56 protein-coding genes and 1 pseudogene (1 of these 57 running past the window's edge) are annotated in these 55,909 nt (G+C 65.8%); 46 read left to right on the top strand and 11 right to left on the bottom strand.

Annotation, left to right across the window (positions count from 1 at the left end):
• From rpsQ to map, 14 genes and pseudogenes are all read left to right on the top strand, one after another.
• Positions 1–285, top strand: partial view of a 30S ribosomal protein S17 gene (gene rpsQ / locus HKW67_RS10470; protein ID WP_171225332.1) — the 3' portion only. It extends 12 nt beyond the left edge of the window; only the last 285 of its 297 coding nucleotides appear in the window; its start codon lies off the left edge, out of view; the stop codon is at positions 283–285.
• A gap of 13 nt (positions 286–298) precedes the next feature.
• The gene (rplN, locus tag HKW67_RS10465; protein WP_012682372.1) at positions 299–667 is read left to right on the top strand and encodes a 50S ribosomal protein L14; all 369 of its coding nucleotides are present in this window, start codon (positions 299–301) and stop codon (positions 665–667) included.
• Positions 668–752: 85 nt separating this feature from the next.
• Positions 753–1,073 (top strand): 50S ribosomal protein L24, encoded by a 321-nt coding sequence (rplX, locus tag HKW67_RS10460; protein ID WP_171227626.1) that lies wholly within the window; start codon positions 753–755, stop codon positions 1,071–1,073.
• A gap of 212 nt (positions 1,074–1,285) precedes the next feature.
• Positions 1,286–1,894: a 50S ribosomal protein L5 gene (gene rplE / locus HKW67_RS10455; RefSeq protein WP_206044717.1), complete on the top strand. Its 609-nt coding sequence runs from the start codon at positions 1,286–1,288 to the stop codon at positions 1,892–1,894.
• A 16-nt stretch (positions 1,895–1,910) separates the two neighbouring features.
• Entirely contained in the window at positions 1,911–2,216 is a 306-nt protein-coding gene (gene rpsN, locus HKW67_RS10450; RefSeq protein WP_171225331.1) for a 30S ribosomal protein S14, read from the top strand.
• Positions 2,217–2,373: 157 nt separating this feature from the next.
• A complete protein-coding gene (gene rpsH / locus HKW67_RS10445; protein WP_171225330.1) occupies positions 2,374–2,775 on the top strand; it encodes a 30S ribosomal protein S8 in 402 nt (133 codons plus the stop codon).
• A gap of 12 nt (positions 2,776–2,787) precedes the next feature.
• The gene (gene rplF / locus HKW67_RS10440) at positions 2,788–3,327 is read left to right on the top strand and encodes a 50S ribosomal protein L6 (protein ID WP_171225329.1); all 540 of its coding nucleotides are present in this window, start codon (positions 2,788–2,790) and stop codon (positions 3,325–3,327) included.
• Entirely contained in the window at positions 3,327–3,683 is a 357-nt protein-coding gene (rplR, locus tag HKW67_RS10435; protein WP_171225328.1) for a 50S ribosomal protein L18, read from the top strand. The genes rplF and rplR overlap by 1 nt, the downstream gene beginning before the upstream one ends.
• Positions 3,684–3,871: 188 nt before the next feature.
• Positions 3,872–4,516: pseudogene (rpsE, locus tag HKW67_RS22650) on the top strand (30S ribosomal protein S5); the annotation flags it as partial.
• Positions 4,516–4,770, top strand: coding sequence for a 50S ribosomal protein L30 (rpmD, locus tag HKW67_RS22430; protein WP_171225327.1), 255 nt, complete (start codon positions 4,516–4,518; stop codon positions 4,768–4,770). The pseudogene rpsE and the gene rpmD, both read left to right, overlap by 1 nt.
• A gap of 39 nt (positions 4,771–4,809) precedes the next feature.
• Positions 4,810–5,256: a 50S ribosomal protein L15 gene (rplO, locus tag HKW67_RS10420; protein WP_171227623.1), complete on the top strand. Its 447-nt coding sequence runs from the start codon at positions 4,810–4,812 to the stop codon at positions 5,254–5,256.
• A gap of 17 nt (positions 5,257–5,273) precedes the next feature.
• Positions 5,274–6,620, top strand: a complete 1,347-nt coding sequence (gene secY / locus HKW67_RS10415) for a preprotein translocase subunit SecY (RefSeq protein ID WP_171225326.1) — start codon at positions 5,274–5,276, stop codon at positions 6,618–6,620.
• Between the two features lie 8 nt (positions 6,621–6,628).
• Positions 6,629–7,270 carry an adenylate kinase gene (locus HKW67_RS10410; RefSeq protein WP_171225325.1) on the top strand — a complete coding sequence of 214 codons (642 nt, stop codon included), beginning with the start codon at positions 6,629–6,631 and terminating at the stop codon, positions 7,268–7,270.
• Positions 7,270–8,052, top strand: a complete 783-nt coding sequence (map, locus tag HKW67_RS10405; RefSeq protein ID WP_171225324.1) for a type I methionyl aminopeptidase — start codon at positions 7,270–7,272, stop codon at positions 8,050–8,052. The genes HKW67_RS10410 and map overlap by 1 nt, the downstream gene beginning before the upstream one ends.
• Here map and HKW67_RS10400 read toward each other — a convergent pair whose 3' ends face one another.
• Genes HKW67_RS10400 through HKW67_RS10390 form a run of 3 tightly spaced genes read right to left on the bottom strand, consistent with a single transcriptional unit; the run spans position 8,053 to position 10,816 of the window.
• A complete protein-coding gene (locus tag HKW67_RS10400) occupies positions 8,053–8,445 on the bottom strand; it encodes a PEGA domain-containing protein (RefSeq protein ID WP_171225323.1) in 393 nt (130 codons plus the stop codon).
• On the bottom strand, positions 8,442–9,971 hold the full coding sequence (gene ftcD / locus HKW67_RS10395; protein WP_171225322.1) for a glutamate formimidoyltransferase: 1,530 nt from the start codon (positions 9,969–9,971) through the stop codon (positions 8,442–8,444). The genes HKW67_RS10400 and ftcD overlap by 4 nt, the downstream gene beginning before the upstream one ends.
• A 2-nt stretch (positions 9,972–9,973) precedes the next feature.
• Positions 9,974–10,816: an inositol monophosphatase family protein gene (locus HKW67_RS10390; protein WP_171225321.1), complete on the bottom strand. Its 843-nt coding sequence runs from the start codon at positions 10,814–10,816 to the stop codon at positions 9,974–9,976.
• 50 nt (positions 10,817–10,866) lie between these two features.
• Here HKW67_RS10390 and trpS point away from each other — a divergent pair, with 50 nt between their 5' ends.
• The 8 genes from trpS (at position 10,867) to HKW67_RS10350 (ending at position 19,516) form a co-directional block, all read left to right on the top strand.
• A complete protein-coding gene (gene trpS / locus HKW67_RS10385; RefSeq protein WP_171225320.1) occupies positions 10,867–11,874 on the top strand; it encodes a tryptophan--tRNA ligase in 1,008 nt (335 codons plus the stop codon).
• Positions 11,871–12,929 carry a D-2-hydroxyacid dehydrogenase gene (locus tag HKW67_RS10380; protein WP_171225319.1) on the top strand — a complete coding sequence of 353 codons (1,059 nt, stop codon included), beginning with the start codon at positions 11,871–11,873 and terminating at the stop codon, positions 12,927–12,929. Before trpS ends, HKW67_RS10380 begins: the two co-directional genes overlap by 4 nt.
• A gap of 42 nt (positions 12,930–12,971) precedes the next feature.
• The gene (locus HKW67_RS10375) at positions 12,972–14,282 is read left to right on the top strand and encodes a type IV pilus twitching motility protein PilT (protein ID WP_171225318.1); all 1,311 of its coding nucleotides are present in this window, start codon (positions 12,972–12,974) and stop codon (positions 14,280–14,282) included.
• A gap of 62 nt (positions 14,283–14,344) precedes the next feature.
• Positions 14,345–15,244 (top strand): dihydrodipicolinate synthase family protein, encoded by a 900-nt coding sequence (locus tag HKW67_RS10370; RefSeq protein WP_171225317.1) that lies wholly within the window; start codon positions 14,345–14,347, stop codon positions 15,242–15,244.
• Between the two features lie 7 nt (positions 15,245–15,251).
• Positions 15,252–15,755: a DUF456 family protein gene (locus HKW67_RS10365; RefSeq protein WP_171225316.1), complete on the top strand. Its 504-nt coding sequence runs from the start codon at positions 15,252–15,254 to the stop codon at positions 15,753–15,755.
• A gap of 77 nt (positions 15,756–15,832) precedes the next feature.
• The gene (locus HKW67_RS10360; protein WP_171225315.1) at positions 15,833–17,128 is read left to right on the top strand and encodes an adenylosuccinate synthase; all 1,296 of its coding nucleotides are present in this window, start codon (positions 15,833–15,835) and stop codon (positions 17,126–17,128) included.
• Positions 17,125–18,150, top strand: coding sequence for a YpdA family putative bacillithiol disulfide reductase (locus HKW67_RS10355; RefSeq protein WP_171225314.1), 1,026 nt, complete (start codon positions 17,125–17,127; stop codon positions 18,148–18,150). Before HKW67_RS10360 ends, HKW67_RS10355 begins: the two co-directional genes overlap by 4 nt.
• Before the next feature lie 19 nt (positions 18,151–18,169).
• Entirely contained in the window at positions 18,170–19,516 is a 1,347-nt protein-coding gene (locus HKW67_RS10350; protein WP_171225313.1) for a glycine--tRNA ligase, read from the top strand.
• A gap of 168 nt (positions 19,517–19,684) precedes the next feature.
• Here the strand turns inward: HKW67_RS10350 and HKW67_RS10345 are convergent, their stop codons facing one another.
• Complete coding sequence (locus tag HKW67_RS10345) at positions 19,685–20,074, bottom strand: GxxExxY protein (protein WP_171225312.1); 390 nt, start codon at positions 20,072–20,074, stop codon at positions 19,685–19,687.
• 127 nt (positions 20,075–20,201) lie between these two features.
• Between HKW67_RS10345 and HKW67_RS10340 the strand changes: the two genes are divergently transcribed.
• Both HKW67_RS10340 and HKW67_RS10335 read left to right on the top strand, forming a co-directional pair.
• Positions 20,202–23,381 carry a VPS10 domain-containing protein gene (locus tag HKW67_RS10340; RefSeq protein WP_171225311.1) on the top strand — a complete coding sequence of 1,060 codons (3,180 nt, stop codon included), beginning with the start codon at positions 20,202–20,204 and terminating at the stop codon, positions 23,379–23,381.
• Positions 23,378–23,812, top strand: coding sequence for a hypothetical protein (locus tag HKW67_RS10335; RefSeq protein WP_171225310.1), 435 nt, complete (start codon positions 23,378–23,380; stop codon positions 23,810–23,812). The genes HKW67_RS10340 and HKW67_RS10335 overlap by 4 nt, the downstream gene beginning before the upstream one ends.
• 7 nt (positions 23,813–23,819) lie before the next feature.
• Here HKW67_RS10335 and HKW67_RS10330 read toward each other — a convergent pair whose 3' ends face one another.
• From HKW67_RS10330 to HKW67_RS10320, 3 genes are all read right to left on the bottom strand, one after another.
• Complete coding sequence (locus tag HKW67_RS10330; protein WP_171225309.1) at positions 23,820–24,095, bottom strand: hypothetical protein; 276 nt, start codon at positions 24,093–24,095, stop codon at positions 23,820–23,822.
• 163 nt (positions 24,096–24,258) lie between these two features.
• Positions 24,259–27,102: a TonB-dependent receptor gene (locus HKW67_RS10325; protein ID WP_171225308.1), complete on the bottom strand. Its 2,844-nt coding sequence runs from the start codon at positions 27,100–27,102 to the stop codon at positions 24,259–24,261.
• Positions 27,103–27,116: 14 nt separating this feature from the next.
• A complete protein-coding gene (locus tag HKW67_RS10320; RefSeq protein WP_171225307.1) occupies positions 27,117–28,223 on the bottom strand; it encodes a phytase in 1,107 nt (368 codons plus the stop codon).
• A gap of 186 nt (positions 28,224–28,409) precedes the next feature.
• On the opposite strand from HKW67_RS10320, the gene HKW67_RS10315 reads away from it, so the two are divergent.
• The 16 genes from HKW67_RS10315 (at position 28,410) to HKW67_RS10240 (ending at position 46,164) form a co-directional block, all read left to right on the top strand.
• Positions 28,410–29,120, top strand: a complete 711-nt coding sequence (locus HKW67_RS10315) for an SDR family oxidoreductase (RefSeq protein WP_171225306.1) — start codon at positions 28,410–28,412, stop codon at positions 29,118–29,120.
• A 1-nt stretch (position 29,121) separates the two neighbouring features.
• Positions 29,122–30,378 carry a GAF domain-containing protein gene (locus HKW67_RS10310; RefSeq protein ID WP_171225305.1) on the top strand — a complete coding sequence of 419 codons (1,257 nt, stop codon included), beginning with the start codon at positions 29,122–29,124 and terminating at the stop codon, positions 30,376–30,378.
• Positions 30,379–30,427: 49 nt separating this feature from the next.
• Positions 30,428–30,769, top strand: coding sequence for a hypothetical protein (locus tag HKW67_RS10305; protein WP_171225304.1), 342 nt, complete (start codon positions 30,428–30,430; stop codon positions 30,767–30,769).
• Positions 30,766–31,104, top strand: a complete 339-nt coding sequence (locus HKW67_RS10300) for a hypothetical protein (protein ID WP_171225303.1) — start codon at positions 30,766–30,768, stop codon at positions 31,102–31,104. The genes HKW67_RS10305 and HKW67_RS10300 overlap by 4 nt, the downstream gene beginning before the upstream one ends.
• On the top strand, positions 31,101–32,099 hold the full coding sequence (locus HKW67_RS10295) for an AAA family ATPase (RefSeq protein WP_171225302.1): 999 nt from the start codon (positions 31,101–31,103) through the stop codon (positions 32,097–32,099). Before HKW67_RS10300 ends, HKW67_RS10295 begins: the two co-directional genes overlap by 4 nt.
• Before the next feature lie 38 nt (positions 32,100–32,137).
• Entirely contained in the window at positions 32,138–33,001 is an 864-nt protein-coding gene (locus HKW67_RS10290) for a DUF58 domain-containing protein (protein WP_171225301.1), read from the top strand.
• Positions 32,998–34,332, top strand: a complete 1,335-nt coding sequence (locus HKW67_RS10285) for a BatA domain-containing protein (protein WP_171225300.1) — start codon at positions 32,998–33,000, stop codon at positions 34,330–34,332. The genes HKW67_RS10290 and HKW67_RS10285 overlap by 4 nt, the downstream gene beginning before the upstream one ends.
• A gap of 10 nt (positions 34,333–34,342) precedes the next feature.
• Positions 34,343–36,514 carry a hypothetical protein gene (locus tag HKW67_RS10280; protein WP_171225299.1) on the top strand — a complete coding sequence of 724 codons (2,172 nt, stop codon included), beginning with the start codon at positions 34,343–34,345 and terminating at the stop codon, positions 36,512–36,514.
• Positions 36,511–37,170, top strand: coding sequence for a DUF4159 domain-containing protein (locus tag HKW67_RS10275; protein WP_230981163.1), 660 nt, complete (start codon positions 36,511–36,513; stop codon positions 37,168–37,170). The genes HKW67_RS10280 and HKW67_RS10275 overlap by 4 nt, the downstream gene beginning before the upstream one ends.
• Positions 37,167–38,576, top strand: a complete 1,410-nt coding sequence (locus tag HKW67_RS10270; RefSeq protein ID WP_171225298.1) for a hypothetical protein — start codon at positions 37,167–37,169, stop codon at positions 38,574–38,576. The genes HKW67_RS10275 and HKW67_RS10270 overlap by 4 nt, the downstream gene beginning before the upstream one ends.
• Before the next feature lie 25 nt (positions 38,577–38,601).
• Entirely contained in the window at positions 38,602–39,534 is a 933-nt protein-coding gene (locus tag HKW67_RS10265; protein WP_171225297.1) for a histone deacetylase family protein, read from the top strand.
• 30 nt (positions 39,535–39,564) lie between these two features.
• Positions 39,565–40,590 (top strand): magnesium/cobalt transporter CorA, encoded by a 1,026-nt coding sequence (gene corA, locus HKW67_RS10260; protein ID WP_171225296.1) that lies wholly within the window; start codon positions 39,565–39,567, stop codon positions 40,588–40,590.
• Positions 40,591–40,716: 126 nt separating this feature from the next.
• A complete protein-coding gene (locus HKW67_RS10255) occupies positions 40,717–41,637 on the top strand; it encodes a serine/threonine-protein kinase (protein ID WP_171225295.1) in 921 nt (306 codons plus the stop codon).
• Positions 41,638–41,663: 26 nt separating this feature from the next.
• On the top strand, positions 41,664–42,686 hold the full coding sequence (locus HKW67_RS10250; protein ID WP_171225294.1) for a dipeptide epimerase: 1,023 nt from the start codon (positions 41,664–41,666) through the stop codon (positions 42,684–42,686).
• A 32-nt stretch (positions 42,687–42,718) separates the two neighbouring features.
• The gene (gene priA, locus HKW67_RS10245) at positions 42,719–44,968 is read left to right on the top strand and encodes a replication restart helicase PriA (RefSeq protein WP_171225293.1); all 2,250 of its coding nucleotides are present in this window, start codon (positions 42,719–42,721) and stop codon (positions 44,966–44,968) included.
• Positions 44,969–44,997: 29 nt separating this feature from the next.
• Positions 44,998–46,164 carry an aminotransferase class I/II-fold pyridoxal phosphate-dependent enzyme gene (locus tag HKW67_RS10240; RefSeq protein ID WP_171225292.1) on the top strand — a complete coding sequence of 389 codons (1,167 nt, stop codon included), beginning with the start codon at positions 44,998–45,000 and terminating at the stop codon, positions 46,162–46,164.
• Positions 46,165–46,198: 34 nt separating this feature from the next.
• On the opposite strand, the gene HKW67_RS10235 is transcribed toward HKW67_RS10240, so the two are convergent.
• A complete protein-coding gene (locus tag HKW67_RS10235; RefSeq protein ID WP_171225291.1) occupies positions 46,199–46,786 on the bottom strand; it encodes a YceI family protein in 588 nt (195 codons plus the stop codon).
• A gap of 162 nt (positions 46,787–46,948) precedes the next feature.
• On the opposite strand from HKW67_RS10235, the gene HKW67_RS10230 reads away from it, so the two are divergent.
• From HKW67_RS10230 to HKW67_RS10215, 4 genes are read left to right on the top strand one after another with little or no spacing between them, the layout of a single operon-like run.
• Entirely contained in the window at positions 46,949–48,106 is a 1,158-nt protein-coding gene (locus tag HKW67_RS10230) for a putative NPN-dependent ornithine cyclodeaminase (protein WP_206044682.1), read from the top strand.
• Between the two features lie 8 nt (positions 48,107–48,114).
• Entirely contained in the window at positions 48,115–48,852 is a 738-nt protein-coding gene (locus HKW67_RS10225) for a hypothetical protein (RefSeq protein ID WP_171225290.1), read from the top strand.
• A 22-nt stretch (positions 48,853–48,874) separates the two neighbouring features.
• A complete protein-coding gene (locus HKW67_RS10220; protein ID WP_171225289.1) occupies positions 48,875–49,381 on the top strand; it encodes a Fur family transcriptional regulator in 507 nt (168 codons plus the stop codon).
• Positions 49,371–50,096, top strand: a complete 726-nt coding sequence (locus tag HKW67_RS10215) for a cytochrome c biogenesis CcdA family protein (RefSeq protein ID WP_171225288.1) — start codon at positions 49,371–49,373, stop codon at positions 50,094–50,096. The genes HKW67_RS10220 and HKW67_RS10215 overlap by 11 nt, the downstream gene beginning before the upstream one ends.
• Before the next feature lie 19 nt (positions 50,097–50,115).
• Here the strand turns inward: HKW67_RS10215 and HKW67_RS10210 are convergent, their stop codons facing one another.
• Entirely contained in the window at positions 50,116–51,999 is a 1,884-nt protein-coding gene (locus HKW67_RS10210; RefSeq protein ID WP_171225287.1) for an ABC transporter ATP-binding protein, read from the bottom strand.
• Between the two features lie 86 nt (positions 52,000–52,085).
• Between HKW67_RS10210 and HKW67_RS10205 the strand changes: the two genes are divergently transcribed.
• Both HKW67_RS10205 and HKW67_RS10200 read left to right on the top strand, forming a co-directional pair.
• The gene (locus HKW67_RS10205) at positions 52,086–52,451 is read left to right on the top strand and encodes a hypothetical protein (RefSeq protein ID WP_171225286.1); all 366 of its coding nucleotides are present in this window, start codon (positions 52,086–52,088) and stop codon (positions 52,449–52,451) included.
• 19 nt (positions 52,452–52,470) lie between these two features.
• Entirely contained in the window at positions 52,471–52,941 is a 471-nt protein-coding gene (locus tag HKW67_RS10200; protein ID WP_206044681.1) for a hypothetical protein, read from the top strand.
• A gap of 235 nt (positions 52,942–53,176) precedes the next feature.
• Here HKW67_RS10200 and ggt read toward each other — a convergent pair whose 3' ends face one another.
• Positions 53,177–54,937, bottom strand: coding sequence for a gamma-glutamyltransferase (gene ggt, locus HKW67_RS10195; protein WP_171225284.1), 1,761 nt, complete (start codon positions 54,935–54,937; stop codon positions 53,177–53,179).
• Positions 54,938–54,971: 34 nt separating this feature from the next.
• On the bottom strand, positions 54,972–55,778 hold the full coding sequence (locus HKW67_RS10190) for a hypothetical protein (protein ID WP_171225283.1): 807 nt from the start codon (positions 55,776–55,778) through the stop codon (positions 54,972–54,974).
• Between the last annotated feature and the right edge of the window lie 131 nt (positions 55,779–55,909).

Below are 55,909 nucleotides of genomic sequence, written 5' to 3'. Positions count from 1 at the left end.
AACAACGCGAGCGCCACGCAGAATGGCGCCTCCGACCGGACCGCGCGCAAGGTGCGTACGGGTCTGGTGGTGAGCGATAAGATGGATAAGACGGTGGTGGTGCGCATCGACCGACGGATGCCTCACCCCCAGTATGGCAAGATGGTGACGCGGACCCGCAAGCTGAAAGCGCACGACGAGGAGAACTCGGCGAAGCTCGGCGATCTGGTTCGTATCATGGAGACCCGGCCCTTGTCGAAGGACAAGCGGTGGCGCGTGGTCGAGATCGTCGAACGCGCGCGTTAAGGGGAACTAAACCATGATTCAGCAGGAATCGGTCGTGAAGGTCGCGGACAACAGTGGCGCCAAGCGTGCCCTGGTGATCCGTGTGCTGGGCGGCACGCGCCGTCGCTATGCGGGCCTGGGTGACCGGGTCATCGTGGCGGTGAAGGACGCGCTCCCGAACGGCACCGTGAAAAAGTCCGACGTGGCCAAGGCCGTGGTAGTGCGCACGGTCAAGGAAACGCGTCGCAAGGACGGCAGCTACATCCGTTTCGATGAGAACGCGGTCGTCATCATCAACGACAACGGTGAGCCGAAGGCGACCCGTATTTTCGGTCCCGTGGCGCGTGAACTGCGCGAGAAGCGGTACATGAAGATTGTGTCGCTGGCGCCTGAGGTGCTCTGAGATGCGTAAGAACGTGTACTACAAGACGGACCGTGGACAGCGCCTCGGCGCTGGACGCCACGCGCTGAAGGCTTCGCGCGAGGTCATCCACGTCACGAAGGGTGATACCGTCCGCATCATGCGCGGCGACGACAAGGGGAAGGAAGGGAAGGTCCTTCAGGTGTACCCCAAGACGGGCCGTATCAAGGTGGAAGGCATCAATATTGTGAAGAAGCACCGCAAGGCGCGTACGGCGGAAGAGACGAGCGGCATCATCGAGATGGCCGCGCCCTTCCACGCGTCGAACGCGATGTTGCTCGATTCGAAGACCGGCAAGCCGACGCGCACGAAGAAGCGCATCGACACCGACGGTACGAAGGAGCGCGTCGGCGTCAAGAGCGGTGAAGTCATCCCCCGCGCGCGCTGACCGGAGCATAGCAAATGGCGACCAAGGAAAAGGCCGGCGGAAAGGCCGGCGCGAAGGCAGGTGGTAAGGCAGCTGGCAAGGGCGCCGCGAAGGGCGGAGCCGGAGCCAAGGGTGGCGGCGCGGCCGCGAAGGGGAAGGGTGGTAAGGCGGGCAAGGCAGGACAGCCGCGTCAGGCCATCGACTTCACCAAGCGCGACCACGCGGGTGCGGGGCTGCCGGTGGCGGCGCCGCGTCTGCAGGCGCATTACGTGAACGTCGTACGCGGGGCGCTGGCCACGCAGTTCGGCTTCACGAACGGACATCAGATTCCGTCGCTGTCGAAGATCGTGGTGAACTGCGGTGTCGGTGAAGCCGTGAAGCAGCCGAAGCTGCTCGACGTGGTGGTCGAGGAGCTGGCGCTGATTACGGGTCAGAAGCCGGTGCGTCGCAAGGCGAAGAAGTCGATCTCGAACTTCGGCCTGCGTGAAGGCCAGGAAATCGGCGCGTCGGTGACGCTCCGTGGCGCGAAGATGTGGGAGTTCCTCGACCGGTTCGTGACGGTGTCTGTCCCGCGTATCCGCGACTTCCGCGGCCTCGGCACGAAGTCGTTCGATGGTCGTGGCAACTACACGATCGGCATCAAGGAACAGATGATCTTCCCGGAGATCAACTACGACATGGTGGAGCAGATCCACGGCATGGACATCACGTTCGTGACGACGGCCGAGAAGGATGCGCACGCAATGGCGCTCCTGCATCAGCTGGGCATGCCGTTCCGCGGCGACGACAAGCCGGTCATTCCCAAGGTGGCGCAGCCGGCGGCCTCCCCGGCCGCCGCCTAATCCGGACACAGACGACATGGCAAAGACGAGCAAGCTGGCCCGCAACGCGCAGCGCAAGGAACTGGTGGCCCGATACGCCACCAAGCGCGCTGCCCTCAAGGCCATCATCCAGAATCCGAAGAGCACGGGCGAAGAGAAGCTCGCCGCCGTGAACGCGCTGCATAAGCTGCCGCGTGATTCCTCGGCGACCCGCGTGCGCAACCGCTGCAACATGAGCGGACGCCCGCGCGCGTTTCTCCGCCACTTCGGCCTCAGCCGCATCGCCCTCCGTGACATGGCCCTGAACGGCCTCATTCCCGGCGTGCGCAAGGCGAGCTGGTAGCAGGATCCGATCGGTCGCAGGTGCAGAGTTCAAGTGGTGAGTTGTGGCTGAGCCTCAACCCACTACCTTGAAAGGCTGCACCTGTCGCTGATTATTCTATTCACTTCCTACAGGTCCCCGGCGCGGCCGGCGGATACCCTAGGAGAACTCAGAGAGCATGAGCCTCAACGACCCTATTGCCGACATGCTGACGCGCATTCGCAACGCGTGTGCGTCCAAGCACCGCCGCGTCGACATGCCGTTGTCAAAGATGAAGCTCGAGATCGCGCGGATCTTGAAGGAGAACAACTTCATCCAGGATTACCGCACCGTCGAGAACGAAGACGGGAAGCATCTGCTTCGTGTGATCCTCAAGTACGCGCACGGCGGACAGTCGGTCATCCGACAGACGAAGCGCGTGTCCACGCCCGGCCTTCGCAAATACGTTGGTGCGCAGGAGATCCCGCGAGTCCGTAACGGCCTCGGCATGGCGATCCTCAGCACGTCGAAGGGCATCATGTCCGACCGTGATGCGCGCTCCTCGAATACCGGGGGCGAGCTGCTCGCCCTCGTCTGGTAAGGAGACGCAACGATGTCACGTATCGGCAAGCGCCCCATCCCGGTTCCGGCCGGGGTCACGGTGGCGATCGACGGGTCGAAGATCAGTGTGAAGGGTCCGAAGGGTGAGCTTTCCCGTGTGCTCCCCGCGGACATGATCATCTCGCACGAGGGCAGTGAACTGCTCGTGAAGCGTCCGACCGATGAGGAGCGCCACAAGGCGCTGCATGGTCTCACGCGCACGCTCGTGGCGAACATGGTGGAAGGGGTCACGACGGGCTTCAAGAAGGTCCTCGAGATCACCGGTGTCGGCTACAAGGCCGAGATCAAGCCGTACGGCGCGCTGTTGTCGCTCGGCTTTTCGCACCAGATCGAGTACAAGGCGCCGGAAGGCGTGAAGATCACCGCCACGACGCCGACGCTCGTCGTCATCGAAGGCGCGAGCAAGGAGCTTGTCGGACAGAGTGCCGCCGAGATTCGCAGCTTCCGCAAGCCCGAGCCGTACAAGGGCAAGGGCGTGAAGTATCAGGGTGAAGTCATCCGGCGTAAGGCCGGTAAGGCGGGAGGCAAGTAATGGCCAAGATCGCGATCCCGCGTACGAACGCAGAGCGGCGGAAGCGCCGTCACCTGCGCGTGCGCAAGGCAGTGAGCGGGTCTGCGGAGCGTCCGCGTCTCGTGGTGTTCCGTTCGCTGAAGCACATCTACGCCCAGATCGTGGACGACGTCACGCAGCGCACGCTGATGACCGTTGGCGACGAAGGGATGAACGGCACGAAGTCGGAGCGTGCACTCGCCGTCGGCAAGCAGGTTGCTGAGAAGGCGAAGGCGGCCGGCATCGCGAAGGTCGTCTTCGACCGTGCCGGTTACCAGTATCACGGCCGCGTGAAGGCCGTGGCAGATGGCGCCCGAGAGGGCGGCCTGGAGTTCTGATCATGGCTAACGCAGCAGGAACCGGTGGCGCGCCTGGTGGCAGCGCCCGCAGTGGTGGTGGACCTGGCGGTCGTGGCCGTGGTGGCCCGGGCGGCGGTCGTGGTGGACCTGGTGGCGGTCGTGGCGGCCCTGGTGGCGGTCGTGGCGGACCCGGTGGTGGTGCGCCGGGCGGCCGTGGTCGTGGCCCCGGTGGTGAAGGTGGACCGGGCGCGGGCCGTGATGGCCGTGGCCGCGATGGTGGCCGTGGCCCGTCGCAGGAACGCGAGCAGAGCGATCTGGTAGAAAACGTGATCGCGATCAATCGCGTCGCGAAGGTCGTGAAGGGTGGTCGTCGGTTCTCGTTCAACGCGCTGGTCGCGGTGGGCGACGGACAGGGCAAGGTCGGATTTGCCACCGGTAAGGCGAACGAAGTGTCGGAAGCGGTCCGTAAGGCCGTGGAAGCCGCCCGTCGCAAGATGGTGCAGATCCCGCTGACGGGCTCGACGATCCCGCACGAAGTGGTCGGTAAGCATGGCGCCGGTAAGGTGCTCATGAAGCCCGCCGCGCCGGGTGCTGGTGTGATTGCTGGTGGAGCTGTGCGCGCCGTGCTCGAGTGCGCCGGTATCCACGACATTCTCACGAAGTCGCTGGGTTCGACCAATCCGCACAACATGGTGCTGGCGGCGCTCGACGGCCTCACGCACCTGATCACGGTCGAACAGGCCGCCAAGGAACGTGGTGTCGACGTGTCGGCGATCGGTTACCGCTCGCGCGCCAAGTCGCGCACTGAGACTCATGATGCTCGCAAGGCCGCCGTGGTTGGCGCCTCGCCTAACGCCGCGGAGGTGGCATAATGCCCCGTACGTTTGTATGGCATCCGTCGAAGGGTCCGGCGAAGACCCCGAAGCTCGAAGCGCCGGGAACCGGCAAGCTTCATATCAAGCAGGTACGCAGCGCGATCGGCCATTCGTGGCGGATGCGTCGTACGCTTGAAGCGCTCGGCCTTCGTCATCATCAGGCCAGCGTCGTGCAGCAGGATTCCGCCTCGCTGCGCGGCCAGCTCAAGCAGGTTCGTCACCTCGTGTTGGTGACGGCGGTGGAGGAGTAACACATGGCTTCCAATTCAGGCGCCGAAGGCGTCGAGAAGATCGGCCTGCACAACCTGCAGCCGGCGCCGGGTTCGCATCGCGGCCGTCGTCGCGTGGGTCGCGGTCCGGGCTCTGGTCTGGGCAAGACGTCCGGTAAGGGTCACAAGGGCTCCATGGCGCGGTCCGGCCATGGCGGTCCTGGTGGCGGCAAGCCGCACTTCGAAGGCGGCCAGATGCCGCTCACGCGTCGTATTCCGAAGCGCGGTTTCACGAATCCGTTCCGTGAAGAGGCGCAGGTGGTTCGCCTCGATTCGCTGACCGGCGTTGCCGGGGACGAAGTGACGGTGGAGACGCTGGTCGCGGCTGGGCTCATTCGTTCGGGTCACGGCCCGGCGAAGCTGCTCAACAACGGTGAAGTGTCCCGTGCGTTCACGGTACGCGGCGTGAAGATCAGCGCCGGTGCCAAGGCGAAGATCGAAGCGGCCGGTGGCCGCATCGACGGCTGACGGAGACAATCCAGCGCATGGCGCAGCAACCCAATCCGGCGGCGCAAGCCGTCTCCAACATCTACCGGACGCCTGAACTCTGGCAGAAGATCACCTTCACGTTCCTGTGTATGGTGATCTATCGAATCGGAGCGCACATCACGGCTCCCGGTATCGATGTCCAGGCGCTGACGGACTACTTCACCCGCCAGCAGGGCGGTGGCCTCCTCGGCCTCTACGACATGTTCGTGGGTGGTGGTCTTTCCCGCGCGACGGTCTTCGCGCTCGGCATCATGCCCTACATCTCGTCGAGTATCTTCGTCCAGATTGCCGGGGCTGTGCTGCCGAACGTGGACAAGATGCAGAAGGACGAGGAAGGCCGGAAGAAGTTGACGCAGTACACGCGTTACCTCACGGTCGTGCTGGCGCTGATTCAGGCGTACGGATTTGCCCTGTTCACCTCGTCGCTCCCGGCCGCGGTTTCGCGTCCGGGACCGTGGTTCACGGTTCAGATGATGCTGTTCCTCACCACGGGCGCGATTTTCGTCATGTGGTTGGGTGAGCAGATCACGGAACGTGGCCTCGGGAACGGTGCGTCGCTGATCATTTTCTTCTCGATCGTCGAACGCATGTGGCCGGGTATTTTCCAGTCGTTCAACTACATCTCGACGGGCACGCTCAATGTGCTCTCGCTCGTGGTGTTGGCGATTCTGATGGTGGCGGTGGTGGCCGGTGTCGTGGCGATCACGGTGGCGGCGCGTCGCGTCCTCATCCAGATCCCGCAGCGCACGATGGCGCGTGGACGGCAGCGTGAAGCCGCGCGGAATTTCATCCCGCTCCGCATCAACACGGCGGGCGTGATGCCGATCATCTTCGCGCAGTCGGTGATCGTGATTCCCGGTGCGATCGCTCAGTTCAGCGGCAACGCCAAGGCGCAGGAGATCGCGGAGCTGTTCAATCCGCAGGGTCCGAATCCGTGGCTGTACTTCGTGCTTTCCGCCGTCCTGATCCTGCTGTTCACGTACTTCTACACGTCCATCATTTTCAATCCGGTGGATCTGGCGGAGAACCTGAAGAAGCAGGGCGGCTTCGTGCCTGGCATCAAGCCGGGCGCCAAGACCGCTGAGTACATCGAGCAGGTCGTGGAGCGTATCACGCTTCCCGGCGCGATTTTCCTCACCGTCATTGCGCTGATGCCGATCATCATCGCGCGCTTGATCAACGTGCCGTTCGCCTTTGGTGGAACGTCGCTGCTGATCGTGGTCGGTGTGGCGCTGGATACGATGGCGCAGATGCAGCAGCACCTGCTGCTCCGCAAGTACGACGGCTTCATGAAGAAGGGGCGCGTGCGCTTCCGCGGCCGTCAGGCGACTCAGGGCTTCTAAGGAAGATCATGATCATTGTCCTGCTTGGACCGCCTGGTGCGGGCAAGGGGACTCAAGGCGAGCGGCTTGCCGCTCGCCTTGACGTTCCTAAGATCGCCACCGGCGATGTACTCCGCGCCGCGGTACGTGACGGCACTCCGCTCGGTCTCGAAGCGAAGGCTGCTATGGATCGCGGCGATCTGGTCCCCGATGACGTGATCATGGGGATCATGAAGGAAGCGCTGGCGTCTCCAACGGCTGCGAAGGGAGCGATCCTGGACGGAGTGGTTCGTACCACGCCGCAGGCCGACGGTGTCGCCGCCATGCTTTCGGATCTCGGCCGCAAGGTCGATGCGGTGTTGTTGTTCGATATTGCGGAAGACGAGTTGGTGCGCCGCCTGAGCGGACGTACCACGTGCGACGCCTGCCAGCGCCCGTTCTTCGGACGCCAGCCTGGGGAATCGTGCGACGCCGATGGAAAGACCGGCACGCTCGTTCGCCGTAAGGATGACGAGCCGGACGCGGTGCGGAAGCGTCTGCAGGTCTATCGCGATCAGACCTCGCCGGTGATCAACTGGTACGAGGAGCACGGCCCCCGGGTCGTGCGGATCGACGCCATTGGCTCACTCGAAGAGGTCGAGGCTCGCGCCCTGCACGTGCTCGGGTACTGATGGCGATCGGCGGATCTGCTCCTGCTACGTTGCTCAAGTCACCGCGCGAGATCGACATTATGGCGCGCGGTGGCGCCCTGCTGTACGCCACGCTGCAGCACATGAAGGCCCATGTTCGACCGGGCATCAGTACCGGTGAGCTCGACGCGCTCTGTGAGGCGTTCATTCGCTCGCATGCCGGCGCTGAGCCGGCCTTCAAGGGACTCTACGGATTCCCGGGCAGCGCCTGCATCTCGATCAACGAAGAGATCGTTCATGGCATCCCGTCGCGAAAGCGCGTGCTGAACGATGGCGACATCGTGAAGCTCGATTTCGGCGTCAAGCTCGAAGGCATGTATACCGACTCCGCCATTACGGTGCCGGTCGGTGTCATCGACGAGCAGACGCAGCGGCTGCTCGAAGTCACCAAGCGCTCGCTTGATGCCGGCATCGCGGCCGCGACGCCAGACAATCATGTGGGCGACATCGGCGCCGCCGTGCAGGCGGTCGTGGAAGCGGCCGGCTTCTCGGTGGTGCGCGAGCTGGTGGGGCATGGCGTCGGTTTCTCGCCGCACGAAGAGCTACAGATCCCGAACTACGGTAAGCCGAAGCGCGGGAAGAAGCTCAGCGTGGGGCTCACAATCGCCATCGAACCGATGGTCAACGTGGGGACGGCCAAGACCAAGACGCTGAGCGACAAGTGGACCGTCGTGACGGTGGATGCCAAGCGCTCAGCGCACTTCGAGCACACGGTGGCCATCACCGAGCACGGGCCGCGAATTCTCACGCAGCCGCTCGGCTAGCTATCGCTTCCTGGTCAGCTGGACCGTGAGTGCCTTGTCGGACCCGCAGTCGATGATGGCCGTGCGCTCCGCATTGTTGTAGCCGGGCAGCGAGATGGATAGCCGGTAAGTTCCCGGACGCAGTTCGAAGGTGGTGCCGAGGGTGGCATTCACCCTAACGGTGGAGCGCTCTGTTTCGCTTTCGAGGCGAACGAGCGCTTCTGTCGTTTCTGACACGGCGGGTTGCAGTGTCAGCGACAACCGGAGTTTACCCACGCCATTCGCTGAGGCGCAGGTCGACGCGGCGGAGGACGTGTTCACGGATGCGCCCGCCGATGTGCCGGGAGCGGAATGCGCGCAGCCACCCACGAACAGTCCCACGACCAGCGGGACGACGTATGGCCGGTTCTTCATGCCGGTACCATCGCGCGCTCGGCCGCCGCTTCCGCCACGCGGGCGTGCACCGATGCCGCATCGAGACAAGCGCGGGCCTCCGAGGCGAGTTGCGCACCCGTTTGCGTGCCTTGCTCATCGAGCGATACCACGTTGATGCGCACATTGAGCACGGCGCCTTTGCAGGCCGCTTCCGCCATCAGGGCGGCAACGCAGGCGTCGGTCACGGCGTTGCTGTTCCCCAGCTCCGCGACCGTGGCCGCGATCGCGGCGACCCGCACGGCGAGCTGCGCCGTTTCGAGGGGCACGCGTGACGCGAACACCAATGCGTCTCGAATAGCATCCGCGCGCGCCACAGCATGCTCCGGCTCCTTCGCCATCGTGTAGGCCGTCCGCACGCGTTCGTAGGAATCGGCATCACGCTGCACCAGCTCGGAGAGTTGTCGGCGCAGCGTGTAGGCGTCGATGGTGAGCTGCTTCATCTGCTCTTCGACGGCGGCGTACTTCTTCTTGCCGATCGTGAGTCCAGCGACCATCTGCGCGAGCGCCGCGCCCAGCGCGCCGACGTGCGCAGCCACACTGCCGCCTCCCGGCGTGGGCGAGGCATCGGCAACACGTGCCATGAAGCTCTCGACCGCTTCACCGCCGGCGATGACCTCGCGTACCTTCGTCTCCAGCAGCATCGCCTTGGAGAAACCGCGCAACTGCACGTGACGCGCGCCGGCGTCGAGCAGCACGCGCTCGGGAACCAGACCGACGATCTCGCTCCACGTCGGCAAGACACCGTGTGCGGCCGCTTCGGACTTTACGATCTCGAACACGCGATGCAGTGGCGTCTTCTCGGTGTCGACCAGATTCATGGAGACCTGCGCCTGCCCGTCGACCTCCATCCCGAGTCCCTTCACGTAGCGCAGGCCGCCCGACGACCCCCGAATCGCCTTCGCGACGTCCTTCGCGACGGGAAGATTCCTGGCGTCGCCGAGATAGACGTTGTAGGCGACCAGGAATGGACGCGCACCGATCGCCGTGGCACCGGCCGTGGGATGGATTTCGCTCGACCCGAAGTCGGGTTTGCGCGCGGAATTCGTGCGGATGTCGTCGCGGAGCCCTTCGAATTCACCGCGACGCACGTCGGCGAGGTTCTCGCGAGCGGGTGAGCTGGCGGCGCGTTCGTACAGGTAAACCGGAATGCCGAGCTCCGCCGCCGCGCGCGCACCGAGTTCGCGGGCGAGCGCGACACAGTGCTCCATCGTGGCGCCTTCGAGCGGAATGAACGGGACGACGTCGGTGGCGCCGATGCGGGGATGCTCCCCTTGATGCGTGGTGAGATCGATGCGCTCCTTCGCGACCCGCATCGCGGCGAACGCTGCCGGCACGGCCGCCTCGAGCGATGCCACGAAGGTGATCACCGTGCGATGATGCGACGGATCGCTGGACACGTCGAGCACGTGAGCGCCGGGGGTGTTCGCGATGGCGTCGCGAATCGCGGCGATCACCGCAGGGTCGCGGCCTTCAGAGAAGTTGGGGACGCATTCGACGAGAGACACGATCAGGCGGGGTCGGGGGCGGGAACGGTGGTAGTGCCTTCACCTTCGTTGAGCATGCCAAGGAACCAGTCATGAAGCATACCGTTGCTGGCGACGATTGGCCCACTCGTCAGGCGTGCATCGCGCCCCTCGAGGTCGGTAACGCGACCTCCGGCTTCGCGTACCAGCAGCACGCCGGCGGCGAGGTCCCAGGGGTTCAGGAAAAGCTCCCAGAATCCGTCAAAGCGGCCGCGGGCCACATCCGAGAGGTCGAGCGCCGCCGAACCGGCGCGGCGCACACCGGAGATGATCGGCATGAGGCGTCGGAGCTGACGGAGATAGAGGTCGGCCTGCGAGACATCCTTGAACGGAATGCCGGTGCCGATGAGGGCCCGGGCGGGGGTTGTAGTCGTGGACACCTGCAACCGACTGCTGTCCACGAAGGCCCCGTCGCCGGCCGTGGCGTGCAGGACGCCACCGCGGGCCACGTCGTGCACGACGCCAGCTTGCGGTACCCCGTCGAGCGCAATGCAGATCGAGACGCAATAGTTCGGAAAGCCATGCAGGAAGTTGGTGGTACCGTCGAGGGGGTCGACGATCGCGACCAGGCCCTCATCGGGGCGCGCATCGGCGCTCAACTCTTCGCCCACGATCCGAATGCCGGGGATCCTCGACGTGATCATGTCGCGGATGCGCTCCTCGGCCCCGACATCGACCCGGCTCACGAAGTCCGTCGCGCTCTTCTCCTCCCAGGCCAGCGTACGGTGCGACATCGCCTCGTACGTGATGAAGCGCGCGGCCGTATCCGCGGCGGCGATGGCGGCGTCGCGCCACTCGCGGCGCTTCGGGTGTGCGGACGATGTCATTCGGTGCGCTATGCGTTGCTGGAGAAAATCACGGTGGGTACGTTTGAAGGATGGCACGCATCTTCAGCGGCATCCAGCCTTCGGGCGAACTCCACATCGGCAATTACCTCGGCGCCGTCAAGAATTGGGTCCAGCTCCAGGAGACTCATCCTGGCGCCCTGTTCTGTGTCGTCGACTATCACGCGATCACCGGCGCCTACGATCCGGCGGTGCTGCGCGCGCGGCGCTGGGGCATGGCCAAATCGCTGCTGGCCGCCGGCATCGATCCGGCCAAGTGCGCGCTGTTCATGCAGAGCGATGTACCGGAGCACACCGAGCTCTCGTGGATCTTCACGACGCTCACGCCGCTGGGTGATCTCGAGCGGCAGACGCAGTTCAAGGACAAGTCGTCCAAGGTGGAGAGCATTCCCGCCGGCTTGCTCATGTATCCCGTGCTGCAGAGTGCGGACATCCTGCTGTATCGCGCCGATTCCGTGCCTGTCGGTGAAGACCAGATTCAGCATCTCGAGTTGGCGCGTGATACCGCACGCAAGTGGAATGCGAAGTTCGGGCAGGAGTATTTCCCCGAGCCGAAGCCGCTGCTCACGCCGACGCGCCGCATCATGGGGCTCGACGGACAGTCGAAGATGTCGAAATCGCTGGGCAACACCATCGGCCTGATGGAAACCGACGACGAGATCTGGGCGAAGCTGCGTCCGGCGATGACCGATCCGCAGCGCGTGCGCAAGACCGATGTGGGGCGCCCCGAGGTGTGCAACATCTTCCAGCTGCACAAGGCATTCAGCAGTGCGGAGACCGTCGCGCATGTCGATGCGCAGTGCCGCACTGCCGGGTGGGGGTGCATGGACTGCAAGAAGGTGTTGCAGGAGGGCATGGTGCAGGAGCTCACGCCGATCCGTCGCCGTGCAGAAATGCTCGACACCGAACCGCAGCGCGTACTCGATGCGCTGGCCAGTGGTGCCGAGACGGCGCGGGGAATCGCGCGCGAAACCATGCGCGAGGTGCGCGGCTACATGGGCCTCGACGCGGTCACCATCCCCACCGATAGCCCGGCGTGACCGAGACGCCGGGCCGTCGACGGCTCGTGGTGGATCTGCAGAGCACCTCACCGCACATGCGGGTGCCGCTTTGGGCCGCTGAACGGATCGCGGCGGCGGCGCCGGATGGATGGGAGGTCGTCCACATCGCCTCGCCGTCGAAGTCGATTGGCAGCGGCAGCAACATGGCCAGCGACGAGACGCTGGCCGTGATCACGCGAGCCGAGGGATACCTGGGCTACGGTGTGCCGGCGGGGTTGCTGCAGGCCGCTCCGCATTTGGGATGGGCGCACAGCGCGGCGGCGGGGGTCGGCGCGTCGGTGACTCCGGAGCTGCGCGCCAGCGGGGTCGTCTTCACGAACAGCGCGGGCGTGTACGGCGAGCCGATGGCCGATACCGTGTTGGCCGGGGTACTGCACTTCGTACGCGGGCTCGACTTCGCGACACGGCAGCAGGCCGCGTCCACGTGGAATCAATTGCCGTTCATTCACCGCGATCTCAGCGCGCGCGCGGAGGTCCGTGAACTCGCCGAGCTTCGTGTCCTGATCGTCGGGGCGGGTGGCATCGGTACCGCGGTGGCCCGTCGGTTTTCGGCGTTGGGGTGCCGTTGCGTGGGGATCCGCCGTCGACCAGAACTCGGCGCGCCCGAAGGCTTTGCGCGGGTGGAGGGCCCGGGTGCCCTCGATGCGGAGCTACCGGACGCCGATGTGCTCGTGCTGGCCGCGCCGTTGACCGGAGGCAGCGCTTCGTTATTGGACGCCCGGCGGCTGGCGTTGCTCCCCGCCGGGGCAATCGTCGTGAACGTAGCGCGGGGCGCGCTGGTCTCCGACGAGGCGCTGCTGGATTCGTTAAACCGGAATCATCTACGTGGCGCCGTGTTGGATGTATTCAATACGGAGCCGCTACCGGTCGACAATCCATACTGGCAGCATCCGAAGGTTCTGGTGACTCCTCATGTGTCGGGTGTCTCGCCGCAACATTGGCGGCGGGTGCTCGAGCTGTTCGAAGACAACTGGCGGCGCTGGCAGGCGGGCACACCGCTGCGCAACGTCGTGGACCTCGATGCGGGCTATTGATCGGGGGACACACACCTCCCGTAGTTCTCCCAAGCAGGCATCGTGGCGATTGAGCGAATCATCAAGGCGGCAGTCGAACGCGGTGCGTCCGACGTGCACATCAAGGCGGGGGACGTGGTGCGTGCGCGCATCGACGGCCGCCTCGTGGTGCTGACGAAGCAGGCGCTCACCGCCGAGCAGACGCGTGCGATTGCCTTGCATTTCATGACGTCGGACGCGGAACGCTCCACGATCGACACGCTCAAGGACCACGACTGCTCCTGGCACTCGCCGGGCGTCGGCCGATTCCGCGTGAACATCATGCGGCAGCGCGCGGCCCATTCCATCGTGATGCGCGTGATCCCGGAGAATGTGCCGACGTTCCAGTCGCTCAAGCTGCCGCCGGTGCTCGACAAGATCGCGCATACGGAGCGCGGCATGGTGCTGGTGACCGGTGTGACGGGTTCCGGTAAATCGAGCACGATGGCCGCCCTGGTGAATGCGATCAACGCGTCGTACGAGAAGCACATTCTCACGCTCGAGAATCCGATCGAGTTCATTCACGCCGACTTGAAGAGCTCGGTGACGCAGCGTGAAGTGGGCATCGACACCGAGAGCTTCCGCATGGGCCTCCGTGCCGCGCTGCGTCAGGATCCCGACGTGATCCTGATCGGCGAAATGCGCGATCCGGAAACGATCGACACGGCGATGAAGGCGGCGGAGACCGGTCACTTGCTGATCTCGACGCTACACACGCCCGACGCGCAGAGCACGATCATGCGCATCGTGGCGATGTTCCCGCCCGATGAGCAGACGGTCGTGCGCATGCGTCTCGCCGAATCGTTGCATGCCGTGGTCTCGCAACGGCTGCTGCCGCGCGCGAACGGACAAGGACGCGTGGTGGCGTGTGAAGTGATGATCGTGACGTCGACGATCCGCGATCTGATCGCCGAGGGCAACATCGTCGAGATCCGCGACTACATCGCCGACGGCGTGCAGTACGGCATGCGGACGTTCGATCAGCATCTCACGGAGCTGGTGAACGGCAACGAAGTGACGTTCGAGGTGGCGAAAGCGGCGGCGACCAACCCGGCCGACTTCGAGTTGAGCTTCCGCATGGGCAAGAACCGGCAGTCGCCTCCCTCGGGAGTGCGCGGGATCGCGTCGCGGCCTACCGGGAGCACGAAGTCGGTGACGCAGGGGATGGGCGCGGTGGCCACGCCCAGTGGTCTCGGAGCGAACCCGCTGGGCACCGGTCCGACGATGCCGCCGATCGCGACGAGTCCGAGTGGTCATTCGGCGGTGTCGAGCCCGAATCCGCTCGGGAACGACACGGTTTTTGGCAGCGGGTTCGAGAGTCTCTTCGGGAGCTGATCCCGCACGTCGTGAAAACGGGAGTGCGGACACCGGAACGGGCGACGGATTACATTCTCCACATGCCGAACACTCCCATTGGTGGGCTCATGGTGCCTGCCGCCTCCTGCTTTACCGCGACGGGTAACCTCGACCGCGCCGCGTTCCAGTCCAACATCGATGCGTATGTCGGCCACGGCGTCGACGGCGTGCTCGTTGCCGGCTCGAGCGGCGAATCCTCGCTGCTCGACTGCGATGATCGTCGACAGCTGTTGACGTGGGCGCGCGAGCGTCTCTCCGACGACCAGTGGCTGCTGGCCGGCGTCGGCAGCGAGAGCACCCGTCAGACGATTTCGCGCGCGCATGACGCGAAGGCGGCCGGGGCGACCGCGGCGCTGGTGATCTCGCCGCACTACTTCCTGAAGCGGATGACGGAGCCGGCATTGCTGGCACATTTCCGCGCGGTGGCCGATGCGAGTCCGTTGCCGGTGTTGCTCTACAACATGCCGGCGTACGCGCATCTGGTGTTGAGCCCGACCTTCGTGCACGAGATGGCACAGCACGAGAACGTGATCGGCATGAAGGACAGCGCGGGCAACATCCCGGTTTTCACGCAGTATCTCGAATCGCAGGGCCCGAACTTTCGCGTACTGACCGGCAGCGGGGCGACGGTCGTGCCGGCGCTGGCGGCCGGGGCCTCGGGGGCCATTCTGGCGATCGCGTTGTACGCGGGCCCGCTGGTGCGTGAGATGGTCAATGCCTTCCGGGCGGGCGATGTGGACGGCGCGACCGTGCTGCAGGCGCGTCTGGCGCCGCTGGCGACGGACATTGCCGGGGCCATGGGACCGGCGGGGATCAAGGCGGCGCTCGATCTGGTGGGGCTGCATGGTGGACCGCCGCGCAGTCCGTTGCTCCCCGCGAATGCGGACGAGGTCGCTATCGTGCGGGCGCGTCTCGAAACAGCGGGGCTGCTGCCGTCGTAGGTCGGCTATGCTCTCTCTGGCACTGCTTGGCGCGGCCCTCGCGGGCGGCTTGATCCTGATTCCGTTAGGACTGCCCGGCCTCTGGGTGATGCTGGGCGCGGCGCTTCTGCATTGGGTGCTGGTGCCTTTAGGCGGCATCGGCGTGTGGACGATGGCGGGCGCGGGCGCGCTGGTCGTGGCGGCGGAGGTGCTCGAGTTCACCATCTCGGCCCGCTACACCCGGAAATACGGTGGCTCACGCCGGGCCTCGTGGGGAGCGGTCATTGGTGGCCTGGTAGGGGCCGTGGTGGGCATTCCGGTGCCGGTGGTGGGTTCGCTCATTGGCGCATTCGCCGGCGCCTTCCTGGGGGCGCTGGTGGCCGAGCTCTCGGTGGCGCGCGATTCGCGCGGCGCGCCGGTACGGGTGGCCACGGGTGCGCTGGTGGGTCGCGTGGTCGCCGCCGCGGCGAAAGTGGGAATTGGTGTCGTTGTCGCCGTGTTGGTCATGGCGGCGGCGGTGGTCGGAAACTAGATTCCCTCAACGCCTCGCGGGTTGTCCGCGGGGCGTTTTTTGTGCGCGGCACCGAGCCGCCGGAGCCAGGGATTCGCATGTTCGATTCGACGACACGTACGGTGGTGGTGGTAGGTGCCCAGTGGGGCGACGAGGGGAAGGGCAAGCTGGTGGACGTCCTCGCCGAGAAGGCCGATTGGGTCGTGCGCTATCAGGGCGGCGCCAATGCCGGCCACACTGTGCATATCGGCGACAAGTCGTTCATCCTGCATCAGATCCCCAGCGGCATTCTGCACCCCGGCGTGCGGTGCGCGATCGGCAATGGCGTCGTGATGGACCCGGAGACGCTGTTCACGGAGGTCGACGAGTTGATCGCCGACGGCGTGGACGTGGAAGGGCGGCTGTATGTCAGCGAGCGCGCCCATCTCGTGATGCCGTATCACAAACTCGTGGACAAGGCGAGCGCGGCCAGCAAGGCGATCGGCACGACCGGTCGCGGCATCGGTCCGGCCTATGAGGACAAGGTGGCGCGTCGTGGTGTGCGCGTGCTCGACCTGCGGAATCCCGCGCGGCTGCGCGAGCTCGTGACCGCGGGTGTGGAGCGGGCGAACGCGCAGCTGGAACGTTCGGGCTCCGATCTGCGGGCGTCGGTGGACGACACGATCGCCGCGCTCGATGCGCTGTCGCCGCGTTTGCTCGGTCTGGCCGAAGACGTTGGTCTGTGCGTGCATCGCGCGATCAAGAACGGTGCGGCGGTGCTGCTGGAAGGCGCGCAGGGGTCGATGCTCGACATCGATCACGGCACCTACCCGTTCGTGACGTCGAGCAACACCACGGTGGGCGGTGCGGCCACCGGCGTTGGCATCTCGCCGATGTCGTTGCAGTGCGCGTTGGGTGTGGTAAAGGCCTACACGACGCGCGTCGGTCATGGCCCGCTGCCGACGGAGTTCGCCGAGCCGCTGCAGACGCAGGTGCGCACCCTTGGCCACGAGTTCGGCGCGACCACGGGACGTGCCCGTCGCTGCGGCTGGTTCGATGGCGTGGTGGTGCGCTACGCCGCGCGCGTGAACGGTCTCACGGCGCTGGCCATTACGAAGCTCGACGTGCTGGACACGCTCGACGAGTTGATGGTGTGCACGGGCTATCGTATCAACGGGGAAGTGCACACGGAATTCCCGGCTGATCTCCAACTGTTGGAGCACGCCGAGCCGGTGTACGAGACGATGCCGGGGTGGAACCAATCCACGCAGGATGCGCGGAAGCTGGAAGACCTGCCGGCCGCAGCGCGTGCCTATCTCGATCGTCTCGAAGAGCTGTGCGAGACGCCCATCGCGTACGTGAGCGTGGGAACCCGTCGTGACCAGATCATTGGAGTTCACGCGGTCGTCGCATGAGCGCGTCCGTGACGACGTTCGTGGACGTGGCGATCGTGGGGGCCGGGCCGTGCGGTCTGGCCGCGGCGATTGCGGCGATTCGCGGTGGATTGTCGGTCGCGGTGTTCGACCGCGGGTGCATCGTGCACGGCATCGCGAGCTATCCGACGTACATGACGTTTTTCAGTACGGCCGAACGGATCGCGATCGGCGGCGTGCCGTTCCTGGTGGCGACCGACAAGCCGACGCGTCGTGATGCGCTCGCCTACTATCGCGGTGTGGCATCGATGTACGACGTGCCGGTGCGGCAGTACGAAACGGTGGAATCGATGCGCCCGGTGCGCTTCGATCCGCCGGCCGGCGAGCTGGCGCCCGCGCGCGGGGCGCAGTGGCTGCTGCGCAGCGTGAAGCGCAGTGGCGAGGTGATGGAAACGGCGGCGCATGCGGTGATCATCGCGACGGGCTATTTCGGTCGTCCGAATCTGCTGCAGGTGCCAGGCGAATCGTTGCCGCATGTGCGTCACGGCTACGTGGAAGGCCACTCGGCGTGGCGCGAACCGGTGGTGATCGTGGGCGGCGGCAATTCAGCCGTGGACGCCGCGCTCGACATGTACCGCGCCGGCGCCCACGTCACGATGGTGCACGTGGGTGCCACGCTGGACAACGGGGTAAAGCCGTGGGTACGTCCGGAAATCGAGGCGCGCATTCACGAGGGCAGCATCCAGGCGCACTATGAGAGCCGGGTGTTGGCGATCGAGCCCGACGTGGTCGTGATCGCGGGGCCTGAGGGCGAGGTGCGCGTGCCGGCGACGCAGGTGTACACGATGACGGGGTATCTGCCGGAAACGGGATTGCTCGAGGCGGTGGGCGTGCCCATCGAGCCCGACAGCGGCATTCCGCAGCACAACCCGCTCACGATGGCCACGCCGGTCACCGGTGTCTACCTTGCGGGAGTGATCGCCTCCGGGCTTTCGGCGAATCGTATCTTCATCGAGAACGGCCGCGATCACGGTGACACGATCGTGCGGCATATCCTTTCCTGACTTCAACTCTTCGGTTCCGATGGCTTCCCAACCCGACGTGATGGACAAGCTGGTGTCGCTGTGCAAGCGCCGCGGCTTCATCTTCCAGTCCTCCGAGATCTACGGCGGCACGGGCTCGGTGTGGGACTACGGTCCGCTTGGTGTGGAGCTCAAGAAGAACATCAAGGATCGCTGGTGGAACGCGATGGTGCGTTCGCGCGACGACATCGAAGGGCTCGATGCGGCGATCCTGATGCACCCGCGCACGTGGGAAGCGAGCGGACACGTGGCCGGTTTCGTCGACCCCCTGGTGGACTGTAAGACGTGCAAGGGCCGTTTCCGCGCCGACAAGCTCGAAGACGCGCGTTGCCCGCAGAAGCCGAGCAAGCAGCCGGGGCAGCACGATGCCTGTCAGCTCACGGAAGCGCGCAATTTCAACCTGATGTTCAAGACGTACATGGGCGCGCTCGAGGAGAGCGCGAGCATCGTCTACCTGCGTCCGGAAACGGCGCAGGGCATCTTCGTGAATTTTCTGAACGTGCAGCAGAGCATGCGTCAGAAGGTGCCATTCGGCATCGCGCAGATCGGCAAGGCGTTCCGCAACGAGATCACGCCGGGCAACTTCATTTTCCGCACGCGCGAGTTCGAGCAGATGGAGATGCAGTTCTTCGTCGAGCCGGGCACGGACATGGAGTGGTTCGAGCAGTGGAAGCAGCTGCGCATGGAGTGGCATCTGGCGCTCGGTCTCTCGCCGGAGCGTCTCAAGTTCCATCAGCACGGCGCCGGTGAGCTCGCGCACTACGCGCGCGCGGCATTCGACGTGACGTTCGACTTCGGCGGCACCCTCGGCTTCCAGGAAATCGAAGGTGTGCACAATCGCGGCGATTTCGATCTCACGCAGCATCAGCAGTACTCGAGCAAGAAGCTCGAGTACTACGACCAGCTGAACAACAAGCGCTATGTGCCGTACGTGATCGAAACGTCGGTCGGCGCCGATCGTGTCACTCTGGCCGCGCTGGTGAACGCGTACCGCGAAGAGTCGGTGGAGGGCGAAGATGAAGGCCGCGTGGTGCTGGGCCTGCATCGGTCGATCGCCCCGATCAAGGCCGCGATCTTCCCGCTCACGAAGAAGGACGGTCAGCCGGAAATGGCGAAGAACATCATGAACGACCTTCGCATGGCGTTTCCGATGGACTACGACGAATCGGGCTCGATCGGCAAGCGCTACCGCCGTCAGGACGAAGTCGGCACGCCGTTCTGCATCACGGTCGACGGCCAGAGCACGACCGATCAGACGGTCACCGTGCGCGACCGCGACACCCTGGCGCAGGACCGGGTCGACGTGAGTCAGCTCAAGGGCTACCTGGCGGCGAAGCTGGTGGGGTAGTTGGTGTGCTTGCGGCGGAATCGTAGGAACTGATCACACAGGTTGCAGGAAAAGATCACGCAGAGATGCAGAGTGCGCAGAGAACGCAGAGAACATGTGATTTTGGTCTCTGCGTTCTCTGCGCCCTCTTTTTCTTTGCGTGATCTTTTCAAAAGGCTTTTGGTTTGATCATTCGCCGGTGTAGCCATTGACGATCCGCTGAACGCCGTCGATCAGGCGGTCGCCACCAAAATTGATGAGCAGGCCGACTGGCAGCTTCATGATCCGCAGATAGGTCAGCAATTGTCGTTGGTGAATGGGCGCCGGGCGTTCGGTGCATTTGAGCTCCACCGGAATGCGCCCCTCGATCATCAGGTCGAGCCGGAACCCGAATTCAATCTTCGTCCCTCTGTACTCGAAAGGCACGACGAGCTGCCGTTGGACGCGGAGACCGCGGCGCGTTAGCTCGGCGGCGAGCAGTTCCTCATACGCCGATTCGAAGAGGCCGGGGCCGAGGTCGGCATGGATGTGGATCGACGCGTCGATGATGTCGGCGGTGATCTGATTGATCGGGGGCATGCCGGATCATGCGCCGAGGCCGTCATCGTCGTGTCAGCGAGTTGCCATCCCCGGACGTAGCCTGCAACGTAAGGGTGCCGTTCGTACGCGGGCGGCCCTGCAGTGCTCCGCCTCCTCATTCCCGACCATGCTGCCACTTCGACCTTTCCTGTTTCTCACGGCGCTGTCCGTTCCGGCGGCGCTGGTGCAACCGCCGGCCAAACCGGCGACGGCGACCTCCCGCGTCGCGCCATTGGCGCCGGTTACGCTGGATTCGACGCTGCTCAAGTCGTTCCGGTGGCGCAACATCGGTCCCGACCGCGGCGGCCGGTCGATTGCCGCCAGCGGCGTGGTGGGGCGTAAGAACGAGGCGTATTTCGGCGCGACCGGTGGCGGGCTCTGGAAGACGACCGATGGCGGCGAGAATTGGGCGCCGGTGACCGACGGCCAGATCACCAGCGCCTCGGTGGGCGCGGTGGCCGTGAGCGAGAGTAATCCCGATATCGTGTACATCGGCATGGGTGAGTCGGCGATTCGCGGCAACATCATGCCCGGCGACGGCATCTACAAGAGCACCGATGCCGGCAAGACGTGGGCGCACATCGGCTTCAAGACCGTCGATGCCATCTCGAAGATCCGCATCCACCCGACCAACCCCGACATCGTGTATGCGGCCGTTTTCGGCAAGTATAGCGTGCCGAGTGCCGAGCGCGGGGTGTTCAAGAGCACCGACGGCGGCAAGTCGTGGCGCAAGGTGCTGTTTCGCGATGACAAGTCGGGCGCGATCGATATCGCCCTCGACCGCAACAACCCGAGTGTGATGTACGCGGCCATGTGGGAAGCGTACCGCAAGGAATTTCAGATGTCGTCGGGTGGTCCGGGTTCCGGACTGTTCAAGAGCACCGACGGTGGCGAGACGTGGACCGAGATCACGCGCAACAAGGGACTGCCGGCCGGCCTGGTAGGTCGAATCGGCGTCGCACTCACGGCCGCGAACTCGAACCGCGTGTACGCGCTGATCGAGAACGACAACGGTGGCCTCTTCAAGAGCGATGATGCCGGCGCCACGTGGACGCTCGTGAACAGCGACCGCAACATCCGGCAGCGCGCGTTCTATTACACGCACCTGTTCGCCGACCACAAGAACGCCGATGTCGTGTACGCGCAGAACACGTCGCTGTTCCGTTCGGCCGACGCGGGCAAGACGCTCACGAGCATCGGCAACGGGACGCACGGCGATCACCATGACCTGTGGATCGATCCGGCTGATCCGACGCACCTGGTTGGCGCCAACGACGGCGGCGGCGCGGTGACGACGAACACCGGCGGTAAGTGGACCGAGCAGGACTTCCCGACCGCGCAATGGTATCACGCGATCACGACGAAGCACATTCCGTATCACATCTGCGGGTCGCAGCAGGACAACAGCACCCTGTGCACGCCGTCGCAGTGGAACTTCGGACGGCCGAACGGCGCGCAGCAGGCGGCGGGCGGCATGGCGGTGTCGTATCAGGTTGGCGGCGGTGAGCCCGGCTACATCGCGACCGATCCGCTCGATCCCGACATCTTCTACGCCGGTACGAACAACGGCGGCTACGTCGACAAGTTCAACAAGAAGACCGGGCTGTCACGTGAAGTGAATCCGTACCCCTGGTTCTATTCGGGTGAGCCGTCGAAAGACATCAAGGAGCGGTGGCAGTGGACGTTCCCCATCCTGTACTCGCCGCTGAATCCGAAGATGCTGTTCGTGTCGTCGCAGCGTCTGTGGCGCACGCTCGATGGTGGACGCACGTGGAAGGTGCTGAGCGGTGACCTTACGCGTCACGCGCCGGAAACGCAGGAGAAGTCGGGTGGCCCGATCACGGGTGACATGAACGGCCCCGAAGTGTACGGCGTGATCTTCTCCGTGGGGCCGAGCAAGAAGGATGTGAACGTGATCTGGACCGGTTCCGACGACGGTCTCGTGCACGTAACGCGGAATGGCGGTCTCACGTGGACCAACGTGACGCCGAAGGACATGCCGGACTTCGGCCGCGTCTCACAGATCGATGCGTCGGCGTTCGATGCCGGCACGATGTACATGTCGGTGCGTCGTCCGCTGCTGAACGATCGCGCGCCGTACATCTTCCGCACGACCGACTTCGGCAAGACGTGGACGAAGATCGTGAACGGACTCGGCGCCGAGGACTATGTGCATGCGGTGCGCGAAGATCCGGCCCGCAAGGGATTGCTGTATGCCGCCACGCAGCACGGCGTCTACATCTCGTACGATGACGGCGCGAACTGGCAGAGCCTCAAGCTCAATATGCCCGACACGCCGATCGCCGATCTCGTGGTGGAAGCGAACGATCTCGTGATCGCTACGCACGGCCGTGGTTTCTGGGTGCTCGACAATGTGGCGCCGCTTCGTCAGGCGACACCGGCCGTGCTCGCGGCCGACGCCCATCTATTCGCGCCGCCGGTCGGCATCCGCTCCAGCGCTGGTGTGCCGATGAGCTGGGTGTTCAAGTCGGCGCCGAAGCGTGCGACGCTGTCGATCCTCGATTCGGCCGGTGCCGTGCTGCGCGAGCTCACGGGTGACACCGCGACATCGGCGGCTGGTGCCGGCGCGGGTCGCCGGCGCGGTACGTCGTCGTCGTTCCCGCTCACCGCCGGTCTGTCGCGCTTCACCTACGACATGCGCGCCACGGGAATCGAAAGCTTCCCGGGCATGATTCTGTGGGGCGCTGGTACGGCTGGGCCGGCGCTGCCGCCGGGTCGTTACACCGTGCGCCTCACCGCCGACGGCAAGACGCTGACGGCGCCGATGACCATTCAGCGCAGCCCGCTGCTGCCGGAAGTCACGAACGCCGATCTGCGCGCGCAGTACGCGTTCGGCAAGCAGGTGCGCGACAAGACGAACGAAGCGCAGAAGGCCGTGATCGAGATTCGTCGCGTGAAGGAGCAGTTGGACGACCGCCTCAAGCGCAGTCAGGATGCCGCGCTCGCGGCGAAGGGCGGTACGCTCAAGACCAACGCGTCGGCGGTGGAAGAGCAGGTGTATCAGGTGAAGAACCAGAGCGGACAGGACCCGCTCAACTTCCCCATCCGCGTGAACAACCGACTCGCGAATCTGCTCTCGATGTCGGAGCGTGGTGACGGTCCCCCGGGCACGTACATGCCGGAGATCCTCAGCATCCTCACGAAGGAACTCGGCGGCTATACCACGAAACTCGAGACCGTGTGGAAGGTCGATCTGTCCGCGGTGAACGCGGAGTTGAAGCGGCTCAACCTGCCGTTGCTCGATCCCAAGTGCACGGTCGTGGCGGGATGCACTGCCACGCCATGAAGACTCGCGTCATCATCACGGTGCTCAGCGCAGTCGCGCTGAGCACCGGCTGCGGTCCGAGTGTGCGAACGCGCGTGGCGAACGCGATGCAAGGATGCCTCGCCGTTCGCAATCCGGCGTTCATGCGCGGCGAGGGAGAGCGGGCACTGTCGATCCCATTGCCGCCGGCGGTCGATTCACTGGCGAGCGGCACAGCGTACACCTTCGGTCTGATCGTGTATCAGGAAACCGCCGATCAGGCGACGACGCAGGCCGAAGTCACTTGCGCGCTCGAGTTGGGATCGCGCTACGAAAGCGAGGACACGCGAGAGTGGCTCGGCTACTTCTCGCGCCATCCCAACGCGCCGGTGGCGAATCTGGCCAAGCGGTTGTTGGATGCGCAGCTCAAGCAAATCGGCGCGGCGCCTCAATCGAGTGCCGCGCCGAAATAGTGCGTGACTACGGGTTCCGCTTGTCCTTCACGGCCCGCTTCACGTCCCGACGTTCCTGCTTCACGTCACGCTTGTCGGCGCGGACTTCACGCGTCTCCTGCTTGACGGCGCTTCTGTCGCCGGCCTTTACGGCCTGCCGACGGTCGCGCTGATCACCGTTGAGTTCGTGCTTGGCCTTCCGCAGTTCCTTCGCTTCCTGCTTCACGGACTGTGCGGACGCGGTCGATGCCACGGCGAAAGGCAGCGCGGCGAGCAGTGCGGCGAGATAGATCGAACGACGCATGAGACACTCTCCTGAGGCGCGGCAACGTGGCGTCGATCCCTCGATCGTCAGCCGTGTTGCGACGGGTTCATAACAGTTGACGGGCCCCGGTCGGCGATGTTAAGCCGGCGGGGGGCCCGTCTATTTTCACTCAATGGAACATTGGCACTGTCGCGCGCTGGTGTCAGCGTTCGATGCGCAGACCCACCATACCCCACGGCTTGTAGAACTCGTAGCTCGGATCGTCGCCGCCGCCGCCGCGGTTGAGGCGATCACCAACCGTGGCACGCAGCGGCGTGTTCGAGAGATTGATCGCTTCCGCGAAGAGCTTCATGCCGCTGCGGATCTGGAACGATCCCGATGCATCCCACTGCAGCCGCTCACGGGTGCGCGTGTCACCTTCGGGCGTCAGCGCGTTGATCGTGGAGAGAAATTCGCCGGAGTAGTTCGCACCGACGCGCAGGGATACGGGTCCGCGATCGAAAAACACGCCGAGGTTGCCGGCATTGCCCGTCTGACCCGGAAGCGGTGTGTCGACCCCGGTGCGCCCGCGGCCAGGGATCTCGGCCACCGACTTCGTATAGGTGTAGTTCGCGTTCAGTCCGAGTCCGGCGAGCATACCCGGGAGAAACGTGAGGTTCTGCTGCCAGGCGACTTCGAAGCCGTACAGCTTCGCGGTGGGGCCGTTGACCGGCTGAATCACCTGCGTGGCGTCCGGTCCGAGTGCTTCATCGGTGCGACGCGCGCGTGCAGTCGGGAAGATGAAGTTCTTGAGGTCCTTGTAGAACGCGCCGGCTGACACGAAACCGACTGACCGGAAGTAGCGCTCGATCATGAGATCATACGCAAGGGCGGTAGTCGCCTCGAGCGCCGGGTTGCCGATGGTCGCCGTCTGCTGGCCGGCTTGGACGTTCACGTACGGCGTCATGTCCTGGAACTGCGGACGCACGAGCGCCGTGGTAATCGCCGCCTTCACGTTGGTGTATTCGTCCACGCGATACGTGGCGTTAATCGACGGGAACACATTCACGTAGTTGCTCGTGCCCGTCGTGTCCGAAATCGGGCGGGAGAGCGCCGTGCCAGCGGCGTTGAGCGATATGATCTTTGCCGTATTCTCTACACGCGTGGCCTCGACGCGTACGCCGGGTACCAGGCGCAGCGCGCCGGCGTCGAGTGTGGCCATGAGGTACGCCGCGTACACGTCTTCGCCGACGGCGAACGTTCCGCCGGCCGACGTGGTCTGCGATGTCAGCGTGTTCAGCGTGAAGGCATTCGGATTCGCCTTGATGAAGTCGGCCATACGCGTCGGATCGAACGTGCGACCAAACTGATAGTCGCCACCGAAGATCGTGCGACCGGTCGTTTCCGAGGTGAGCGCGCTCATGAGCGTCGCGCCCGTGGCACCGGAGGCGTTTGTGCCGAGTGCACTGGTGAAGGTGGTGTTCGCCAGCGTGTTTTCGCGCTCCTTGAGCCGCGCGGCAACGCCGCCCTTCAGGGTGCCGGAGAAGGCCCCGAACGCCACCGGCATCGACGCGTTCAGCTTCGCACTGATGTCATTGTCCTTGGTATCGCGGACTTCCCGCACGAGGCTATTGAAGCCGAAGCGTGAGGGATCGTCGAACGATCCGACAGACACATTGGCGCGTGGTCGATCGGGGTCGGCAAAATTGTAGCCGAGGGTCATGCCGCTCTGGCGGAAGGACATCGTCAGGACATCGGGACGACTCTCGGTAGCGCGCGACGTTCCGATCGCCCAATCGAGCGCCTTGCCGTTGCCGGCAAAATGCTCGCCACCGATCTGCGCGGTGATGATATCTTGAATCACTTCGCGCAAGCGGATGTCGCGATCGAACTGCGATCCCGTGGTGATGCCGGAGTCGGGCGTCACCTGCGTCCAACGGGAGCCGCCGCCGCCGCGGAAACGAAAGCGCGCACGGGCGCGGACTTCGTCGTCGGAGAAGCGGTTGAAGGTGCCGCGAAGGAACAGCTTGCTGTTGTTGGCGAGCAAGTAGTCGAGCGTGCCATTAAGCCCGGCGCGCAACCGGTTCACCTGCGGATAGTCGCGCAGCTCGAACAGGTTGGGCGCATCGAGCGACGTGAGCGACGGGGCTACACCGCAGTTCCGCGTCTGCGAGCACCAGTCACCTTCGATGTTCTGTGACGCCCGCTCATTCTTGTAGTACGTGCCGCCGATCATCGCGCCGAGCTTCTGCGACGCACCGAAGCGCTTGCCCGCGTTGGCGCCGACGTTGACCAAGGCACCGCCGCCGAGCTGGTTGGCGCCACCGGCGAACGTGGCGTTCAGTAGCGGCTGATTCGCCCGAGCGGTGCGCGTGACGATGTTGACGTTGCCGCCGATGGCGTCGGCGTCCATATCAGGCGTGAGCGTCTTGGAGATCTGGATCTGTGCGGCCTGATCGGACGGCACGATATCCATCGGCAACTGACGGCTGTTCTGTTCCGGTGAGCTGATGCGAAGGCCGTTCAGCGACATCGAATTGAGGTCGGCGTTCGTGCCGCGGATCTGTACGAAGCGTCCCTCTCCCTGATCGCGTAGCACGGCAACGCCGGGCACGCGCGCGAGCGCCTCCGCCATATTCGGATCGGGTAGGCGACCGACGAGTTCGTTGTCGATGACACTGGAGATGGTCGCCGCAGTGCGCTGCTGATTCAGGGCCGACGCCTGTCCGGCGACCTGTCCTTTCACCTCGATCGCCGACAGTGTCGTCATCGCGGCCGTCATCTTGACGTCGAGCGTGGCGGTGGCGCCCGTGCTGACCGTGACGGACTTGGACACGGCCTGGAAGCCGATGTAGCGGAACGTGAGCGTGCGTGCGCCAGCGGGCACGTTCACCGCGCGATAGGTGCCATTCTGGGTCGCGGCGCGAATCGCCGTACCGTCAACGGACACGAGCATGCCGGAGAGCGGTCGCCCATTCGGATCGGTCACGGAACCGACGACCACACCCTGTGCGCCGAGCGGCGCGGCGGCGAGCAGTAGGCCGATGGCCATACTGCGAATCGACATATGCATCGAAGAGATCAGTTTAGAGGAAGGCGCTTGCGGACATCGCGCCAGTCGTAGAAGTGGAACGTCTTGTCGGTCGACATCATCACGAGCAGTCCTTCGGGAAACGCGGGGGACAGCGCACGGGCCGTGACTTCGAGGCCATCCGTTTCCTGGGCCGCCACCGGGATCGTGGCGAGCGCGATGTGCGTGTTCGGCGCGCCCTTGGCACCTTCGCGCGCAAACAGCTGCAGTCGGTGGCCCTGTTGATCGGAGACCACGAGGTAGCCGGTGGAGTCGCTCGTGGGGTACACGGCGATGCCCTCGTGATCACTGACGAATCCGGTCGTACCGAAGAGTGCCAGTTCCTTTGCGGCCTCGGCGAGATCGGGATCGGCGTGGTACTTCCGGATGCCGACGGTCTCGTCGCTGTAGTAGACGAAGCCCAGTTGTTGATCGACGGCGATCGCCTCGATCTCCTTCTGTCCGCTGTAGGCGCCGAAGGCGCGTACCCGTGTACCGGTGAGCGTCCCGTTGCCGGCATCGGCGAGGCGGTATTGCCAGAGGTATCCCTCACGCGGGCCGCTCTTACCGCCGACGATCGCGAAGACGGCGCCGTCGCGGGGACGGCGATACAGCGCGATCCCCATGGGCGCGCGTGTCGTATCTGCGTTGAACACCGGGATGCCACCAGCGTCGATCGGCATCATATCCGGCAGTCGGAAAATCCGGAGCGATTTCGTGCCACGTTCAGCGGCGACCGCGATGTCGATCAACTTCCCGTTCAGCGAGACGCCGGAGATGATATCGACGTTGTTCGGACGCTTGAGTGGACGACGCGTGCGTGTGGTGTCAATCCGCCCATCCAAAGTGAATACGTAGAGTCCACCGGTGCTGTCCCCTTTGTCGGTGCCGATCACCAGCGACCGGGAGGGATTCAGGGTGTCGATCCAGATCGCGGGATCGTCCGAGTCGTTGAGCACGGCGGCGGTGACGACCACCGGTCGGAGCGTATCGGCGGCCGACGACACGGCGGCCGCGGCGAGAGAGTCGGCGTTGGTTGTCGATGGGGATTCCCCAGTTCGACAGCCGCTCAGCGCCAGGCCGAGGGCCGCGGACGCGGCCAGCGAGATGCGTTGCACAGAGAGGGAACCGAGGGGCGCTGCCCGGCGTCATGCCAGCAGCCTCAACTTCGAGAAGGTCCCCCGAATCGATGACTATCCGGCGACGAGGCTGTCCCGATTTGGCGACGACTCTGTCACAGTTGTATTTCGGCGGCTTTGCGTTGGGCGGCTTTCCTGAACACAGTCACGGCGTAGCTTTCCGGCATGACTCCCTCTGCCAATTCCCGCCCGGTGGCGCTCATCACCGGCGCATCACGCGGTATCGGGCACGCCATCGCGCTCCGGCTCGCCCCGAAGCACGATCTGATCCTCGTCGCGCGTGACGAGTCGCTGCTGATGGCGGTGGCCGCGGAGTGCGAGGCACTCGGTGCCTCCGTCCAGTGCATCGCGGCCGACGTGCAGAATGCGCTGGTCACGGCGCAGCGACTGACCGGACTGCACGTCGATGTCCTGGTGAACAACGCTGGCGTCGCCGTGATGAAACCGTTCCTCGAGATGACGGCCGAAGAGTGGCATCGTCAGGTCGACGTGAACGTGAACGCGCTCTATCATGTCACGCGCGCAGTCCTACCCGGCATGGTCGCGCGCGGCCACGGACACGTCTGCATCATCGGCAGTACGGCGGGACGCAACACGTTCGTCGGCGGCACTTGCTACACGGGCACGAAGCATTTCGTGATGGGCTTTGCGGAGTCGCTGATGCTGGAAGTGCGCGATGCCGGTGTCGGTGTGTCGGTGATCACGCCCGGCTCGGTGGATACCGACTTGTTCCCCGCCGGCACGAATCGCACGTGGATGCTCGAGCCGCAGAACGTGGCTGATGCCGTCGGTTTCGCGATTGAGGCACCCCCGCATATGCTCGTGCATCGGCTCGAGGTGCGGCCGCTTTCCCCGAAGCGCCCTCGGGCCTCCTGAGGTGAGTGACGCGCGCGAACTGCTCGCGGTGCGCGAGATCGCGCACGCATTCCTGCTGGCTGATCGCCCGAGTGATGTGCAGCAATTCGCGCTCGATCGGGTCACCCCGATCCTCGGCGCGGCGTTCTCGCTGGTGATGGAACTCGGGGACGACGGGGAACTGCTGCGGCCGGTGGCACAGCATGAGTGGCCGTCGAAGCACCGTCATTGGATCGGCGCGCTGCGCGTGCGCGTCGGCGACGGGCCCAGTGGTGTGGCCGTGGCGGAGCGACGATTGGTCGAGGTCGCCGATCTCTTCGCCGATGCGTCGCTTGGTGCGTGGCACGAAGTGGCCTCGGAGCTGGGCTTCCGGTCGATCATCGCGGCGCCGATGGAAACGGCGGACGGGCCCATCGGGGCGATCGCCTTCTATTTCGCCGACGCCACACCGGTGCGCGACGAGCAGCGCGCGTTGGTGCGGGTGGTGGCCGATCAGTTGGCGGCAGCGACTGATAAGTCGCGCCGCACCGATGCGCTGCGACGCGCGAATGCGGCGCTGGCCGAAGCCAATGCGCAGCTCGAGCGACAGGCGGCGGTGTGGAACAGCGCCGAACGGGCGCGTGATCAGACCGTGCACGACGTGGTGTCGGCGTTGCTCACGCTGGCGGCTCCCGGTGAGACCGCTGACGCCTCAATGCGCTTGGCCGCCGTCCATGCGCTGGCCGTCGCGGCCCGCGACTACGACCTGGTCACACGCGATGACTTCTCGGCGGCAGCGGCCGACGTGGACCCACGGGAGCCGCTGCTCTCCGCCGTGTCCACGTGGCGCATCCGGGCCCCGATGGTGCCGATTCACGTGGACGAGCCAACGGTGCTTTTGCCGATGATCCGTGGCGACTTGCACTGGCTGTCCCGTCTCCTGGAATTGGTCGTCGGGTTGGCGGTACGGTCCGCGTGTATGGAGGGCGGGACGGTGAATACCGGGGTGCGACTGGGACGAGGGTTCATCGCCCTGCAGGTCGGGTGGCGCGACGCCTCGATGGACGCGGTGGCGGATCAACCTCCCTCGGTGCCTTCACGTATACTTCAGGAGACGCTGCGCCGTCCGGCGCACGACCCGTTTGCGGGCGTGCGGGGGGCGGTGACGGCACTCGATCAGCCGCTGGCCACCGTCCTTGCCGGGCGCCTTGGCGGTCAGATGCGCGTCGAGCAATCGGCCAGTGGGTCAGAAGACGAGGGCGGATGGACGTTGGTCTTCCCCGTCGAAGTGGATCTCTGATCCGCACCCGTCGACCCTCCAGTTTTCTCGTTCAATCCGGATCGCCCGTATGCACCAGCAGTCGAATCGCCAATTGCAGGAACGTCTCACCTCACTGTCGATCGCGGACGTCCTCGCGAGGGCCGCGCGTTTCTTCACGCGCCGTAGCGGGGTCTACGCGACGTTCATCGAGAAGCAGGGCCCCTCGCACCTCGTCCTGCGAGGGCAGGGTGGCGAAGAGCTGGTGATCGCGGCGCGCGTGACCGATGCCGGCACGTCGGTATCTGGTTCGACGTATATGTTCGATCAGCAGCTGGCCCGCTTTCTCGACTCGTTGCCGACGGCGCCGGCAGTATCCGTGGCGACGCCGGACGCGGCTGCTGTCGCTGCCCTGCCGCACGGTGTGTCATGACGGTCAGCACCACGCATTTCGTGAATTCGCTGCGTGTGCGTCCGGAGATCGTACGCATCGCCAGTGAGCAGGCCCCCGTCGTGTGGACGGTGCGCGTGCAGGCGGCCGAGGTGTGGGATGCGGTACGGGTCGAAACGACGCCGGAAACGCGCGTGCGCGACGTGAAGCAGGCCGCGATGGCGCTGTTGCTCCCCGATGTCGACCAGATCGACAGCTTCATGGTCAAGTTGCACGGTGCCGAGGTGACGAACGAGTCGCAGTCGCTCCAGTCGGCGGGGGCGCGCGATGCGTCGACGCTGTTCGTGACGGGACGTCGTCGTCGGCCGGTTCGGTGAGCGAACGGTCGCCTGAGTCGCTGATCGCGGCCGTCCAACGGCTGCGCGGAGAGATTGCGAAGCGCATCGTGGGTCAGGATGCGGTGGTCGATGAGATTCTGATGGCGCTGGTGGCCGGTGGACACGCCTTGCTCGTGGGCGTCCCCGGACTCGCCAAGACGCTGATGATCAAGTCGTTGTCGGACGCGATGCAGCTCGAGTTTCGTCGCATCCAGTTCACGCCGGACCTCGTGCCGAGCGACATCACGGGCACCGAGATTCTCGAGGAGAGCGGCGGCGGTGCACGCGCGTTCCGCTTCGTGCACGGACCGGTGTTCGCGAACATCGTGCTGGCTGACGAGATCAATCGCGCGCCGCCACGCACGCAGGCGGCACTGCTGGAGGCAATGCAGGAACACAGCGTGACCGCGGCCGGCAAGACGATGAAGCTGCCGGAGCCGTTCTTCGTGTTGGCGACGCAGAATCCGATCGAACAGGAAGGCACGTATCCGCTGCCCGAAGCGCAGCTGGATCGCTTCCTGTTCGACATCCGTGTGGGCTATCCCACCGAAGCCGACGAGATCTCCATTCTCCGCACGACCACGGGCAAGCGTGGCGCGCCGATCGAGGCGGTGTTCTCGGCGGACGACGCGTTGGCCTTGCAACGCCTGGTGCGCGAGTTGCCCTGCAGTGAGCTGGTGCTCACGTATGCGGCCAAGCTCGTACGGGCGACGCGTCCGCAGGAGGCGTCGGCACCGGGCATCGTACGACAGTACGTCCGATGGGGTGCCGGACCGCGCGCGGGGCAGGCGCTGATTCTCGGGGCGAAGGCGTGCGCGCTGCTCGCTGGTCGGGCTGCCGTCTCGCCGGCAGACATTCGACGCGTCGCGATGCCGGTGTTACGTCATCGCATTCTGCCGAATTTCGCGGCGGAGGCGGACGGCGTCTCGGCGGAACCGATCATCGAGGCGCTGTTGTCGCACGTGGCAGCGCCAGGCAGCGCGCTGCCGGCCTGATCGCGCGGTATGAACGCGCGGCGTACGCCTACGCGCCGATGAGCGCGGATTACGGGCCGCTGCTCGATGCCCTGCGCGGCGTGCGTTGGCCAGCACGCCGGGCCGTGGCCGCGGCACCATCGGGCGCGCACCGCTCGCGGCAGCGCGGAACGGCGGGCGAGTTCACCGAGTATCGCCTGTATCGACAGGGCGATGACCCGCGCGCGCTCGACTGGAAGCTGCTGGCGCGGAGCGATCGTGCCTTCGTGCGGTTGAGCGATGATCGCGCGCTGCTACCCACCTGGATCGTGCTCGACGGGAGTGCGAGCATGGACTTCCCAGACGGAGTGGGGATGAGCAAGTGGCGGATGGCGTGTGCCGTTGCCGTGGGACTCGCGGCCGTGGCGCACGCATCGGGTGATCCAGTGGGCGTGCTCGCCATGCATGCGGACGGCGTGTTGCGCATGCCGCCGCGCACTCGCCGAGGCACCGTGCGCGAGATCGCCAGGTCGCTGGATGCTGTGCAGGCCGGCGGCACCAGTACGCTGGCGGCCACACTCATGCTGATCCCCGTGTCCGCGCGCTGCGTCCTCGTGACCGACTGCCTCGGTGATCATGAGGCCACGATCAAGAACGCGTCGGTGCTGGCAGCGGGCGGTGCGATGCTGGAGTGCGTGCATATCGTGGCCCGCGAGGAGCTGACGCTCCCTGCCGGGATCTTCCGTGCGCAGGATCCGGAGGATGCCGCCATCTGGCGCGTGACGAGCCCTGATGTGCAGCGCGGCTACGCGTCGCGCTTCGATGCATTCCGCGCGCAGGTGCGTGATCAGTGGCGCGCGCTCGGCGCCGGCTACACCGAAGTGCCGACAAACGTGACGCCGGCGCGTGCGGTCCGTGCGGTCGTCGCGGGGCTGGCCCTGTGATCGGCTTCGCCGCTCCATGGATTTTCGGCCTTGCACTGGCGGCCGCGCTGACGATCACGGCGCTGCACTTTCTTTCGGTGCGACAGCCGCGTGTACTCTTGCTGCCGACGGCGCGCTTCGTGCCGGAACGCGACGCGCGCGCGGTGGCGCGTCAGGCTAAGCCGAGTGACTTGCCGCTGTTGCTGTTGCGCGTGATCGCGCTGCTGGCGGCGGGTTCTGCGCTGGCAGGCGCACGGTGCAGTGAGCGGAGCGCTCGGATGTCGTCGCTGATCGTGATCGACGCCGCATCACGCGCCGATTCGGCGGCGCTGCTGGCGCGCGCGGTGCGCGCAGCGTCCGCCGACAGCGCTGCGGATAGCGCGGCTGATGGAGAACCGCCGGTCGTGCTCTGGGTGAACGGCGTGTCGGACGATCCCGGTGTCGCGATAGCGGCCGCGATCCGTGCATCGGCGCGTCAGGCACAAGCCAATCCGTCGTTGGCGACGGTGTCCCTCACGGTGGTAATGCCGGAGATCGTGCGTTCGCGGCGTGGGTGGGATGCCTGGCGCGAGCAGTGGCCGGCGCGTATTCGCGTGGTGCGCCCTGGTCTCTCGGGCGAGAGTGATACCAGCGCCGCCGCGCTGTCGGCCGTCGGACGCGTGCGGGTGGTCAGTGCGGCGACGACACCGGGTACGGATGTCGTTGCGGCGGCGTTCGCGTCGCGTGGTGCAAGCGCGGTGCGCGCGGGCGGGTCGGCGGGCGGGTCGGACGTCGACGAGGTAGTGGTGCGCCGTGACACGATCGAGGACGCAACGAATGCTCAGGTGCTCGTGCGCTGGCCGGTGAGTGGAGTGCCGGCGGGGTGGCGCGCGGCGCCGCCCGCCGACTCCGTGGGTGCGGTTGTCGCTGCCGGTGGCGCGCTGGTGGCGCCGTGGGTGCGTAACGCATTGCCCCCGACCCTATCGGACAGCGTACGGGCGATCGCGTGGTGGAGTGACGGAGTGGCGGCTGCCGTGGAGCGGAGGCGCGGGACGTCGTGCCTGCGTGAGGTGGCGATTGCGGTGGCGCCGGGCAGTGATCTCCTGCTCTCACCGGCGGCCGATGGTGTGCTGCGGGCGCTTCGCGCGCCGTGTGGAGGGATCGGCGTGCCGGCACCGAATGAGCCAGCTACCGGGTCGGGCGTGAACGCGCTGACGTGGCAGCTATCGGCGAGTCGGTTCCGAGCGCTCGATGGGACCACGGGTACTACGAAACCGGCGTGGTTGGCCACGGCACTGCTCTCGGTGGCGTTCCTCGCGCTGTTGGCCGAACACGTGGTCCGGCGTGAGTCGGCAGGAACGGCGGCGTCGTGAGCGAGATCTCGTGAGCGAGACGATGCTGCTGTCGGGGGTGCACCGTGTGCGCCGTGCGTTGACGCGGTTGGTGTACGCGCGGGCCACGTTGCTCGCACTCGGTGTGGCCCTGTCGGTGTGGTTGGTGGCCGACGGCGTGGGCCTGGCGCGAGGCGCTGCGCCGATCGGCATGGGTCGTAGCGCGGCGATCGCGTTCGTCGTCGCGTTCGGGGTGGCGCTCGCGGTCAGTTGGGCACTGGCGGCACGTCGCACGCAAGGCATTACCGACGTGCGGGCGGCCTTGTGGCTTGAAGAGCGCGGCACCGGTGTGGGGACCGCGAGTTTTGCGCTGGTGACATTGGTCGAGGCACTGGTCGCGCGGCACTCGTCGGTCGCCGACGCAGCGGCGCGGGCCGTCTCGGAGAATCCGCTGCTGCAGGCGTCAGCACGCGCGGTGCTCGCACGAACGGATGTGCCGCGAGCCTTGCGACGTTCGGCGAGAAATCAGTTACTTGGCCCCGCGCTGTTCGCGGGAGGGGCGCTCACGGTGCTGATGCTCGGTGCATTGGTCCGCTCCATGGAGAGCGGCACGGCCGGCGCGCTGTTGCGCGCTGTGACCGGCGACACGGCGATGGCGACGCCTATTCCTGCGATGGGTGCGTGGAACGTGCGGGTCGATGCCCCCGCGTACACCCGGCGCGCTCCGCAGCAGTTCGGCGACATTCAGAACGTGGCGGCAGTGCGTGGAAGCACGGTGCGGCTGCGCGGCACCGGCCCCGTGCCGGAGACGGTGATCGAGCGACTCGTGGGTGAGGCCGCCGATTCGCTGGCGGCCGCGCGTCGCGAGCGGCGATTGGTGCCTGCCACGACGGGTGACGGCTGGGAGGTGCGCACGGTAGCGACCGATGGGCCAGTCACGCTGCAGCTAGAACGCGGCGGTCGTTCGCGGTTGCTCGTGGTGGAAGGTCGTGCCGATTCGATCCCGATCGTGTCACTCGTGCAGCCGGCGCGCGACAGTGTGTTCCGCACGACCGTGGGGTCGCTGGCGCTCGTCGCCTCGGTGCGTGACGACATCGGGCTCGCGAACGCCCACTTCGAGCTCATCGTGAGTTCGGGCGACGGTGAACGCTTCACGGCGCGCACCGTGCAGATGGGCGCGCGCGCATATGCCGGCGACCGGGCCGGCACGATCCGCGCGACGATGGACATCGCCGCCCTCAAGCTGGTCGCGGGCGACATCGTGCACCTGCGGGCGATCGCGCGCGATGCGCATCCCGCGTCGAACCGCGAGTTCGGCAGCAGCGAGACGCGCTCGTTCCGCATCGCGCGCGTGGCCGAATACGACTCGGTGGCCGTCGAACCCGCGCCGCCGCCGGAAGTCGACAAGTCGCTGCTCAGTCAGCGCATGCTGTTGATGCTCACGGAGAAGCTCGAGAAGCAACGGCCCACGCTGGAGCGCAAAACGCTCCTGAGTGAGTCGACCAAGATCGGGCGCGATCAGGCGAGGTTGCGACAGGCCGTCGGTGACGTGGTGTTTCAACGCCTCAGCGGCGACGTGAGTGGCGAGCACACGCACTCGGCCGGCGACGGGCATGATCATGGCGTCGAGCAGCAGCAGGGCAAACTCGCGCTGTCGGGTGGCAATACCGGCGGCGTGCTCGAGGAGGGCGACGACTCGCCGGTCATTGCGATCAACCAACCACTGTTGGAAGCGTACAACGCGATGTGGGACGCCGGGCGGGAGCTCGAGCAGGGGGACCCCAAGGCGGCGATTCCGCATATGCGACTCGCGTTGGCCGCCATCGAACGGGCGCGTTCCGCCGAGCGGCTGTATCTGCGCGGTAAGCCACCCACGGTGATCATCGACATCGCGAAAGTGCGACTCGCTGGAAAGGATACGGGCGTCACCAATCTCCGTCGATCGCGCGAGGCGCTGCCGCCGCGCGAGGCGCGCCGTGCGGTACGACTGGTCGCGGCCGCGCAGCTCGTGCCGAGCGATGCGTCGGCCGCACGTGATTCGCTCGCGGTCCTGCGCGCAGAAGCGCTTGGCGATTCGCCGGCGTTCGCCGCGGCCGTCGGCGCGGTGCTCGATGTACTCGGCCGCGAGGGCGATGTCACCGACGCGTTCATCCGCGCGCGTCGCGTGCTGGGCGGCGTCGTGCGCACGGAGGCCGGTGCCTGGTCACGCGGCGTGCCGCAATGAGCGACCTGCCCGCGAGCGAGATTGCCGCGAGCGATATGCGTGCCATCGAGCCATTCGTGTTCGCGACGGCGCAGTACGAATCGGGCGACTGGGACTCGGCGCCGATGCTGCCGGCCAACGTGATCGATTCGATCGCGCGCTACACGTCGCTCCCGGTTCGGCCGCAGGGAGTCACGGTGCCGTTGTCGTCAGAGGCCGTGTTCGCGTATCCACTCCTCTTTCTCACCGGACACCTGCCGGTGCGCTTCACCACGCGCGAGGCGGATGTGCTGCGTAAGTATCTGGTACGCGGCGGCTTGCTGTTCGTGGACGATCACAACCACGATGTGGACGGTGCCTTTCACAAGACTGTACGCGAAGAGATCCGTCGCGTAGCGGGGCCGCTGGCGCCGTTGCCGAACACGCACGAGCTGTATCGCAGCTTCTTCGTGTTCGAGAACGGACCGCCCACCACGTCGCATGAGATGAACGGGTGGGGCGACAATCTCGTGCACGAGCAGCTCGATGCCGTGCTGCGCAACGGCCGCATCTCGGTGTTGTACAGCAGCAAGGACTACAGCTCGGAGTGGAGCTTCCATCCCGACAACAAGCGGTTTCTCTCGGTCGACAACACGAAGTTCGCGGTGAATCTCGTGGTTTACGCGCTGACCCGATGACGCCGAACGCACCGAATCCGGCACGTGCTCTTCTCGAGCGGGTGCTGCGTACCGTGGCGTTGCTGACCTTGGCGGTCGCGCTGTACCTGGCGAACCGCCCAGCGAGCCCGCCGGGTGGTCGGGACGCTTTACGGCAGTGGTCAGTCGCCGACGTCACGGACAGCACCGCGACCGCGCTCACCACGGCCGTCGTGGGTGAGCTGATCGCGGCGGCAGGCGACACGCAGCCGCGACGCGTGACGGTCGACTTGTCGGCGTTGCCCAGCCCGCGCGCCCGCGCGCTGTTCGGCGCCGTCGATGGCGCTGACATCGCGCTGCGCTGGATCGATCGCACCCAGGCGTCGGGGATCGCGCTCTCCGCGACGACCGTGGCCGGTCATTCGCAGGCGATCGACGTACGCGTGGCCGGTTCGACGGCTGCGTCGTTGCCGTTGGTGCTCCGAGACCTCGGCGGCATGCTCGATTCCATTCCGGCCACGCGGCGCGCCGGCTGGCGACTGGCCAGCATGTCGCCGCCGCTGCGGGTGTTGATCGGCGCGTCGGAAGCCCGCGTGTTCGCGCGAGAGGCCGCACCGACGCGACGGGTGATGTTGATGGCCGAGCCGGGATGGGAGTCGAAGTTCGTTGCGGCCGCGCTGGAGGAAGCGGGGTGGCAGGTAGACGGCAGCTATCGCGTGTCTCCGCGCACCGCGATCACGGTTGGTGCACCAGCGCGCCTCGATACGTCGCGTTACGCTGTGGTGGTGTTGCTCGACAGCATGTCGGTCGATGCGGCCGGCGTCACACGCTTCGTGCAGCAAGGCGGAGGGCTCGTGCTCGGTGGTGATGCGCTGCGCATTTCGGCGTTGTCGCCGATCAGCCCCGCGCGCGCGACGTCGACGCGCGGTGGCGCGGCCGGCGCCCTGCTGACCAACGTCCCGCAGCGCGGTCTCGAAGCGTGGGAGTTGGTGGCGAATCGCGGTGCCGCGGTGGTGCGGTCGGACCCCTCGGAGCACGGGCACGCCGAGCCCGTGCTGGTCGCGCAACGTGTCGGCGCCGGTCGCGTGGTCGCCAGCGCCTATCGCAACAGCTGGCGCTGGCGGATGGAGGGCACCGATGACGGCGCCGCCGAGCATCGCGCGTGGTGGGGTGCTGTGTTGGGGCTGGCGGCCGGTGTGCCGACCGTGGCGGTCGATACGCTGGCTGACGCCTATCCTGGTGACGCGGCACCCTTCGCCGACCTTGTGGCGCGGATTGGCGGGCCGGTGGGGGCCGACAGTGCCGTTGCGCCGAACCGGACGTCCGCCCGATCGGCGTTCGACGCCCTGATGGATCGCCTGCGCGCCGCGCCCGGCCTACTGTTCATGGTGATCGCGTTGACGCTGCTGGGCGAATGGGCCTCGCGGCGCTTGCGCGGCAATCGATGAGACCTCTCACGTCCGGATGCATGGCATGAAGCAGCAGGTCGCGTTCCTCTCGCACTCCGATTGCGGTCGGCACGACACGGGGTGGGAGCACCCCGAGCACGTCGGACGACTGCGCGCCATCCCGCGCGCCTTGCGATACGATCAGGCGTTGTTCGAGGCGCTGCAGCATCACGAGGGCCGACACGCCACGGAAGACGAGATCGCTCTGGTGCACGATCGTGCGTACATCGCCAAAGTGCGCGACATGGCGCAGTCGGGCGGTGGCCGCCTCGATCCCGACACGGTCGTGAGCGAAGGATCGTGGGACGCCGCGACCGCGGGCACCGGGTGTGTGCTGGACGGGGTCGACATGGCATTCGATGGTCGTGCGCCCCGCAGTTTTTCGGCTGTGCGTCCCCCGGGGCATCATGCCCTCCGCGACCGCGCGATGGGGTTCTGTCTGTTCGGCAACGTGGCCATTGCCGCCCACTACGCGCTGGCCACCAAGGCGTGCGAGCGCGTGTTGATCGTGGATTGGGACGTGCATCACGGCAACGGCACGCAGGCGTTGGTGGAGCGTGAGCCGCGCATTCACTTCGTGTCGATGCATCAGTGGCCGTGGTACCCCGGCACCGGGGCGGCCGAAGACCGTGGTCCGCACGGTACGGTGTGGAACGTGCCGATGGCCCCGTCGCTGCCGTCGTCGCAATACATGGAGGCGCTGCTGCGCGCCGTCGATGCCGCGGCTGAGGGCTTCACGCCCGATCTGATCCTGCTGAGCGCCGGCTTCGACTGCCTCGAGGGCGACCCCCTCGGCGCCTTCACGCTGACGCTCGACGATATCGGCACGCTTACCCGGGCGCTCGTGGAACGCGCCGACCGCTGGTGCGGCGGTCGGCTGGTGAGCGCCATGGAAGGGGGATATGCCCCCGATCCTGTCGCGCAAGCCGTGCTGGTACACCTGGCGGCGCTGGCCTGACGGCCCGCCTGCCACCATGATTCGATGGTGATGACTACCATACCCGCCGCCCTCCTCTCGGTCGACCAGCCGCACGATCCGCCGCCGCGCACCATCTACCGGTCGCTGTCGGGTGAGGAGGTCATCGATTGTCATCCGCGCGATATCGCGCAGCTGATGGCGAATGGTGGACCGATGTGGGTCGACATCGACTCGTCGGTGCGCTCGCAGCATGCGATGCTGGAGAAAATTTTTCACTTTCATCCGCTCGCGATCGAGGACACCCTCAATCCGAATTCCCGCGTCAAGCTCGAAGAGTACGAGGGGTTCCTGTTCGTCATCATCCGCGGCGTGGCGCTCGCGGCTGACACCGACGATCCGTACGACCTCGAAACGAAGGAGCTGTACTGCTTCCTCGGGCCACACTACCTCGTGACGGTGCACGCCGGTCCAATGGCGTCGATCGACCGCGTATCGGAACAGCTGCGCCGGTCGCCGGAGCTGCTCTCGCGCGGCGTCGAGCGGGCGCTGCACGCGATTCTCGATGACACCATCGACAGTTTCTTCCCCATCATGCAGCAGATCGACGAGTTCATCGACGGGCTCGAGGAGCGCGTCTTCGTGGAGTTCGACGAAACGGCGCTGCGTGACCTGTTCCATGTGAAGCGGCTAGTGCTGTCGCTGCGACGCTATCTGCAACCCTCGCGCGAAGTCATGAACGTGCTCACGAATCGCCCGAGCACGTTGTTGACGCCGGATGTGCAGATCTATTTCCGGGACATTTACGATCACGTGCTCCGCATCAACGATGCGCTCGATACGTACCGGGATCTGCTCAGCAGCACCATGGATGCGTATCTCACGCAGGTGTCGAATCGTCTGGGAGCGACGACCAAGGCGTTGTCAGTCGTAGCCACGATGTCACTGCCGTTCGTCGTCGTGAGCGGCATGTGGGGCATGAATTTCTCGACGATTCCGCTGTCGGGCTGGCCACACGGCTTCTGGGTGCTACTGGTCGCACAGCTCGGGTTGGGCTGCCTGCTACTTTTGTATCTGCGGCGGCGTCGGCTGCTCTGACGCACCCGTTCGTCCGCCGGTTCTCCCCTCTCTCTCTTTCCTCGCCAGATGTTCTGCCCTGAATGCGGGACCTGGAACCGGGCAGCGGCCGCGCGCTGTACGCGCTGTGGCGTCCCGCTCCCGGACGTGTCGGCCCCGCCGATCGACATTCCTGACGAAGAGCTGCGCGAGCTGCGCGTGGCCACGGGCAATCGCTATACGGTGATGAAGCGGTTGGGGAGCGGCGGCATGGCGCATGTGTACCTGGCGAAACATGCGGTGCTGGCGCGGCCGCTGGTCATCAAGGTGCTGCACCGTACGCTGGCGCAGGAGCCGGAGATGCGCGAGCGCTTTCGACGGGAAGCCGAAGCGGCGGCGCGCCTGATTCATCCGTTCATCTGTGCGATTGCCGACATGGGCACGGCGGGTGACATCGAGTATCTCGCGATGCCGTACTACGCGGGCGGTTCGCTCGCCGACATGCTGTCCCGTCGCAAGACCGTCTCGGCCAACGCGGCGGCGTCGATCGCGGTGCAGGTCGCGTGTGCGCTCGACTACGCCCACCGGCACGGCGTGGTGCATCGCGACATCAAGCCCGACAACATTCTGTTCGACGAAGACGGCAACGTCGCCCTCACCGACTTCGGGATCGCGACGGCACGGTTCCACGGCCGACTCACCGCCAGCGGACGTGCCATGGGTACGCCGCATTACATGTCGCCCGAACAGGCGATGGGCAAACTGGTCGACGGCCGAAGCGACTTGTACGCTGTCGGTCTGCTGCTGTACGAGATGCTCCTGGGACATCCGCCGTTCGATGGCGAAGACTCGTATGCCGTGGGATACAAGCATGTGCACGAGGCGCCGGTCGCGCCCGATCAGGTGGACACGCGCATCCCGGCCGGACTGAGCGCGATCACGATGAAGTGCCTCTCGAAGCAAGCGGTCGATCGGTACGATCGCGGCTTCGAGCTGGCCGATGCGCTCGTCGCGTTTCTGGGGCAGGTACCGGGAGCTGAACTGCGCGCGGCCCGGTCGTCGCGTCCGTCGGGACTCACGCCGTTCTGATCTCATCCACCACGACTGCCCGTTCCATGCAATTGCACGCGGAAATGCTCACGGTCCACACGACGCACCCGTTCATCATCGCGCGCGGCGGTTTCAGCGAGTATCGCGTAGTCTGGGTGCGACTGCGTGATGCCGATGGCGCGGAAGGATGGGGCGAAGCGGCACCGAGTCGCTTCTACGGAGAGACCGCGGATAGCGTGATGGCGGCGATGGCGCAGTTCGCACCGGTACTCCAACGCGCGAACAGCTGGTCGATCGACGCCATCGAGCGCGAGCTCGAGAAGACACTGCGCTGGAATGCCGCGGCGCGTTGCGCGATCAGTTCGGCGCTGCATGATCTAGCGGCGAAGCGACTCGGTGTGCCGCTCTGGAAACTGTGGGGACTCGACCCCAAAGCGGCACCCCGTTCGACGTTCACGATCGGAATTGCGCCTGATGCCGAGACGTTGCGCGCGCGCGTGCGCGACGCCGCCGCCTATCCGATTCTCAAGATCAAGCTGGGCTCGACCTGGGACCGCGAGGTGCTGCGCATCGTCCGCGAGGAAGCCCCGCACGCGACGCTGCGCGTGGATGCCAACGCGGCGTGGACGCCCAAGCAGGCCCTCGCCATGCTGCAGCCGCTGTCCGACGTCGGTGTAGACATGCTGGAGCAGCCGCTCGCACCACACGATATCGAAGGACTTCGCTTCGTGCGTGAGCGTTCGCCGATTCCGGTCGTGGCCGACGAGTCGTGCGTCGTGGCGACCGACATTCCGAAGCTCGTGGGCGCGGTCGACGGGATCAACATCAAGCTCGCCAAGTGCGGCTCCTTGCGCGAGGCGATGCGCATGATCGCCGTGGCACGGGCGCACGGCATGCGCGTGATGTGTGGCTGCATGATCGAAACGACGCTCGGCATCGCGGCGGCCGCGCACTTCTCGCCGCTGCTCGACGACGCCGATCTGGACGGTGCGGCGTTGCTTTCCGACGATCCATTCACCGGCCCGTCGATTCCGAACGGACAGGTCACCCTCAGCGACGCGCCGGGGCTCGGCGTGCAGCGCCGCTGACCGACGCCGAGGGCGCGTTTCGCTGCATCGAGGTGGCGCTGGCTGCGCCACTGTTCCGCACGTTCACCTATCGCGTGCCCGATGGCATCGCGGTGCCGATCGCGCCCGGCACGCGTGTGTTGGTCTCTTTTCGTAATCGCCCCGAGATCGGGATCTGTCTGGGGGCCACTGTGCCGCCCGACGGGATCACGCTCAAGCCGATTCAGGCCGTCGTGGACGATGTGCCGTCGCTGCCGGCATCGCTGCTGCATACCGGCAAGTGGATTGCCGATTGGTACGCCGCGCCACTCGGCCTCACCCTGCGCTCCATGCTGCCCACGGCGCTCACGTCGGCCAAGGCGCCGGCGCCGGCATCGCGCACGCAGCGGATGGTGCGCATCGTGATGGATCTGCCGTCGCTGTTGCAGCGCGAGCAGACCTTCGCCCGCGCCAAGCAGCAGCGCGTCGTATACGACCTGCTGGAAGCACAGGGCGGCGCGGCGCCACTGGAGTCATTGCGCATCCAGGCCAACTGCAGCGCCGGCGTGTTCACGGCGATGGCGAAGCGCGGTCTCGTGGACATCCGTGACGAGGTGCAGCAGCGCGATCCGTTCGCCGATCGTGCCGGTACGCTGCCGCCGCCCAATCCGAGCGAGGCGCAGCGGGAGGCGGTGCGCGCGATCCTCGCCGGTGATCCAGGGCAGGTGTTTCTGCTACATGGGGTCACCGGCAGCGGCAAGACGTTGGTGTACATCGAAGTGCTGCGCGCCGTGCTGCAGCAGCGTGACAAGACGGCGATCGTGCTTGTGCCCGAGATCGCCCTCACCTCGCAAACGGTCGACCGATTCCGCGGCGCCTTCGGCGACGATGTGGCGGTGTTGCATTCGGGCTTGAGTGATGGGGAACGGCTTGATGCGTGGCAATCGCTGCGTCGGGGGGAACGGCGTATTGCCGTGGGTGCTCGCTCGGCGCTGTTTGCGCCACTCGAGCGCGTTGGTGTCGTGATCGTCGACGAGGAACACGAGAGCAGCTACAAGCAATCGGAGACGCCGCGCTACCATGCGCGCGAAGCGGCGATCGTGCGCGCGCGGGCGGAAGGCGCGGTGGTGGTGCTGGGCAGCGCCACGCCGAGCCTGGAAACGTGGGAACGCGCCGATCGCGGTCAGGCTATCCGGCTCACGCTGCCCGACCGCGCTGCCGGGGCGCAGCTGCCGCCGGTGACCGTGGTGGATATGCGCGTAGAGCTCAAACAGGCGGTGAAGGAACGCAATCCCAATGCGCCATTTGACGAGACGCTGGGTGTGTTCAGCAAGTCGTTGCTGGTGGCACTTGAGCAGCGGCTCGTACGCGGTGAGCAGAGCCTGCTACTGCTGAACCGACGCGGCTATTCGAGCTTCATGCAGTGCAACGCCTGTGGTGATGTGCCGGTGTGTCCGCATTGCAGCATCTCACTCACGTATCATCGCGTGCCTGAGATGCTCGTCTGTCACTACTGTCAGCATCAGCAGCCGGTGCCGGCGGTGTGTGCGCAGTGTTCGGCTGACACGATGCGCCGGCGCGGACTGGGTACGCAGCAGGTTGAGCGTGTGCTCTCCGAGCGCTTTCCCGAGGCGCGTATTGCGCGGATGGATGTCGATACCACCAGCGGCAAGTGGGCGCACACGCAGATTCTCGATCGCGTGGGCCGTGGCGAGGTGGACATCCTGCTGGGCACGCAGATGATCGCGAAGGGGCTCGACTTTCCGAACGTCACACTGGTCGGCGTCGTCGATGCCGATACGGGGCTGAATCTTCCCGACTTCCGCGCGGCCGAGCGCACGTTCCAGCTGGTCAGTCAGGTCGCGGGACGTGCGGGCCGTGGACCCAAGGGCGGCGACGTGATCATTCAGACACGCATGCCGAACAGTCATGCGATCCGTCACGCCATCACGCACGACGTCACCGGCTTCGTTCGGGAAGAGTTGGGGGCGCGACGGATGCCGGCGTATCCGCCATTCGTGAGCATCGCGAACGTGCTGGTCAGCGGTCTTGACCAGGCGGCGACGGCAGCAACGGCGGTGGCTGCGGCCAGTTGGGTGCAGCGACTGGTCGAACGTCAGGGGCTCCGCGACCTCGTGTTCGTCGGTCCCGCCCCGTGCCCCATCGACCGCATCAAGGATCGCTGGCGCTGGCATTTTCTCCTTAAGTCGTCACAGCCCAAGCTGATGACGCGCGTGGCGCGGTATATCGCCGAACGCTGCCCGGTGCCGAAGATGCACGAGCTGCGGCTCACGGTCGACCGCGATCCGGTGTCGCTGCTGTAGGCTGGTCCGCCCATCGTTTACTTTCCGGTATGTCGCTCAACAGCCTCGCGGAGATTCCGCCGTACGTGTTCTACGAACTCGATGCGCGTCGCAATCGGCAGCGCGCCGCCGGCAAGTCATTGATCGATGTCGGCATCGGCAGCCCCGATGGTCCGATCCCCGACGTCGTGATCGAGGCGATGCAGCGGACGGCGGCCGATCGCGGGTTGAGTGGCTATCCGGAGTTCCGGGCGCATCCGCTCTTTCGTCAGGCGGTGGCGGGATATCTGCACAACCGCTTCGGCGTAAGCGTCGACGCGGGGAGCGAGCTGCTGGCGCTGGCCGGGTCCAAAGAGGGCATCGCCGAGCTGATTCTCTCGCATACGAATCCGGGCGACGTCGTGCTGATTCCCGAGGTGTATTACCCGGTCTATGCTCGCGCGACGAGTTTGGCCGCAGCGCAGCCGGTGTTCGTGCCGTTCCTCCCCGACGGGCGTTTGGATCTCGAGGCCGTGGCGCCGGGCGACCTCGCGCGGGCCCGGGTGATGATCGTGAACTATCCGGGCAATCCCACCACCGCGACGATCACGCTCGACGACTACGCGCACCTCGTGGACTTCGCCGCGCGTCATGACATCCTGCTGATCAGTGACTTGGCGTATAGTGAGCTGTCGTACGACGGTTACGTCGTGCCGAGCGTGCTGCAAGTGCCGGGCGCGTCGCGCGTGGCGGTCGAGATGCATACGTGCAGCAAGAGCTTCAACATGGCTGGTGTGCGCATCGCCTTCGTGGCCGGCAAGCGAGAAGCGATCGCGCAGCTTGATGCGTACCGCTCCAACATCGGCTACGGCGTGAGCACGATGGCGCAGATGGCCGGCACGGCAGCGTTCACGCATCATGAAGCGATCGTGCCGCCGATCGTGGCGGAGTACCGCGCACGTCGCGATGCGCTAGTCGCGGCGATGCAGGCCGGGGGCTGGGATGTGCAGGCGCCCAAGGCCACGATGTATCTGTGGCTGCCGGTGCCGGGGGGCTACGACGACTGGGGCTGGGTGGACGCACTGATGGAGGGCCCGGGTGTGGTCGTGACGCCGGGCATCGCCTTCGGCGAAGCGGGACGAGGACGCTTCCGCGTCTCACTGGTACAGCCGGCCGACGTGCTCACGAAAGCGGCCGCTGCGATCACGTCGATCGCAGCGGCCGCACCGTCGTCCTGAGTGACACCTCAGGATCGCGGCGTGTGTTCCGGCGTTACTTGGCCGCGGCGGGCTTGGGCTCGCTGATAGCCATGTCCCACTGCACCTGCACTTCGTTCTCGATCGGATTCACCGATGAGTCGTACGCGACGCCGTAGTCCTTGCGGTTGATGGCGAACTGACCGCGGAAGCGGCCGGCGCCCTTCTCGTAAAACACCGCTGTGGCCGGCACGACGATGCGCTTTGTTACACCACGGATCGTGAGATCGCCGGCGATGTCGAGCTTGCCTTCGGCGACCTTCGTGACGCTGACCGACTTGAACGTGATCGTCGGGAACTTGGCGACGTCGAAGAAGTCCGGGCTGCGGAGGTGATTGTCGCGCATGTCGACGCGGGTGTTGAGGCTGGTCGCGTCGATGGAAATGGAAACCGTAGACGCCGCCCAGTTCGTCGCGTCGAGCTTCACGTCGGCGTCCCACTTGCCGAAGAATCCGTGCGCGCTGAGGAGGCGAGAATCGGCGATGAAGTTGATCTGGCTGTGGTTCTTGTCGATGACGTGCGGCTTCACATCGACGAACGGACGGGCGGCCATCAGGACAGGCACGAGCATCGCGCCGGCGAGGAAACGTGAGGACTTGGTCATATGTTGTATCTTGGAAAAGATGAAAGTGATGCGTGTCTTTGTGTGTACTGTGTTTGCTTAGGCAATAGTATAGTAATAAGGTAACTACCCATCGGGAGAAGGCAAGGGGCGAATCGGGATTTCCGCTTGTTCGGGGGTGCCGCGCCCGGTGATGTTTCCAAGGTGACCCGCTTCCGCCCGCCTGCCTTCGACGACGCGCCGCTCTCAACGGCGCCGGACGCCCGTTTTGTGCCCGCGCCGGCAGATGGGGTGCTGCCCGACGGCTTCTTCTCGACGACGAACCTGCCGACCTACGTGCGAATCGGCGGCGCCTGGCGATTGCCGCTTGAGCCGCGCATGGACTCGGGCATCGTGCTCGGCACGGACGGGCTGCTGCGGATTCGCGAAGGCCGACGCGTCGCCCAGGGCGATCTGGTGGTGGTCGGCGAGGCGGAGGACGGGAGCGAAGGGGTCTTCGTCCACATGCACGCATTCGTGGAGCCGGATGACGGCAGCGAGTTCCGATTCATGACGAGTGAAGTGTCTCGTGAGAAGCCGATCGACTACCGTCAGATGGCGCTGCTGCTGCTCGAGCAGCGCGACGCTGGTGGCTACGTCACGTGGGTGGCCGGCCCAGCACTCGTGCACTCGCGGGCCCGCACGGACATGACCTGGTTCGTGGAGAACGGCTTCGTGCAGGTGCTGCTGGCGGGCAATGCTGTCGCCGTGCACGATATCGAAGCGTCGATGTTCGGCACGACGCTTGGCATGACCGGTACGGGGCAGGCGAGTACCGGTGGGCACGGCCTGCATATGCGCGCGATCAACGCGGTGCGTGGCGCGGGCTCGATCGCGAATGCGGTGGAGCAGGGTATCGTCAGGGACGGCATCATGCACGCGCTGGTGACGCGCGGTGTCCCCTTCGTGCTCTGCGGCTCGATTCGTGACGACGGGCCGCTGCCCGACGTGATCACCGATGCGGTCGAGGCGCAGGATGCCATGCGTGCCCACGCGACGAAAGCGACAATGGCGGTGATGATCGCGACGGCGCTGCACGCGATCGCCACAGGTAACATGCTGCCGTCGTTCACGATGGACCGCGACGGCATATTGCACGAGCTGCCGACGATCTGCGTGGACTCGTCGGAGTTCGTCGTGAGCAAACTCAAGGACCGCGGGACGCGGCAGGCGTTCGGTGTGGTCACCAACGCGCAGGACTTTCTGCACATTCTGCGACTGTTCATCGAGCGCGAGCAGGACGCACGCGATCGCAATCCGACCAACCGTGATCACGCGTCGCGTGCCGGCAAGTCGCCTTATCCGTTCCTTCCGATTACTTGATTCACCTGATGACGCTCCCCATCGATACGACTGTTCCAGAAGAAGACGCGCCGCAGGCGGAGTTGGTCGACGCGCCCGATCGCGCCGACGCGCCGGTATCCGAGATTACCGAGCGATTCCTCAAGGTGGTGATCGCGCATGTGCCGCTCGATCGCATCGAGGAGTTGCACTTGTTCTCGCCGTTGCGGCAAGGCGGCGTGGAGACGGGTATCGCGGTGATCGCGGCGCGTGTGCCGGTGGTGGTCGTCGAGTCGTCGGCGGCCCCGGAGCTGCCGTTCGAGGAGGTTGTCGACGAGGAGGAGCCCGCACCCGAAGACGAAGCGGAAATCGACGCGGAAGGCGACGCTGAAGTCGAAGCTGAAGGCGAGGTCGAAGCCGATGCGGAGAACACGCACGGCGACGTTGAGGCGGCGCTCGATGTCGACGTCATCGCCGAGCATGCCGCTGACGAGGAACTGGACGAAGCCGATGTCCTGGCCGATGCTGACGACGTGGCGGTGATCGAAACCACGCCGGTGCCGCGCGTCCGACACACGGTGTACACGGCTCGCTACCGGCTCGTGCAGAAGGGTCCGGAGCGCGGCAAGTGGGAAGCTGACGTCGTGGCGGAGGCCGAGGCCCCGCTCATCACGGTGGATCTGGTGGTTCGAGGCGTTCAGCGTCGCGCGGGTGAGGAGTCGGAGATCGTGCGCTACTCGGCACCACAGTTGGCGCGGGCACTCCGCGTGCCGTTCCCCGCGGTCTGATTCACACCGAGAGCGATCCCATATGAGTGATTCGCACGAGGCGACGACGAGTACGGCGGCCATCGCGGCCGACCGTGAGGCGTTTCGTGTCTTCCTGCGCGATCACAATCTGCCCGCCACGGCGCAGCGGCTGGCGATCGCCGATGTCGTGTTGGGAACCGACCGGCACCTGTCGGCCGAAGACGTGGCGCGTGAGCTGCGCGCACATGGCGCGGCGGCCGGCACGGCGACCGTGTATCGCACGCTCGAGGTCCTCGTGCGCAGCGGACTCGTGGTGGAGCGCGACTTCGGCGAAGGCTTCAAGCGCTACGAGGCGTCGCGCGGCATTCCGCACCACGAGCATCTATTGTGCACGGTATGCGGTAAGGTCACGGAGTTTCGTGATGAACGATTGGAACGTATGACGACGCTCTTGGCCGAAGCGCATGATTTCTCGCGCCAGCGTCACCGGCTTGTGATTTATGGTCTGTGCGGCGACTGCCGTCGCGGACTTCCCTCTAGTTCTGCGAGTGCGCGTCGTGGCTCCTGATTCCCTGACAGTTCTGGTCGCGTTCACCGCGGGATTACTGAGCTTCCTCAGTCCGTGTGTGCTTCCCCTCGTGCCGAGTTACATCACGTTCATCACGGGGATGGGACTCGACGATGTGTCACGTTCCCGGCGAGCAGCGCTCACGCACGCCGTGCTGTTCGTCATTGGCTTCTCGTTCATCTTCGTGGCACTTGGGGCCGGCGCCACGGCATTCGGCCAATTGATGCTCGCCTACCGCGTGTGGATTGCGCGCGTAGGTGGTGCGTTGATGGTGCTGATGGGACTCTGGATGATCGGTGTGCTGAACATCGGTGCCTTGCAGCAGGAGCGTCGCGTACACCTGAGCGACAAACCAATCGGCTTCCTCGGCACGATCCTGGTGGGCATCGCCTTCGGCGCGGGCTGGACGCCATGTCTCGGTCCGACGCTTGGCGCGATTCTGTTGCTCGCCGCGAACGAGTCGCAGCTGGCCAAGGGCGTCACGCTCCTCTCGTTCTACTCGCTCGGGCTGGCGGTGCCATTCCTCTTGAGTGCGCTCGCCCTCGAACACTTCCTCGGATTCTTCCAGAAGTTCAAGAAGAATCTGGGGCTCGTGAATCGTATTGCTGGCGTGCTGTTGATTCTGGTCGGTGTGCTGATGTTTACCGGATGGTTCGAGCGTCTGGCGGCCATTCTGCAGCCGCTCACGCCGGCCTTCCTGGTGGAGCGTCTGTAGCCGACGCCGCCGGCCGCACTTACGCCGCTTCGATCGCCTCGAGGAGCTGCTGACGTTGCAGCAATTGCGTGTAGCGTCCGCCGAGCCGAACGAGCTCTTCGTGCGTTCCCTGCTCGACGATGCGGCCGTCGTCGAGCACGAGAATGTGATCCGCGTCGCGCACGGCGCTCACGCGATGCGAGGTAATCAGGGCCGTGCGACCCTGCAGGGCGGTGCGCAGCTCATGGAGAATTGCGGCTTCCGTCTGGGTGTCCACGGCGGATAGCGCATCGTCAAGCAGTACCACGCGCGGGCTACGCGCGAGCGCACGCGCCAGCGCAGTCCGCTGCTTCTGGCCGCCCGAGAGGTTGATACCGCGCTCACCGAGCCGCGTCTCGAAGCCACTGGGGAGTGAAGCGATCGTGTCCCGCAGCTGTGCGATGCCGGTGGCGTGTTCCAGACGTTCGCGGTCTGGCGCCTCGAGACCATAGCCGATGTTCTCGCCCACGGTTTCGCTGAAGAGCAGCGCTTCCTGCGGCACGTATCCCAGTTCCGCGCGGAGTGCACCAATTGGCAGCTCGCGGATGTCGACGCCGTCGAGCAGTACCTGTCCTTCCTGCGGATCGAAGAAGCGCGGGATCAGGTCCATCAGTGCACTCTTGCCGGAGCCGGTCGCACCGACGATCGCGAGCGTGCCGCCAGCGGCGATACGGAAGGAGACATCGCGTAGAATCCAGCGCGACTCGGCCGGTGGCGCGCCGTCCGGCGTGTGTTCGTAGTTGGCATCGCGCGCGGCCCCGTCTTCGCTCACGATGACGGGGCGCGGATACCGGAACGACACGTGTCGAAACTCGACGGTGCGCCCGCCCTGCTGGGCGTCGGTGCCACCCACCGCGACCGGGAGGCTGGCGACGCCGGTGTCTTGCACCGACAACGGCTTCGCGTCGAGCAGCTCCAGCACGCGGGTCATCGACGCGGCGGCGCGCTGAAAGAGATTCGTCGTCCAGCCAAGCGCAATGAGCGGCCAGGTGAGTTGCGCGAGATAGATACCGAACGCGACGTAGCCGCCCACGGTGACGTTTCCTTGGATAAGGAGACGTCCCCCGACTCCGATCGTGACCGCACCGCCCAGCCCCGCGAGCAGCCCGAACCCTGGGTTCATGACGCCGTTGAGCTTCGCGAGCCGCATATTGGCGGCGAGGTACTTGTCGCCGAGCGTCACGAAACGCGCAGTTTCGGCCTGCTCCTGCCGATAGGCCCGGACAACCCGCACGCCCGAGAGGTTCTCCTGCGCGCGTGTGGTGAGCTGGCTGAACTGCGACTGCACGGCCTCAAAGCGGTCGTGCACGAGGCGTCCGAGGCGCAGCATGAGTATGGGGAGACCGATCATGGGGAGCAGCGCGACGGCCGTGAGGAGCGGGCTGATGCGCACCATCATGATCATCGCGAACAGGGCACCGAAGATGGTGTTCACGAGGTACATCACGGCCGGCCCGGCGGCCATGCGCACGGCGCCGAGGTCGTTGGTGAGACGCGCCATGAGATCCCCCGTGCGCCAGCGGGCGTACCAACTGGCATCGAGGGTGCTGAGGCGCGAAAAGATGTCGTGGCGGAGATCAGTTTCGATGCGACGACTGATGCTGTTGAGCAGAAGTCGCATGCTGAAGCGGAGCACGCCACTGGCAACGGCAGTGATGAGCATCACACCGCCGAGGCGCAGGATGGTGTTGACCGTAGCGCCCGCCCGGATGTCGTCCACTCCGCGTTGCAACAGGGACGGAATGACACTGGCCAGGAACGCGGCCAGGACGACAGATCCGAGCCCGCACGCAACTTGCCACCGGTACGGGTGGTAGTAGGGGAGTAGGCGTCGCAGGGCGCGCCGCGCTGGCATCGGCGGCAATGCGCGTGTAGTTCCGTTCATCAGTACTCCGAATTTCGCTCGGCGACGCGTTTCACTTATCTTCATCTCGCGGGAGTGTCCCGCGTCCCTTTCTCAGGAGTTTCTGTATGCGTCAATATATTCGTTCGTCACGTCCCACGATGATTCTGGCCGCGTTCTCGCTGGCTGCCCTGGCCGCTTGCGGCGACAAGGCTGCCGACAACGCGTCGCTGAACGCTGACAGCACGCTGGGTCGCGATCTGGCGATGGCGACGGATTCGGCGCAGCCGAAGCTCGAGGACGTTCCGGTCACGCCCCCCCCCGGCCCCCGCCGCCGCCGCGCCGGCCCCGGCCCCGAAGCCGGCGGCTCCTCGCCCGCGTCCGACCACGACCGCACCAAAGCCGTCGGCGCCATCGACGAAGCCGGCTCCTGCTCCGGCCGCCGTAACGGGTGTCGTGGCCTCGGGCACGTCGTTCCGCTTCGCCACGAATAACAAAGTATGCAGCAACACGGTGACCGTCGGTGAGAAGTTCACCGCGTCGCTGGAGCAGTCGGTGACCGCCACCAACGGCGTCGTGATTCCGGAAGGCGCGACGGGCACGTTTGAAGTGACGGAAGCGAAGACGGCGAAGAACTCGAGCGACCAGACGTCGCTGACGGTGCGCCTGGTGTCGGTAACGTACGGTGGCCGCACGTATCCGTTGGAAGCCACGGTGCAGTCGGCGTCGGCCGAGCGCGTGCGCAGCGCGACGAAGGGCACGGATGCGAAGAAGGTCGCCGGTGGCGCGATCATCGGCGCGATCGCGGGCCAGATCATCGGGAAGAACACGAAGGGCACAGTGATCGGTGCGGCCGCTGGTGCGGCGGCAGGCACAGCGGCGGCTGCGGCCACGGCGAACTACGACACGTGCATCAACGCGGGTGCGGGCATCAGCGCGACGCTGGACGCGCCGGTTACGGTGCGGCCGAACGCGACGCCGTAATTCGAACAACGAACGGCGCTGAGAATAAACGGCGCTAAGAGTAAACGGCGCTAAGGTAAGAAGCGCTAAGAGTAAACTGCGGTGCGAACGCAACCGCATCGGAAAGAGAGCCCCGTGACCATTGGTCACGGGGCTCTGCTTTCTTCCGACGCCGTTCACGCCCCTTATTCTTCGCGCCGTTTACTTTAGCGCCGTTCACTCTTAGCGCCCGTAACTCTTAGCGCCGTTCATCAGTTCAATACCCGACTGCTCCCCCGCTCCGCCTCGGCTCCGGTACTCCTTCCCATCCGTTCTTCACGCGCATGATCGCGTTGATGTTCACGAGTGCGCGCAACTTCCGCATGGAGTATCCCATCTTCGTGAGCGAGTCGAGCACGGCGGGACGGATGCCACCGTCCTCGTACGTCAGGGAATCGGGCAGCGCCTGATGATGCACGCGTGGCGCGCGCATCGCGTCGGCGAGTGACATGTGATGGTCGATCACATTCAAGATTACCTGCGTGGTGCCGGTGATGATCGTGGGCCCGCCGGCAGCGCCGACCACCAGGAACACGCGACCGGTCTTGTCGAGGACGATCGTCGGCGACATCGCGCTCAGCATGCGCTTGCCGGGCTGAATGGCGTTCGCCTCGCCCTGCACCAAGCCGTACATGTTCGCCGTACCCGGCTGCACGGCGAAGTCATCCATCTCGTCATTCAGCATGAAACCGGCGCCGCGCACCCAGACGCCCGAGCCCCACGAGTTGTTCAACGTGGTGGTGGTCGACACGGCGTTGCCGCTCTTGTCGACGACGGCGTAGTGCGTCGTGTGTTCCGGTTCGCGTACGGGCTGCTGCATCATCGGCTCGAGCGCCTTCGTGCTCGTCACTCGCGTATCGTTGATCGTGGCGGCCAACGTCTTTGCATACGCTTTGCTGGTGAGTTGCTCCATCGGCACCTTCACGAAGGCCGGGTCGCCGAGCTTGCTGTTGCGATCGATGAACGCGCGTTGAAACGCGCTGCCGACCAAATGGAACCAACGCGTGCTGCCGTACGCCGGCACGGTGCTGTACTGCTCGAGAATGTTGAGGGCTTCCGTCATCGTCACGCCGCCCGATGACGAGGGCGGCATGGCCAGCAGGCGATAGCCGCGGTACGTACTCGCGATCGCCGTGCGTGGCACCGGCGTGTACGCCTTGAGATCGGCACGCGTGATCACACCACCACCGCGCCGCTGTTCGGCCACCAGCGAGTCGGCGATCCAGCCCTCGTAAAACGCCTTGGCGCCATTGTCGGCAATCGCCTGCAGGGTGCGCGCGAGATCGGGCTGCACCAACCGTGCACCGGCGGGGAGCGCCTTGCCGTTCGGGAAGTACGGCGTGACCGGGCTGTTGCGCGAAACCGTGGTCGCGGCGCGAGACATCGACCCCGCCAGCGCGGTGTCGATCACGAACCCCTCACGCGCGAGTGTAATGGCCGGCTGCATGACACGCGACAACGACATCGTCCCGTACTTCTCGAGCAGCATGCTCAGCCCGGCCACAGCGCCCGGCACACCACTCGCGAGATGCCCTTCGATGCTGCGGTCGGTGACTTTCCCGTTCGCATCGAGATACATGTTGCGCGTCGCCGCCAGCGGCGCGACTTCGCGATAGTCGATCGCCGCGGTGCGTCCGTCGGCCATGTGCACGATGGAGTATCCGCCGCCGCCGATGTTGCCCGCCTCCGGCCACGTGACCGCCAACGCGAAGCCGAGGGCGACCGCGGCATCGACGGCATTGCCGCCGGCCTTCATGATCTCGGCGGCCGCTGCGCTCGCCGAGGGGCTGTTGCTGACCGCGATTGCCTGCGACGCGAAGGTGGACGACGCACCAGCGGGGAGACGCCACCCGTCGGGGAAGCGCGCCGGTTCACGCGCTGGTTCGGCGCTGGAGGTGGCGGCCGGGGTGGCGCTCTGCGCACACGCACCCAACACGGAGATCGACAGCGACAGAACGAGCGCCTTGGAAACAGTCATGCGTGCGTGGTGAAGAGGGTGTTGGGAGCGGACATCAGCGGTGTGAGCCGAATCCGAAGCGCAGCGACGCGCGCGTGGTGCGCACGCGCCAGGTGCGACCGATGCCATCGGGGAGATCGGACTTGGAATGCCAGCCTATGCCGAACTCCTGCACGAGTGCGATGTGCAGATTACTCGAGAGTCCGTAACCGAACCCGGCGCCCAGCGTGCCGGAGAGGTCGAATGGACCCTTCTTGGGTCCGAGGGCGACACCGGCGACTCCCGAGCTGTCGGCGCGCACGCGCATGTCGCGAAACCCCGTGACGCCACCGGCCGCTTCGAACAGTGTGTGAAAGCCGCTGCTGCCGCCGCTGCGGAACTGTCCCATGAGCGTCCACAGCTGCGTCTGCGCGTCGCAGCCGGAGGCGCACTGTGTCGGTAACTCGGGAGACGTGGGCGGCTTGGCGGCGGTGTAGGTGAGTGGTGAGAGCGTCACGTCGATCACGCCGTAACCGGCCGATACGCCGATCGTGGTGGCTTCGTCGAGCGCCTTCTCGAGCGTGCCGCGTAGCTGCCAGAGCGGATCGCTGCCGAACTTCCACGTGGAGCGCGTCGCGCCGTCACTGATGTCGTTGAGGATCACGGCGGCGGCGCCACCGGAGAACCACCAGCCAGCATCGGGCGCTCGCGCTGCCGGCCGTCCTCGGATCTGTGCCGTGAGCGTGGTGGCGCAGAGGCACGTCGCGACGGCCGCAGCGCTGAGTGCGGAGGCGAACCGACGCCGACCGTCTGGCCGGTTGCCGGCTCGAAGGGCCGAGTGTAGCGCCGCACGTCTCGGTGACGCGGGTTGCGATTCGCGCATGGCGACTCCTAAGTTTGACGAGAGTGACGCAGGCGAGACCGCGCCGTCGCTCGTGCTGCCAGCATCGTCGGCAGCATCCACTGGAACATACCCCGCGCCGCGAGCACAAGACAGCCGATCGCGTGGTGTCC

It is taken from the genome of Gemmatimonas groenlandica (genome assembly GCF_013004105.1).
Classification (GTDB): Bacteria; Gemmatimonadota; Gemmatimonadetes; order Gemmatimonadales; family Gemmatimonadaceae; genus Gemmatimonas; species Gemmatimonas groenlandica.
The sequence above is the reverse complement of the archived record's forward strand: the minus strand, read 5'-3'. Positions and strand labels throughout refer to the sequence as shown.

Excerpts from the sequence above, each read along its gene's own strand:
- rplN (WP_012682372.1), top strand. The coding sequence starts at position 299 with ATGATTCAGCAGGAATCGGTCGTGAAGGTCGCGGACAACAGTGGCGCC.
- rpsN (WP_171225331.1), top strand. The coding sequence starts at position 1,911 with ATGGCAAAGACGAGCAAGCTGGCCCGCAACGCGCAGCGCAAGGAACTG.
- rpsH (WP_171225330.1), top strand. The coding sequence starts at position 2,374 with ATGAGCCTCAACGACCCTATTGCCGACATGCTGACGCGCATTCGCAAC.
- rplF (WP_171225329.1), top strand. The coding sequence starts at position 2,788 with ATGTCACGTATCGGCAAGCGCCCCATCCCGGTTCCGGCCGGGGTCACG.
- rplR (WP_171225328.1), top strand. The coding sequence starts at position 3,327 with ATGGCCAAGATCGCGATCCCGCGTACGAACGCAGAGCGGCGGAAGCGC.
- rpmD (WP_171225327.1), top strand. The coding sequence starts at position 4,516 with ATGCCCCGTACGTTTGTATGGCATCCGTCGAAGGGTCCGGCGAAGACC.
- secY (WP_171225326.1), top strand. The coding sequence starts at position 5,274 with ATGGCGCAGCAACCCAATCCGGCGGCGCAAGCCGTCTCCAACATCTAC.
- HKW67_RS10410 (WP_171225325.1), top strand. The coding sequence starts at position 6,629 with ATGATCATTGTCCTGCTTGGACCGCCTGGTGCGGGCAAGGGGACTCAA.
- map (WP_171225324.1), top strand. The coding sequence starts at position 7,270 with ATGGCGATCGGCGGATCTGCTCCTGCTACGTTGCTCAAGTCACCGCGC.
- HKW67_RS10400 (WP_171225323.1), bottom strand. The coding sequence starts at position 8,445 with ATGAAGAACCGGCCATACGTCGTCCCGCTGGTCGTGGGACTGTTCGTG.
- HKW67_RS10390 (WP_171225321.1), bottom strand. The coding sequence starts at position 10,816 with ATGACATCGTCCGCACACCCGAAGCGCCGCGAGTGGCGCGACGCCGCC.
- trpS (WP_171225320.1), top strand. The coding sequence starts at position 10,867 with ATGGCACGCATCTTCAGCGGCATCCAGCCTTCGGGCGAACTCCACATC.
- HKW67_RS10370 (WP_171225317.1), top strand. The coding sequence starts at position 14,345 with ATGCCGAACACTCCCATTGGTGGGCTCATGGTGCCTGCCGCCTCCTGC.
- HKW67_RS10365 (WP_171225316.1), top strand. The coding sequence starts at position 15,252 with ATGCTCTCTCTGGCACTGCTTGGCGCGGCCCTCGCGGGCGGCTTGATC.
- HKW67_RS10360 (WP_171225315.1), top strand. The coding sequence starts at position 15,833 with ATGTTCGATTCGACGACACGTACGGTGGTGGTGGTAGGTGCCCAGTGG.
- HKW67_RS10355 (WP_171225314.1), top strand. The coding sequence starts at position 17,125 with ATGAGCGCGTCCGTGACGACGTTCGTGGACGTGGCGATCGTGGGGGCC.
- HKW67_RS10350 (WP_171225313.1), top strand. The coding sequence starts at position 18,170 with ATGGCTTCCCAACCCGACGTGATGGACAAGCTGGTGTCGCTGTGCAAG.
- HKW67_RS10345 (WP_171225312.1), bottom strand. The coding sequence starts at position 20,074 with ATGCCCCCGATCAATCAGATCACCGCCGACATCATCGACGCGTCGATC.
- HKW67_RS10340 (WP_171225311.1), top strand. The coding sequence starts at position 20,202 with ATGCTGCCACTTCGACCTTTCCTGTTTCTCACGGCGCTGTCCGTTCCG.
- HKW67_RS10335 (WP_171225310.1), top strand. The coding sequence starts at position 23,378 with ATGAAGACTCGCGTCATCATCACGGTGCTCAGCGCAGTCGCGCTGAGC.
- HKW67_RS10330 (WP_171225309.1), bottom strand. The coding sequence starts at position 24,095 with ATGCGTCGTTCGATCTATCTCGCCGCACTGCTCGCCGCGCTGCCTTTC.
- HKW67_RS10325 (WP_171225308.1), bottom strand. The coding sequence starts at position 27,102 with ATGTCGATTCGCAGTATGGCCATCGGCCTACTGCTCGCCGCCGCGCCG.
- HKW67_RS10315 (WP_171225306.1), top strand. The coding sequence starts at position 28,410 with ATGACTCCCTCTGCCAATTCCCGCCCGGTGGCGCTCATCACCGGCGCA.
- HKW67_RS10305 (WP_171225304.1), top strand. The coding sequence starts at position 30,428 with ATGCACCAGCAGTCGAATCGCCAATTGCAGGAACGTCTCACCTCACTG.
- HKW67_RS10300 (WP_171225303.1), top strand. The coding sequence starts at position 30,766 with ATGACGGTCAGCACCACGCATTTCGTGAATTCGCTGCGTGTGCGTCCG.
- HKW67_RS10290 (WP_171225301.1), top strand. The coding sequence starts at position 32,138 with ATGAGCGCGGATTACGGGCCGCTGCTCGATGCCCTGCGCGGCGTGCGT.
- HKW67_RS10275 (WP_230981163.1), top strand. The coding sequence starts at position 36,511 with ATGAGCGACCTGCCCGCGAGCGAGATTGCCGCGAGCGATATGCGTGCC.
- HKW67_RS10270 (WP_171225298.1), top strand. The coding sequence starts at position 37,167 with ATGACGCCGAACGCACCGAATCCGGCACGTGCTCTTCTCGAGCGGGTG.
- HKW67_RS10265 (WP_171225297.1), top strand. The coding sequence starts at position 38,602 with ATGAAGCAGCAGGTCGCGTTCCTCTCGCACTCCGATTGCGGTCGGCAC.
- corA (WP_171225296.1), top strand. The coding sequence starts at position 39,565 with ATGACTACCATACCCGCCGCCCTCCTCTCGGTCGACCAGCCGCACGAT.
- HKW67_RS10250 (WP_171225294.1), top strand. The coding sequence starts at position 41,664 with ATGCAATTGCACGCGGAAATGCTCACGGTCCACACGACGCACCCGTTC.
- HKW67_RS10240 (WP_171225292.1), top strand. The coding sequence starts at position 44,998 with ATGTCGCTCAACAGCCTCGCGGAGATTCCGCCGTACGTGTTCTACGAA.
- HKW67_RS10235 (WP_171225291.1), bottom strand. The coding sequence starts at position 46,786 with ATGACCAAGTCCTCACGTTTCCTCGCCGGCGCGATGCTCGTGCCTGTC.
- HKW67_RS10225 (WP_171225290.1), top strand. The coding sequence starts at position 48,115 with ATGACGCTCCCCATCGATACGACTGTTCCAGAAGAAGACGCGCCGCAG.
- HKW67_RS10220 (WP_171225289.1), top strand. The coding sequence starts at position 48,875 with ATGAGTGATTCGCACGAGGCGACGACGAGTACGGCGGCCATCGCGGCC.
- HKW67_RS10210 (WP_171225287.1), bottom strand. The coding sequence starts at position 51,999 with ATGAACGGAACTACACGCGCATTGCCGCCGATGCCAGCGCGGCGCGCC.
- HKW67_RS10205 (WP_171225286.1), top strand. The coding sequence starts at position 52,086 with ATGCGTCAATATATTCGTTCGTCACGTCCCACGATGATTCTGGCCGCG.
- ggt (WP_171225284.1), bottom strand. The coding sequence starts at position 54,937 with ATGACTGTTTCCAAGGCGCTCGTTCTGTCGCTGTCGATCTCCGTGTTG.
- HKW67_RS10190 (WP_171225283.1), bottom strand. The coding sequence starts at position 55,778 with ATGCGCGAATCGCAACCCGCGTCACCGAGACGTGCGGCGCTACACTCG.